The following is a 56,306-nucleotide window of genomic DNA, read 5'->3' as shown; positions in this document are numbered from 1 at the left end:
TCGTGACTCGATGCAAGTTTGCACCGATGCAATTGCCTTCATGCGTCAGCATGCCAGACCCGGGGTGTCAGAAAACACGCTTCTCTCCCTGCTGAATCAGTACAACATCGAACAGGGTGGTGAATATCAGGAGACACGATGTCTCGCGTCTGGCCATCACACCAATCCATGGTTCATGGAGGCCTCTGCCAAGATCATCGAGGCGGGAGAAATGCTGGTGTTTGACAGCGATCTGGTGGGCCCAAACGGTATCTTCACTGACCAAACCCGCTCGTTCGTTGTCGGGGATTGCCGCCCGACGCCCGAGCAGCGAACCACCTACGCGCTCGCTTACGAGCAGCTGCAACACAATCTATCGTTGCTGCGCCCAGGCTTGACTTTTGACGAGTACATCCAGGCATCGTGGCAGATGCCGGATATCTACGTGCCCAACCGGTACGCGGAGATGGTTCACGGAATCGGCTTTGGCGTGGAATACCCGCTCGTCTATTTCCGGCAGGATGCACCCGCGTGGCAGTACCCCGGCGAATTCACGGAGGGCATGACCGTTTGCGTTGAAAGCTACATTGGCGCGGTCGGAGGTCGAGAGGGTGTCAAGCTCGAACAACCTGCGGTGATTACATCGACTGGCCCCGTCGCTCTTTCTGATTGTCCGTTTGAGCTCGACTATCTCTGATAGATACGCGGTCAATCAACGATTCCCCCTTTTTCTCGATCCCGGTCTCAGGTCATGTCCGACAAGAAGTATTTTTTCAGTGCTACGCCGATCTATAAGATTCGCGCTACTAAAGATATTGAAAGGAAAACGATCAACTGGTCAACGTGGGTGTGCAACGAAGACCGATATGTGCATCAGTATTTCCCTGGCGCTTCGTTTTACGTTGTGAGGGGAAGGGCATGCCTAAGCTTCCCGGATGGCACCGTTGTTGATATCGAAGCGGGCGATTTCGCGTCAATAGCCAGGGGTGCCGAGGCAACGTGGAAGATCGACGCCGAGATCGAAACCAGATACTGCTATCACGCTGACATACCCACGAGTGGCAACGGTGCGTCAGGGGTGAGCGCATGAGCCAGGCCCTGATATTTGACTATGTTATCGGCGGCGCAGGCTCGGCCGGCTGCGTATTGGCTCGCAGACTGGCTGACGCGGGCCACACGGTCCTGCTCATCGAAGCGGGTCCGCACGATAACTCCTGGATCATTCGGATGCCCGCCGGACTGCGATCGATTTTTCGGCCGACCTCGAAATATAACTACTGGTTCCAGACCGAGCCGCAACGTCACCTGAATGACCGGCGGATAACGCAGCCCCGCGGGCGCGTACTGGGGGGGTCTTCGTCAATCAACGGCATGACATGGCTACGGGGCCACCCACTGGATTACGAGCGATGGGTAAAGGAAGGTGCGACAGGCTGGGGATGGGAAAACTGTCTTCCGTATTTCCGCAAGATCGAGCGAAGCGAGGTCGAAAGCGAGTACCGCGGTGCGGAGGGATTCATTCGCGCGCAGCGCCAGGAACGCCTGAGCCCTCTGAACCAGGCCTTCCTGGATGCCGGACAGGAGGCAGGCTATCCGCTGACCGAAGACGTCAACGGATATCAGCAGGAAGGCGTGTCGCGTTTCGAAATGAGCGTTGATAGAGGTATTCGAAATAGCGCCTCATATGGGTACCTGCATAGCCGGCCCGATGACGGCCGGCTGACTGTCTGGACCGACAGTACCTTGTGCAGAATCAACTTCGCCGGGCGTAGAGCCACTGGCTTCAACGTGCAGCGGCATGATGAGCTCGTGAACGTTGTGGCGGTTAAGGAAACCTTGCTTTGTGCGGGCGTTTTTGGTTCTCCGCAACTGCTGATGCTGTCGGGAATCGGACCCGCCGAGCACCTCGGCGAACATGGAGTCGAATCACGCGTGAATCTTCGCGGCGTCGGGTCAAACCTTCAGGACCATCTTGAGTGTCACATCCAGATCGAGACTCGTGAGCCGGTATCGTTGAACCGGGAGCTTCAGTTGCACAGAATGCTGGTCGCCGGAGTCCAGTGGTTCGGTTGCAAAACGGGCGTCGCGGCGGTGAATCAATGTCACGTCGGTGCGTTTCTGAAAAGCGCGCCAGACATTCTGCATCCAGACATCCAGTTCCACTTTTTCCCCGTGTTCTTCAACAAGGACTGGACACCGACCAGGCATACAAACGGGTATCGCATCGGCGTTGGCCCGATGCGTCCGGCGAGTCGGGGGCAGGTACGCCTCAGAAGTGGCAGGGCCGACGATCTTCTCTTGATCGACCCGAATTATCTTGCTGCTGAAGAAGATTGGCGTGTCATGCGAGAGGCAGTACGTTTGGGGCTTCTGTTTTCCCGCCAGCCGGCGTTCCGACGGTATCACTTTCGCGAAGACATGCCAGGAGTCGACATAACTGACGTCGAACGCCTTGATGAGTTCATCCGCGAAGATGCCGCCAGCGCCTACCACCCATGTGGCACGTGCCGCATGGGATCGGGACGTGATCCCATGGCGGTCGTGGACGCTGATCTCAAGGTGTTGGGGGTGGACGGACTTCGAGTCATTGACGCGTCGGTCATGCCGTCCGTGCCAAGCGCCAATATCAACGCTGCGACGATCATGCTGGCTGAACGCGCCAGCGACCTGGTACTCGGAAAGAAACTGCTCAGCCCGGTTGCTCTGGAATTCCACTCGTGAGATTCACTGCGATCGGCTCCGGGCGACGACGGGTCAAACGATCGAGGCGAGGCCACCACAATGTTGCGCACCAACCGTAACTACCACTTCACATATCCAGGGAAAAGGAGAATTAAATGAAGCATCTCAAGAAGCTTGTTCTAGCCGGTGCATTTGCGCTCACCTCTCTCGTCGTGGGGAACTCGATGGCGGACTCGAAGCCGACGCTGAAACTTGGCTACGTGCAAGGCTGGGATGACAGCGTCGCCTCCGCGACGGTGGCGGCGCAAGTCATCGAGAAGCGCCTCGGATATCCCGTCAAGCTTATCCCCGCGGCACCCGGCATCATGTGGGGAGGCGTCGCGCGAGGTGACCTCGATATCATTCTCGCGGCAGCACTGCCCAACTCACACGCCGCTTACTGGGAACGGTACAAGGACCAGGTCCAGGACCTTGGCGCCAACTGTCTTGGAGCAAAGATAGGGCTGGTCGTACCCGACTATGTTTCCATTGACAGCATTGCCGACCTGTCGGCGCATAAGGCGGACTTTTCTGGGCGTATTGTCGGAATCGACGCGGGTGCGGGCATCATGAAAAAGGCTGCGGACGCGATCAAGGTCTACAACCTCGACTACGAATTGCTTCCCAGCTCGGGACCGGCAATGGTCGCGGAACTCTCTCGATCCATCAATGCACACAAGCCTGTGGTGGTGACGGGATGGGTGCCGCATTGGATGTTCGCGAAATGGAAGCTGAAGTTCCTCCAGGATCCAAAGAGCGCTTTCGGCGACGGAGATCATTACGATAGCGTAGTCAACCCGAGCCTCGACTCGAAAGCGCCTTCGGTGGTTGCATTCCTGAAGAAGTTCCAGTGGAAGCCCGGCGAGCTCGATAGCATTATGCTCGCTACGGAGAACGGCGCTAAGCCCGATGACGCGGCTGCTTCGTGGATTGCCGCACACGGAGAGCGCGTGAACACGTGGGTCGGAGCGAGCCAGTAATTTCAGCAGATTCACGGCATTGATCAGTATGCCTGATCACCTGAACGTTCCGGTCATAGGCCTCCTTCGGTGCGCCGGGCTGAAATAATCAGTTGCGTTTGCAGAAACGCCGCAATTGCTTCCATTCCCGGTTTTCCTCCACCGGAGACCGCGAGGCGGATCCGGAGGCGATCGTTAACCGGCGTGGCCTTAAGTCTGTTCGCCACGTTGGTTGTCAGGCTTAGCGAGCTTTGGGGTATCAGGGAGGCGCAGAACCCGTGCTCAACGGCCGAGACAATGCTCGCCAGATTTCCTGAACGGAAGGCGATCCTATGTAATGGAGCGTGCTGAGCTGCGAGACGCAGCGTCATGTCTCGCAGCACACAGTCGACGTCCAGTAGTCCGATCGGAGTATAGCCACCGGCAATAGGCTCGACCGGCAAGGGTTCCGCCCAGACGAGGCGCTCCTCCCAAAGAGGCAACCCGGAGTCGATGTCTACATCCTGGGTCAGAATGGCGAGGTCAAGCTCATCATTCTCGATCTTTCGGCGCAGCTTCCGGCTCAGGTCACATTCAACTGATGGCACTACCGCCGGGAAATTGCCATGCAGGTACGGCAACGCCGCAGACAGGAGCGTAGGTGCATAGTCCGCCGGCACGCCTATTCTCACCTCACCAGCAATGGGGTCGCTCGCGAAAGCATTGACCAATGTGTTCTCAAGACGGAGAAGAGCACGCGCGTGAATCAGCATTCGCTCCCCAGCCGGCGTTACGCGGAGGCTCTGATTGTTCCGCTCCAGCAACCGCTGCTGGACAGCGTCTTCGAGCCGCTTGATCTGCATGCTGACTGCCGACTGCGTCAGATGAAGGTGTTCAGCCGCACTTTTGAGGCTGCCGGAAAGGCAGACCGTCGAGTACGTCTCCAGAACATTCAGGTCGAGTTTTCCTCTGCGCACGGTTCGATCCAGGGCAATTGCGGCGTATTTTGAACGAGATAAAACAGGGTTATTGTCGTTTGTTGAATTCCCGAACGCAATCGCGAGTCGGTCTTGTCTTGCATGTTCCCGTCTGCAATTCCGACGCCCGGTTTCGCGGCTACTGCCCGGTCATGTATCACCGTTGTTGTAGAGGTAGAGAGGCGACACCAGGCATGGTTAAGTTCGACATTCACATGCGTCAGTGATTTACCTCCCTCAGCACATCTATGAACGCCCGCAGACCAGCAGGCACATGGCGATGCCCCGGATAGTACAGGCAGAGCCCCGGAATGAACGGGCACCAATCTTCCAGCACCATAACCAGCCGGCCGTCGTCCAGCCAGTCGCGGGCCGTGGACTCCGGTACATACGCGAGTCCCAGACCATCGGACGCGGCCTCAACCATCAGTCCGTTGTGATCCAGCGTGAGTACGCCGGGAACATCCATGGCCATTTCCTGCCCGTGCTTGCGGAACTCCCAGCGGTAGCGCTTGCCGCTCGGCAGCCGTTGGCGAATGCAGTCGTGGCTACGAAGGTCGTCGGGCGTGATGAGCGGTGTTCGCCCCGCGAGATATGAAGGTGCGGCAACGACTACGAAGCGAAGATCATCGCCGATGCGCACCGCTACCATGTCGCGCGGGATCGACTCGCCAAGCCGTACTCCGGCATCGAAACCTTGCTCGACTATATCGACGAGCCGTCCCTCCGCGACCAGATCGAGCGCCATGCCGGGGAAGCGCTTCAGAAAATGCGGCACCACCGTTTTCAACAACAGCCGCGCCGCACTTTCATTGCCATTGATCCTGAGCGTACCGCTTGGATTGCCGCGCGCATCGGCGACGGCATCCAGTGCTTCGTCAAGATCGCGGAGCACGGGCGCAAGCCGCGCGAGCAATGCTTCGCCGGCTTCTGTCGGCGCTACGCTGCGCGTCGTGCGATTGAGCAGGCGCACGCCCAGTTCACGCTCCAATGCGAGCATGGCGTGACTTAGCGAGGAGCGTGAAACGCCGAGTGCATCGGCGGCACGGCGAAAACTCCGATGCGCTGCGACAGCGGAAAACGCGGTGAGATCGGCAAGTGTCGGCTTGGTCATTGGTGGTGAATTTTCACGGGGGCATACGCACTATAGAGGCTTCTCCGACCAATGACAGGCATCTAGACTGGCAATCAGGCAATGCCATTTAATCCACTCTACGGAGAGACACACCATGATGAAGACCTGGCTTATCACCGGCACGTCGTCGGGCCTCGGCCGGTTACTCGCAGAGCGCCTGCTGCAACGCGGCGATCGGGTTGTCGCAACGCTGCGGCGCGAGGGGGCGCTCGATGCGCTGAAGACACAGTACGACGACCGGTTGCATGTGCTGACACTCGATGTCACTGACAACCGCGCGGTGCACGCGAATATCGCAGCCGCATTCGACGCGATGGGCCGTATCGACGTGGTCGTGAACAATGCGGGCTACGGGTTATTCGGCGCGGCCGAGGAAGTGACTGACCACCAGATCGACCGGCAGATCGCCACCAATCTCACCGGATCGATTCAGGTCATCCGTGCCGCGCTGCCTCACCTGCGCCGCCAGGGTGGCGGCCGGATCGTCCAGGTCTCGTCCGAAGGCGGACAGATCGCTTACCCGAATTTCAGCCTCTATCACGCTACGAAATGGGGTATCGAAGGTTTTGTGGAGTCAGTGGCGAAGGAGGTGGCGCCATTCGGCATCGACTTCGTGATCGTGGAGCCAGGGCCGACCAGCACGCAGTTCGGTGCCGGTCTCGATCACGCTGTGCCGATGCCCGAGTACGACAATACCCCGGCGGGCGACGTCAGGCGGGCGATTGCGTCCAACAGCTTTGCAATCCGGGGCGATGCCGGCAAGACGGTCGCCGCAATGATCGTCGCGGCGGACTCGGTACATCCGCCGTTACGCCTGACGCTTGGCGGCGGTGCCTACGACTCGATCAGCGCTGCGTTGGCTGAGCGCCTGAGGAAGCTCGAAGCACAGAAGGACATCGCGTTTTCAGCCGACACGTAAGCTAAGCGGATAGTTCTATTTGGCGGGGAGCAACCAAACATTCAGGGCCTTGGGAACACGTGGGCGCGCGTCAACGTCATCCGCGACGGTACTGTTCCAGTGCTTACGCTGATTAAGAGGTCGCCTCAACTCTTCGAGAATGCGCAATAAGTTTTAGCAAGTTATGCGAAAGCTATTTGTTATCGAATTGGTGCGACTTGGGCCGCGTCTATTCATGTGGGTCACGAGCCTGGTGTGCACGGCTACATCGTCAATCGGTCCTTCGTTCAGCGTGCTCATCGGCTCCCCGGCGCAAGATAGAAAAGTGATTCCAGACAAACCGCGGCGTCTCCCGAGTCGCAGTTGTTATCCGCGACGACGATTGCATCGAATGCGACCACCGCCGCGACTTCACATGCTGCGGCAAGCAGCAAAACAATCAGGATGAATTTCACGCGTTGGGTTCCGAAGGCGGTCTCATGCGCGGCGCAGCAAAGCGAATCTTCGCGACGGCTTGTAGGAGGCACCTGCATTCTCAAGCCAAAGTGCTGCGCATTCTAGCGGCTACTGGATGGTTGGCAGCGTGTTGATAGCCTGCAACTTGTGCAAAAGCCTTTTTCGACGCGATTTGAAAGCCGAGCGAAATCGGAGCGTCAGCTTTCACTAACTGCGGTATTGGATAACACTTCGGCTTTCGGAACTCTCTACGATGGTCAAATGCGGCGTATGAACCGGCGCTCGATTCAGCGTTCGTGGTAGATCGCGAGCCAGACGGTTTGCTCTTTGGCATGCGTCCACGCAACGCGATGCCGGCAATGCGGCTCGATCAGCACGTGGTCGCCGGGACGCATGTCGTGCAGCGTCGAGTCCTCTTCGAACTCGAGCACGGCCGCGCCCGATAGCAGTAGAACCCATTCGGCGCGCGAGTCGTCGTACCAGAACCCTTCGGGACTGGTGTGTCCCATGGACACGATCCGCTCAACGTTCAGGCGCTGCCCCGTGATGAGCATGTCGATGCGCTCTTCGCTGCCGCGCTGTGCTTCGAGGCTGAAAAGGTTACCCGATTGAAGTTGCATGGCTCGACCTCACGTCAACGTTCACTTCACTCGCGCGGGGACCCTCGAGCAGTGTCGGGAACAGCTCGTTGATCGCCGGATGGATACGCATTGCAACTGTAGCGCACAAGAATCAGCAAAGAGACGACGGGCCGATGTTGGAAGCAAATGAGCCATTGCAGCGACCGCGCTTTCAACCAACCGGACGAGCGGAGATGACTAAACCGTCGTCCGTGTAGTTCTCTGTTGCGAGCGTTGATTGGTTCGATAGCATGCTTGCGAGTAAAACCATCAAAGGCCCCATGCGCAGCGCCGCTATTTCAGATGGTTGTTGCGCCAGGTGCGCGGGGTCACGCCGAAGTGTGAACTGAACCAGTTGGTGAAGGAGCCCTGTTGTGAATAGCCAAGCAGGGCGGAAACCCGCCCGATGGGATAGCGCGGGTTGCTCATATAGCGCACGGCAAGTTCGCCCCTGACTTCCTCGACCAGACGCGAGAAGCTGGTATGCGCCAGTTCAAGTTGGCGCTGCATGGTGCGAACGCTCAGACGTAAATGGCGGGCAACCAACTCGACGGTGGCCTGCTCGAGGGGCAACAACAAGTAGATCGCCTTGCGCACTTCGAGCGCGGTCGAGTCGACACCCGTCACGTTGAGTGAATCCGCGAGGCTCTCGGCATATCGCACCAGTTCCGGGTCAGCGGAGGGATTCGGGTAATCGAGATCGGCGGCCGCACACACGAAGCCGTTGAAATCGCTTCCGAACTCCAACGGACAGCCGAAGAACCGTCGATGAAACGTCAGGTCTTTCGGTCCCTTATGAACAAAATGGACGGACCGCGGTTTCCAGTGGTCCCCAAGCAGAGCGCTGGAGTGGCGCCAGAGAACTCCGACCGCGAGTTCGATCGCCTGGTTCGTTGGGGTACCCGGTTCGACGACCAGTTCTTCGCGGATGGTGACCGTCTCGCCCGCGTCCTCGACGTACACAGCCAGGGCTTCGTTCAGCAGATGCCGGTATTCGGCTGTGGCCAGCAACACCTCGCGCAGCGTGCGCTTGTGCGCGAGCAGGACATTGACCACACCGGTACCGAACTTCTGCCGGGTCTCGGCCATCTGCAGCGCAAAAGTCGGGCATGAAGCCTTGTCGGCCGTCAGTTCCAGCAGCCGGCACGCGGCGGCTGCAGGAATGCGATCGTCCGGATTCGCAAGCGCCGAGGTATCGACCCCGACCTGCTGTGCAAGCTCGAACGGGTTCAGACCAAGCCGTCGCGTCACATCGAAATAGCTGCTCATGGCTACCGAGCGCAGCATCGATTCCATTGTCATGCCTCCCGCGCGCGCATACCGGTGTTAACGCCTAGTGGCATGAAATCCTAAAAGGATGGCGCGCAATCACAAAAGTGTAATGCAGGATTGCCGTATTGTGCGGTCTCAACGGTTCATCATATTTCGACCAGTGTTCATGCGGCCAGCTGTGCCGGGAGCGTCGGAATACCGTCCCCCTGATTGGAGAACACGATGCAATTCCTCGACGATTCGCTGCACCCCGAGAACCAGGACAAGGTTGTCATCACGACCGCTCCGTACGGCCCGGAATGGATGCCCGAAGATTTTCCTGAAGACATTCCGGTGACGATGGAGGAACAGATCCAGAAGGCTGTCGACTGCTACAACGCCGGCGCGACCGTCCTGCACCTGCACGTGCGTGAATTGGATGGCAAGGGCTCGAAGCGCCTGTCGAAATTCAACGAACTCATCGCGGGTGTGCGCGCAGCCGTGCCGGACATGATCATCCAGGTAGGCGGCTCGATCTCGTTCGCACCGGAAGACGACGGCCAGGCCGCAAAGTGGCTGTCGGACGACACCCGCCACATGCTGGCCGACCTCGATCCGGCGCCCGATCAGGTGACGGTCGCGATCAACACCACGCAGATGAACATCATGGAGTTGCTTTATCCGGAGTACCTGGAAGGCACGTCGCTGGCCAATCCTGCGCTCATGGCAGCCTACAGCGAAATGACGGTGCCCGCGGGTCCGGCCTGGGTTGAGGAACACCTGCGCCGCCTGCAAGCCTCGGGTATCCAGCCGCACTTCCAGCTCACCGGTATCCACGCGCTCGAAACGCTCGACCGCCTGGTTCGCAAGGGCGTCTACAAGGGGCCGCTGAACCTGACGTGGATCGGCATCGGCGGCGGCTTTGACGGTCCAAACCCGCACAACTTCTTCAACTTCGTCCACCGTGCGCCAGACGGCGGCACGGTCACGGCCGAGTCGCTGCTGAAGAACGTCCTGCCGTTCAACATGATGGCGATGGCCATGGGCCTGCATCCTCGCTGCGGCATCGAAGACACGATCATCGACCAGCAGGGCAATCGCATGAGCTCGGTGCAGCAGATCGAGCAATGTGTGCGCGTGGCGCGTGAACTGGGCCGTGAGATCGCGAGCGGCAAGGAAGCACGAGAGATCTACAAGATCGGCGTGCAGTACAAGACGGTCGACGAGACGCTCGCGGCGAACGGGATGGCGCCGAATCGCCAGGCCGGTGTGAAGAACCTGCCGCTGCGCGCAGGGTAACAACAAGCTGGACACGAAGGAGACGACTCATGTTCACGCATGCTGAGCCCACGACGGCCGATGTTTCGACGACGCAAAAAGACGTGCGCGCGTATGCGTGGGTGGTATTCGCCCTGACGGTGGGATTGCTGCTCTCCGACTACATGTCGCGGCAGGTATTGAATGCGGTGTTTCCAATGCTCAAGGCCACCTGGAACCTTTCCGACACCCGGCTGGGGTCGCTGAGCAGTGTGGTCGCGCTGATGGTCGGCGTGCTCACCTTTCCGCTGTCGGTTCTCGCCGACCGCTGGGGACGCGTGAGGAGCATTGTCCTGATGGCGGCGATGTGGAGTCTCGCGACGCTCGGCTGTGCGCTCTCGACGAACTACAACGAGATGCTGCTTGCACGCGCCTTCGTCGGTGTCGGTGAAGCAGCCTATGGCAGTGTCGGCATCGCGGTCGTCCTCAGCATCTTTCCGGCACGGCTGCGCGCAACGCTCACCGCCGCGTTCATGGCCGGAGGGGCGTTCGGTTCAGTGCTCGGCATGGCGCTCGGGGGTACGGTCGCGGCTCACCTTGGCTGGCGCGCGGCGTTCGGCGCAATGGCAGCCCTGGGCATCGTGTTACTGGTTCTCTACCGGTTTGCCGTCACCGAAAAACACCTGGCGCGGCTACAGCCCGCCAGTGTGAGCAGGCAAACGCGGGGCCACGGCGTATGCATGAGCTTTCGCGCGCTGATGAAAGGGCTCTTTTCGACGAAGTCAGTCGTGTGCGCCTACGTCGGCAGCGGTATCCATCTGCTGGTACCGGCAGCTGTATGGGCGTGGATGCCCAGCTTCCTGAACCGCTACTACGGCATGCCCACCGGCAAGGCGGCAATGAGTGCGGCCGTGTTTGTGCTGGTCACCGCTGCCGGCATGGTGGTGTGCGGAAACCTGACCGACCGGCTCAGCAAGCATCAACGGGAAAGAAAGTGGAGCACGGCCGTCGCCTTCTGCCTGATCTGCTTCGTGCTGCTCACGATCGGTTTCCGCATGCCGGCGGGGCCGGCACAGCTTGTCGTGATCGGCGCCGGCATGTTCTTCTGCGCAGGCGCGACCGGCCCCTCTGGGGCGATGGTGGCGAACCTCACCCCGCCGTCGATCCATGCGTCGGCGTTTGCCACCCTGACGCTGGCGAACAACCTGCTGGGGCTGGCACCCGCCGCCGTCCTGACGGGCATCGTGGCCGACCGGATCGGGCTGCTCGGCGCGTTGCAATTCGTGCCGTTTGCACCCCTGGTCGCTGCAGTCGCCTTCTTCATCGGCAAGCGTAACTATGGCGTCGACCTCGATCGCATGAGTGCCCTGCGTGAACAGGCCGGACGCTGACCCAACGGCCCCCGACAAGCTTTAGGCGTGGCGAGTGAACCTGAGAGCGGGACGGACAGCACCGTCACCGAACCCATATAAATCTGCAGCTCGAGTAAATAACAGGAGATTCGACATGGCGAAAGCAGTGCGCTTCCATGAAACCGGCGGTCCCGAAGTCTTGCGATATGAAAACGTTGAAGTGGGCGACCCCGGCCCCGGACAGGTTCGCTTGCGCCATGAGGCGGTAGGCCTGAATTTCGCCGACACCTACTTCCGCAGCGGCCTCTATCCCGTGCCCATGCCTGCAGGCATGGGTGTCGAGGCGGCAGGTGTGGTCGAGGCAATCGGCTCCGACGTGACCAACGTCACGCCCGGCGATCGCGTGACCTACACCGGCTTTCTCAACACACTCGGCGCCTACAGCACAGAACGCCTCGTCCCGGCGGCGCCGCTCATCAAGCTGCCGGATACGATCTCCTGCGAAACGGCGGCCGGCATGACGATGCGAGGCCTGACCTCGTCGTACCTGATGGGCCGCATCCACGACTTCAAGGCGGGTGACACCATCCTGCTGCATGCTGCCGCCGGCGGTGTCGGCCTGATTGTGTCGCAATGGGCGAAGCTGCTGGGTCTCACCGTGATCGGCACGGTTTCCAATGAGGCCAAGGGCGAGGTGGCCCGTGCGCATGGCTGCGATCACATCGTCTACTACAACCGGGAAGACGTCGCGAAGCGCGTGCGCGAACTGACCAATGGCGTTGGCGTGGACGTCGTGTTCGACAGCGTCGGCCGGGACACCTTCGAGGCGTCGCTCGATTCGCTCAGGCGCCGTGGCCTGATGGTCTGCGTCGGCACGGCGTCCGGGCCGATCCCACCATTCAATCCGCAGATTCTGGCGATGAAGGGCTCGCTCTATCTGACGCGTCCCGCACTGGCGGACTATATCGCCGACCCCGCCGAGAAGAACGAACTCGCCGGCGAACTCTTCGGGCATGTCGCCGCGGGCCGCATCAAGATCGAACTCAACCAGCGTTACGCGCTGGAGGACGCGGCGCAGGCCCACCGCGACCTTGAATCGCGTAAGACGACCGGCTCGTCGGTCTTCGTCATCTGAAGGAGAACGCCATGCGAGTCGAACAATTGACGTGCGCCATTGGCGCCGAACTGGTCGGCGTGAATCTTGCCGATGCCATCGACGATGACGGCCTGTTTGCCGAGATCCGTGCGGCGCTGCTCAAACATAGGGTGCTGTTCCTGCGCGACCAGGACATCTCACGCGCCGAGCATGTTGCGTTTGCGCGCCGTTTCGGCGAACTGGAGGATCATCCTGTCGCCGGCAGCGACCCGGAGCATCCGGGCCTGGTGCGTATCTACAAGAACCCGGATCAGCCCGCCGACCGATATGAAAACGCGTGGCACGCGGATGCCACCTGGCGCGAGGCGCCGCAGTTCGGCGCTGTCCTGCGCTGCGTAGAGTGTCCGCCAGTCGGCGGTGACACGATGTGGGCAAACATGGCCCTCGCCTACGAGAACCTGCCAGAGCACATCAAGACCCAGATTGCGGAGCTGCGAGCCCGTCACAGTATCGAGGCGAGTTTCGGTGCCGCGATGCCGATCGAAAAACGCCTCGCTCTCAAGGCACAATTCCCGGACGCGGAGCATCCCGTCGTGCGCACGCACCCGGAGACCGGTGAGAAGGTGTTGTTCGTCAACGCCTTCACTACCCATTTCACTAATTACCACACGCCGGCGCGCGTGCGATTCGGGCAGGACGCCAATCCGGGTGCGGGTGAGTTGCTGCGCTATCTCGTCAGCCAGGCGTACATCCCCGAGTACCAGGTCCGCTGGCGCTGGAAGCCCAACAGCATCGCGATCTGGGATAACCGCAGCACGCAGCACTACGCAGTGATGGACTACCCGCCGTGTCACCGCAAGATGGAACGCGCAGGAATTATGGGTGACAAGCCGATATGACACCCACCATCCTGATGGTCCCGGGCTTGCGCGATTACGTCGCGGAGCATTGGCAAACGCTGCTGGAGCGGAGACTGCCCAAGACGGTCTCGGTGCTGCCGCTCGAGCACCACAAACTCAGTTGCGCGGCACGCGTTGCAGCGCTCGATGCTGCCCTCGCGAAAATCGCCGGCCCGGTGATCCTGGTTGCGCATAGCGCGGGCGTGATGATCACGGTGCATTGGGCCCAGCAGCACTGCCGCAAGATTCACGGCGCCTTGCTCGCCGCTCCGGCCGACCTCGAGACGCCGCTGCCGCCAGGATATCCGGCCTTCGATGCGCTCGCTCAGAACGGTTGGCAGCCGACTCCACGAAAGCCGCTGCCGTTCCCGAGCATCGTTGGTGCTAGCCGCAATGATCCGCTCGCGCAATTCGAGCGTGTCGCGGAGATGGCGAAAGACTGGGGCGGCCGGCTCGTCGACCTTGGCGAAGTAGGTCACCTGAACCCTGCCGCAGGGTTTGGTGAATGGCCGATGGCGGAGACGCTGATCCATGAACTCGTCTGATCAGATACCGGTTGGCGCGGTCAATGAACTCCCGCCAGGCCAACGCAAACTGGCTTTCGTCGATGGCCGCAGCATTGTCCTGTTCAACATCGACGGCACGATCCACGCAATCGATAACGCGTGTCCCCACAACGGGGCCTCGCTAGCAAGCGGTCGGTTGGAGGGATGCGTGCTGAGCTGCCCGGCACACGGTCTGCGCTTCGACGTGCGCACCGGTTGCATGTCAGGCGCAGGCGGGTTGAGCCTCACGACTTTCCCGGTCCGGGTCATCGACGGAAAGCTGGTCGTGAGTCTTGAGAATCCGTCTGCCAGTCCCGCGCGGGAACATGCAGTCATTCAGGGGAACAAAAATGCAAGGTTTGATGATGCAGCAACCGCTACTCGTTGCGTCACTGCTCATGCACGCTGAACGCCACCACGGCGAACAGGAAATCGTGTCACGACGGGTCGAAGGCGACATTCACCGGTACACGTACCGGGATTTTGCGCAACGCGCGCGCCGCATGGCCAATGTTCTCGCAGGACTCGGCATCCAGCCGGGCGAGCGGGTCGGGACGCTGGCGTGGAACGGCTACCGCCACATGGAGCTGTACTTCGCCGTGTCTGGGGCCGGGTCCGTGTTGCACACGCTCAACCCCCGTCTGCATGTCGATCAGCTCGCATACATCATCGAGCATGCGGAAGATCGTGTCGTGTTCTTCGACTTGACGTTTCTCCCGCTGATCGAAAGCGTGGCGCCGCGGGTCAAGAGCCCGAAGGTTTTCGTGGCAATGACCGACCGTGCGCACATGCCGAAAGACCATGGCTTGTCCACGATGCTGCTGTGCTACGAAGATCTCGTCGATGGTCACAGCGACGCTTTCGACTGGCCGCTGCTGGACGAAAACAGCGCGTCATCGCTGTGCTACACGTCCGGGACGACCGGCAATCCGAAGGGGGTGTTATACAGCCACCGCTCGACCCTGCTGCACACCTACGCGGCAGCGCTGCCGGATTCACTGAACTGTTCGGCGCGCGATGTGATCCTTCCGGTCGTGCCGATGTTCCATGTGAACGCATGGGGACTGCCGTACATCGCCTGCATGGTGGGTGCGAAGCTGGTGTTTCCGGGGCTCGCACTCGATGGCAAGTCGCTCCATGATCTGATCGAGGACGAACAGGTCACGCTGTCGGCCGGCGTGCCGACCGTCTGGCAGGGACTGCTTGCGCATGTCGAGGCGATCATGGGTTCGTTTTCATCGATGAAACGCACGATTATCGGCGGAGCCCCCTGTCCGACCGCTATGACGAAGGTGTTCCAGGAGCGCTATCACGTTGATGTCCTGCATGCATGGGGCATGACGGAATTGAGCCCGGTCGGCACCGTCTGCAGTTTCAAGGCGCATCAGATGTCTCTGCCCGCGGAAGAGCGCTACGCGCTTCAGGCAAAGCAGGGGCGCCCGGTGTTTGGCGTCGACATGAAAATCGTCGACCTGGAAGGCAACGATTTGCCATGGGACGGAACGGCAACCGGCGACCTCCTTGTACGCGGTCATTGGGTCACGCAGGCGTACTTCGGTCACGACGGCAGATCGCCGCTGCGCGACGGCTGGTTCGCGACCGGCGACGTGGCAAAGATCGATCCGGACGGCTTCATGCAGATTACGGATCGCATCAAGGACGTCATCAAGTCCGGCGGCGAATGGATCAGTTCGACCGACATCGAAAACGTCGCGTATCTGCACCCCGAAGTCACGACGGCGGTTTGCATTGCCGCGCGGCACCCGAAGTGGGACGAGCGACCGCTGCTGCTAATTGTGAAGAAGCCCGGCAGCGGGCTCGCCGCAGATGAACTGCTGACGTTCTTTGACGGTCGGGTTGCGAAGTGGTGGAAGCCGGAGGCCGTGGTGTTCGTCGACTCGGTTCCGCTCGGTGCAACGGGCAAGGTGCTCAAGAATCAGCTACGGGATCAGTTCGGCGATTACTACCTGTCGGCCTGAGACACCGGCACGGCAGCAACACAGTTTCATTCGAGCAACAAAATCATAAGCCACCGGGTCCACCCGGGGCGCCCCATACCTGGAGGAGACGTAATGAAACTTAAATCATATAGATTGGCAGTGCTGATAGTTTTTTCAGCAACGGCCCATGCGCAATCGTCGGTTACGCTTTATGGCGTACTCGACAGTGGATTCCTTTATCAGAGCACGTCGGCCGCAACGTTCCAGCCGCACGCACCTAACACGGGGCATGTTTATGAACTCAAGGACGGCGGTATCTATTCCAGCTACTGGGGCCTGAAGGGAAGCGAAGACATAGGCGCCGGCTACAAGATCACGTTCAAGCTGCAAGGCACGTTCAACACCACGAACGGCAAGTTCGGGCTGTCCGACACGCCGGGCACGACCGCGATCTTCAACCAATATGCGACGGTCGGCGCGACCGGGCCGTTTGGCACGTTCGACGCCGGCCGGCAGATCGTCCCGATGATCTACGCGATGGCGGAAACCGACGTACGCGGCGCACAGTATTTCGGCAGCATTTTGACTGCGTGGCTAGGCGTCAATCAGGCGGCCGGCTGGCCCGGCACCAGCACGAACGCTCCAATCGGCGCCCTGTATGACAGCAACGCGCTGGTCTACAGTTCGCCGAAATTCTATGGCACGACGCTTGCGCTCGAGTACGCACCGGGCGGGGTCGCGGGACAGTTCCAGGGCGGCACGCGCGAGTCGGCCGTGCTGAAGTATTCGAACTACGGTCTGAATCTGTCCGCGGTGTACTACAACGGGCATGACACCAACCCGTATCCGCTGACTTATCCCGCGGCTCCGGCTGCGCCGGCGACAGGCTCGGACAATAACCGCTTCTACTATTTCGGTGCGATGTATACCATCAGCGGCTTTTCGGTATCCGCCTCGTACGCGATTGGTAAGAACCCGGCGAAGAGCAATAGCGTCGACTTCGAAATGGCATCGGGCGGCCTTAGCTACCAGTTCAATCCGGCCTTCAAGATCACGTCCGGCTACTACTACCTGAAGGACCGGAACAATTCCGCGAATCACTCGAGCGAATTCGCGGTAGGAGCGGAATACAACCTGTCCCCGAGGACCAGGGCATACGCGCAAGTCGGGTATGTCAACAATAAAGGGACGATGAACCAGACGATCATCTATGGAGCACCGGTTGCGCCGGGTGTCTCCACCACTGCGGCCATGGTCGGCATTCGCCATAGCTTCTGATTCCGTCACCTTCATGAACCGGAGTAATCCATGAAAACAAACAAGGCACTCGCGCTGGCGGCGGCCGCATGGTTCGTTGCAGCATCTACAACCGCGTGGTCCCAACCCGGTGAAGCAGTCAGTGCATCCGCCGGTGCGCAAGGTGCGTCCGGGATTGCGGCATCGGGCGCTATGGCTCCCGCAGGCAGGAAAGCGGACCGTGCGTTGCGCCGCAGGGTTTATGCCGCCATCGGGAAGGACAAGGAAATCAGCGCCGGAGACATCAGTGTCATCGCGAAAGACGGTGCAGTGACACTGAATGGCACGGTCACGGAAGTGGCCCAGATCGGTAAGGCCGAGACGATCGCCAGGGGCGTTTCCGGCGTGACGTCGGTGACCAACAAGCTGACGGTGAAGAAGCCATTTGGCGGCATGTAATCTGCCACCAGTGGCGACGGCCGATTCGGCGGCCTCACGCAGCCACTGCCTCCTTGCGAGATCGGTTGTTCGCTTTGGCCGGGGAGCGGATATAGGGCGCACAAATCAAACGCATTGAAAAAATAGCTCCAGATACCATTCTTCATACTGGCATCGTCATTCCACGCGTTCGACCCCGAGCATGCCGCACTGGCGGCGCGAAGCCCCTTACGGTCAATCACGACGGGACTTGCGAGATGATCAAGTCAACGGAGCGGAGCTTCATGGATGCCGACGCAACGCGGCAAACAATAGCGGCATTCAGGGATGCCGGTCACCCTGTCTATATCGATGATTTCGGGACCGGGTATTCCAGCCTGTCGTATCTGCAAACCTTTACGATCGATGTCCTGAAAATCGACAAGTCATTTATCGACACCATTGCACAAGACGCAGCATCCAGCGTCGTCGCGCCTCATATCATCTAGATGGCGCGCGAACTGGGGGTGGAAATCGTGGCGGAGGGTATCGAGCGCGATGTCCGGGTCGAATATCTGGTGCAGAGAGGATGAGACAATGCGACGCCGCGCGTGCCAATGCGCATACAAACCGCAACTGGCCGACGACCCGCCGAATGGCATCGTCCGACGAAGGGCCGCTGTCAGCGATGAAGCCGACGTTCAAATGTCAACGCAATGGCGCGGACGAACGGCCGTTTCCGGGCCGGTTGCAGACCGCCTTTAATCGTAAGCTGGCGAAGTCAAGGGGTGGGAATGAGCTATGCTTGTTAAGCATTGCTTCATTGAAGGGGAAACGCAAAATGAAGAACGCAAACAAGGCTTGGCCGATGCTTCCCGCGTTAGTGCTGCTCACTGCATGTTCCATGGGGGACATGCGGGCAGGCACAGGGACTCACCTTAGCGCCATGGAATGCCGCGACTTAACCGAGATCAAGCACAAGGCACCGGTTACCCGCGAGCGCAATATGAGCGAAGTGGCGGCCTTGGAAAAAGCGGGCTACCATCCTGGATCGTTTAATGATGATCCTTACTATCCAGCTGATCTTGAGGCCGCGCAGCGTCAGGTCGATATCTGGTACGAGACCGAGTGTCCGCAAGAAAGCCCGGCCGAGTAAATACTGCCCCCACGGCGTCAGTGCCCGCGCCTCGGGCGGGCAGTAACATGGGCTCCTCGGACATATTCGCCGCTCGGTAATAATCGACCCTGATCCGTCATCCGGCGTACTGATAAGAGGACATGCCTGTGGCAATAACTGTGTTCGCTTAGCCGCCAGGAATAATGTGGGCATCGCGCGAGAATTCATGCGCCTTCAGGACCGGGCGTATTGTCTTCATCAGCAGATCGGCATGCCGTGCAGTCATGTAAATTGACGCTTGGCTACCGTCTGACGTTACCTCGTCTCCGTCGAGTTCACCGACGTTTGCCGCCTTGGCTGCGGCATCAAGTTCGTCCTCAAGCTGATGCAGCGCCGTCAAGTCGCGGTTGCCGTAACCGACGACAATCGTAACCTGAGGGCCCTCGACGACACTGTCCGCCCGGCTTGGGCCCGCGAAAACGAGGAGCAGGAAAGGCAAGCTACAAGGGATCAGTAAAAGACGTTTCATACATTGGTCGCAGTTCGAGCATCACGCTCATTTTCGAAATATCAGTGGCCCCGTTCCGCCCCACTTCGCTAACGACAATCCAGATCTCAACTATGGGCTTACTCGACCGCTTTCGTAGACCGTCCACGCCACAACCTCCCATGCGCCCGGTATTGCTGGATCACTTTTATCATGATGGCCGTGGTCCAACGCTGATGAAGGTTCATTACAGCGGCAGCGGCAAAGTCATCGTTGCTGCTGACTACTTTCTTGCCGACGAGCCTTATACGCCAGAGAACTTGCGTCACTTGCTTTTCGTGAAGCCACAGGTGTTCATGTTCACACCCGAGGAGGTTGAATCGTACACGCCGGAATTTAACCCTTGGGAAGGCGGCGCACGGTTTGCGGCGGTGGACCTCGGTAAGTCATCTTGGCTTCAGCGCTTCAACGCACGTCACCTTGGAAATTGTAGTCACTATCGATGCATGTTTTACGACGAGTTTTTGGATGTGATTTGCGAGGACGTAAAAGCAGGGCACGGCGGTTACGCAGGCTGAGAACGGGAACCGTGGAGGTATGGATTGTCCACGATTCATGCACCGATGTCGAACGAGCGCTTGTGGCCGAACAGCGGCGGATGGCGATCGGCTCACATCGACAAGAAGCAGCCCAAAACGCTGGCGTTAGCAAGCCGCGCTGCTGGTGGAGCGAATCCAGAACGCGTGTCGTCGCGAGGGCAAACTAAAGGCACCTCAGTCCTAAATCGCGCAAAGATGCTATCTTTGAACCGTCTACCCAATATCAACCGGGAGCGCGCTATGGCAGAGGACAAAAGTGATGTCGACGATCATTGGCACGTAAGCGCAGCTTGCTTCAATTGCGGCGCGGTTCGAACGGCTGCTCCGAATCTGTTCATCGAGCGAAACGGCGCTTCGGCGTTTGCTCACCAGCCTGCCAGTGAACAAGAAACAGAAGATGCGTGGCGAGGCGTCCTCGTCTGTCCGGTGGCTGCCGTTCGGCCGCCAAAAGGTTTGAAGATGCCGGCAGGCCTTTTCCCGCAAGCCCTGGCTCCCGGCGTGTGGAGGCTCGGGTATAACGCCCGCTCTTCGTATGGCGCTCACAGCTACATCACGCTTGCAGGCGGCCTGCGTCTGATGATCGACGGCTCGCGCTGGTCCAGCCACCTCGAGCGCTGGATCGCGGAAGCCGGAGGATTGGATCATATCTTGCTGACCCACCGCGACGATGTCGCGGACGCGGGCATCTATGCGAAGCGCTTTGGCGCCCGCGTCTGGATCCATGCAGACGACGCCGATGGCGCCCCGTTCGCCACTGACGTAATCACGGGTGATCTGGCGCATGAGATGTTGCCGGGTGTTCGGGTCATTCCGATGGCGGGACACACACGGGGAAGCGTCATGTTCCTCGTCAACGAGGCCCTTTTCTCTGGAGACTCACTGTGTTGGGATTTCGAAAGGCACGCTCTGCGTGCCTTTCGAGACGTCTGCTGGTACGACTGGCCCACCCAACTTCGCTCCCTTGAGCGACTCGTTCATGAGAGCTTCAGTGGCGTGTTCGCCGGGCATGGCGGAAGCATCATTCTGGATGCGCCGACGATGCAGCGCGAACTGCGAGCGTTTCTCGATACGGTAAAAGCGGACATTCCGGGAGCGGGCTAAGCAAAGCACACCCGTTGAGCAGCGGCAAAAAAGGCGCAAATCATCGCATCCGCTCACGACGCGCAGGCTCGACTTCGTGCAGATAGCCGGTAAAGGTGTCGCGCGGTGTTGATCCGGTTAGTTGAGTCATGATTCGACCCACTTCACCACGGTGGTATCCACTGTGGGCGATTACGTGCCCGAGCATTTCCTCGCGAGACATTCGCCCAGGCGTTCCGTCTGTAAAGGAAAACTCAATAACTTCGGTGAGGTCGGTCTCGCTCAAACTCTCAACATACGCGATGTACCATTGATCAGTGTCCCTGATTGACTGGATTAGTTCTTCCAGATGCGGAACATTGTCCGTGCCTGTAGTTACGTACTCGTGCCACATAGGTTGAAGATTTGAGGCGAAGATTTTATCGACGATGTGGGCGTGGGCGAGAATGCAAATCGCCGTGTTGCGTTCGGCGTTAGGTGAGTCGTCGGCAAGTTCCCTCAACCCCGCAATCAATCCTTCATCGGCTCAAGCCTTATATCGAAACAGAGAACTTAAAAGCGTCTTTGCACTCATTTCGTTTGCTCGATCCCCATATGACTACGGTGGTTGGCCTTGCTATAACAGGCTCCAAGGATAACCGGTGTGCGATGTGTTCCCGTCGGCAGCCCCTGGAATGCGAGTTCATATTCGCATTCTGAAGTGGAGCGTCAATTTTGCATACTCGTGTTTCTCCACAGCCGAAAACCAGGCGCAAAGCACCACGGCAGCGGCGTTCGCGGGTGACGGCGGATGCCATGATCGAAGCGGCGACTCGCATTCCGGGAAATCGAGGGCGGGCGGCATTCTCGGCTAACGGCGACCCGGATCAGGTGGTACATGAACATCTGTTCCCGATCGCATTCGATTCGCGCACGACGGTGCTGCTGCTCGCCTAGACGTTCGCTCTGGAGAAATACTACGGGATCCTCAGAGATAGAGAACACGGACGCTCATAGAGCAAAGCAGAGCGGTCAATCCACGGTAGGCTTCCAGGGCGGCTAACAAGCGAAACGAAACCCCCATTGAGCATGGCGCCTGTGAGTCGAAGTCACTTGCCCCTTAATGTGACGAGACGAACCTGGACTCTGGAAAGGCCGGAGGCAGCGCAAAGCTGTCGCGGAGGCGTTTCGTCTCCGCGGCAGGCGTCAGGCCAAAGAGTCGCTTGAATTCCCGGTTGAATTGAGAGGGACTGGCATAGCCAACAGCATGACATGCCGCCTCGGCGGTAATACCCTGGCGCACCATCAGCAAGCGAGCCTGATGCAATCGAGTGGATTTCACATACTGCATCGGCGAAGTACTCGTGATGGCCTTGAAGTGACTGTGGAACGTCGGCACGCTCATTCCGGCCTGGCTTGCCAATAGCGGAAGGTCCAGAGGCTCCGCATAGGTCGCGTGGATACGCTCAAGCGCTTTCCCAATCTTGCCGAATTGCCCTTGCATCGCTAAAGCCGCGCGCATTGTGTGGCCTTGTGCGCCGGTCAGAACACGGAAATACAATTCGCGTACCAGCCCCGGGCCGAGGATTGCGGCGTCAAGTGGCCGGTTCATTGCCTCCAGAAAGCGCAGTACGGACGCTTGCATGGCCGCATCCATTGGACTTGACATCATCGTCTGCGGCACGTCATCTGACGTTGGCAAACCATGATGATCTATCTGAATCATGAGCTCTGCCGCCACTTGAAAATCCAGGTGCATATAGATCGCCAGCAGCGGACACTCGGGCGTCGCGTCGGTTTCCATTGTGAAGGGTACCGGCACCGCCACAGCCAGATAGTGCTGCTCGTCATACACGTAAATCCGGTCACCAAAAAATCCGCGCTTTGTCCCCTGGCAGACGATCACGATGCCGGGATCGTATAGCACCGGCGTGCGAGACAACGCCCGATCCGAGCGCAGAATACGCACATCGCGCAACGCAGTCAGGTTGTAGCCTTCTTGTGGGGCCAACGCAGTAAGCAAGGCAACCATCCGGTGCCTTTCGCGTGTGCCGGCAGAGGAAACAGCTTGCTCATTGCCCTCGGCATAGTCCACTTTACTCATAGAAATAGGCAATAAAGACAGAGAGTCAGGTCTGATTTTCAGCAATTATTCAGAATAACATGCAACTCTTCGAACCAACCCAGGAGTGTTCCCATGTCATCAACCAAAACCATGCTGATCACTGGCGTCAGTAGCGGCTTCGGACGCGCACTGGCAGAAGAAGCGCTTGCTGCAGGGTACCGGGTCGTCGGCACCGTACGAAGCGAGCAGGCAAAACAGACGTTCGAAGCGCTTAGCTCCGCCAGCGCATTCGGTCGCGTACTTGACGTTACTGACTTTGAGTCTGTCGAACATGTCGTGGCCGGAATTGAGGCAGACGTCGGGCCACTGGACGTGCTGGTGAACAACGCCGGCTACGGTCATGAAGGCGTCATGGAAGAGTCACCGCTTGATGAAATGCGTCGGCAATTCGACGTCAATGTGTTCGGTGCCGTTGCCGTCATGAAAAGTGTGTTGCCATATATGCGCGAGCGGAGACGGGGACATATTCTCAACATCACGTCGATGGGTGGCTTTATCACCATGCCGGGAATCGCCTACTACTGCGGCAGTAAATTCGCACTGGAGGGGATTTCCGAGGTCATCGGCAAAGAAGTCAAGCCGTTCGGCATCCGCGTGACCGCGGTGGCGCCTGGATCTTTTCGCACTGACTGGGCCGGCCGTTCGATGGTTCGGACGCCGCGCTCGATCCCGGACTACGATCCGCTGTTCGACCCGATTAGAAAGGGACGGGAAGAGAAAAGCGGTCGGCAACTCGGGGATCCTGTGAAAGCTGCACGTGCAATGCTGTCCGTTATCGAAAGCGATGAGCCGCCGTCGCATCTTCTGCTGGGAAGTGATGCGCTCGGTTTGGTCCGCGAAAAGCTTTCGTTACTCAGTGCAGAATTTGACGCGTGGGAAACCGTCACGAGGTCGACGGACGGATGAATCAGAGGAGATCCGAAGAGCGCCTCTCCTTTCCAGGCCGCGAAGACTCTGACTCGCAACTTATGGTTAAGGCGTTGTGCGAAATAGGGCGATCTCTCGACCGCAATTCAGCGGGGCATACTCGTCAGCGCTTCTCGCCACGTTCTCGGGAATACGCATCTCGTGCCCCTTAGCGTGAGTGTTAGCCGTTGGTCCCGAACGTCGTCATCCGCGCCGGCGACTTCAGCTGGAGGGCTTCCAGGCCGCCAATTCACGTCCGAGCGACGACATGGCTGCCCGGCAGATCTGGACCAGTGTGCCGACGAATGTCATCCATGCGTGCGCAGCCGCGTATGGGTAGGGCGAGGAACATCGTCCTAAGAATTCAGCCTGAGGTATCGACGCGTGCCTTCGCTCTAGCACCGATAGTTACCGCCGTCCCGTTCAAGCAGCCGCAAGAGCGCTGTCCATTCACGATCCAGATGAACGGTGTCCAGGTACGCGTAGTCATCGTGTTGCCTGGCAGCGTGCTCGCACACCTCGGGCGAAGGAATTGTCACTTTCTGGCCGGCAGACAAGGTCGTGACTTGTATCTCGCACGCCTTGTTCAGATAGTACATACGCGTGAATGCCTCGGCGATCGAACGGCCCGTCGTAAGAAGCCCGTGGTTACGCAGTATCAGGTAGTCCTTGTCCCCGATCGATTGCACGATACGCTCCCGCTCATCAAGCTCAAGCGAAATGCCCTCATAGTCGTGATAGGCAACGCGGTTATAGAACTGCATGCTGATCTGGTTAAGCGGCAGCAACCCGCATTCCATTGCGGCCACCGCCATTCCGGCGGAAGTGTGAAGATGCACCACGCACTCGGAATCGTGACGGGCAAGATGCAAGGCGCTATGAATGGTGAAGCCTGCGGCGTTCACTTCGAAACGCTCGTCGCCAACGGGACTGCCTTTCACGTCGATTTTCACGAGCGACGACGCTGTGATCTCGTCGAAGAACCAGCCATGCGGATTGATGAGGAACGTATCCTTCGTACCTGGAACGCGAGCTGAAATATGCGTATAAATCAAATCGGTCATGCCGAACTTCGCGGCCAGCCGGTATGCCGCAGCAAGCTGCACCCGTGTGTCCCACTCCTGCGCGGAAATGTTCCTCGGTTTGCGATTGAAATGCGGATCGGATGTAGAGATCATTGAGAAGCGTTCTCCGTGACGTGATGCGGATAATGTCGTAGTTCAACGCTACATGGAGGCAAAGCGACGCCTGCGCATCGCACGCATTGGCTAAAATCGCTCATACAGAAATGGTCAGCCTTTGCCCCAAGGTTCGCGCTCTTTCAGATTCCATCGCCGGACAAGTTTTGTTTGCGGCGCACTTGAACCGGAAGAAAATTAAATTGTCTTGGTTGACATCACTGTATGACGTCACTCATCATATGTCAACGAGCATGAATGCACAAACGGTTCAACCGGAGGGTTACAGTGGCCAGTCCCGCACAGGCACGTGTTGGTGTTGATATCGGCGGCACGTTCACCGACGTCGCGCTCGAACTAGGTGACAAAATTTTTTCGACCAAGGTCCTCACGGATTACACGGCGCCCGAACGCGCGATCATCCGGGGCATTGAAATTGTCACTACGAAGGCCGAAATCGGACTCGAGGACATCGGCGTCATCATCCACGGGACGACACTCGCCACCAACGCACTGATCGAACGCCGGGGCGCCAGGACAGCATTCATCACCACCGAGGGGTTTCGGGACACGATCGAAATGCGGACCGAAAACCGCTTCGAGCAATACGACCTGAATATCAAACTGCCTCCGCCACTCGTTGAGCGTTGCGACCGCTTCACGCTTGCCGAACGCCTGGACGCCCAGGGCGGTGTGTTGCTGGCTCCTGATCATCGAGCGATTCAAACCCTGATCGACCGGATCGAACAAGGCGGCTACGAAAGTGTCGCGATCGGATTTATCCACGCGTATGTGAATGGTGTCCACGAGCGCATGATGCGTGACGCACTCCTCGCGCGGCTTCCGGACGTATCCATTTCGATTTCATCGGAAGTCTCCGCGCAGATACGTGAATTCGAACGTTTCAATACCGTGTGCGCAAATGCGTATGTGCGCCCCATCATGAAGTCGTATCTCGATCGCTTGATTGGCGAGGTACGTCAGGCCGGCGCCGACTGCCCGATCTTTGTCATCCACTCGGGCGGGGGGATCATATCCGTGCAAAGCGCGTCCGAGTTCCCGGTCCGGCTCGTTGAATCAGGACCTGCGGGCGGCGCCATCTTCGCAGCCCATATCGCGGCGCGTTACGACTTGAACTCGGTACTCTCGTTCGACATGGGCGGTACCACTGCGAAGATCTGTCTGATCGATGACCACACGCCCAAGACGGCGAATACGTTCGAGGTCGCACGCACCTATCGCTTCAAGAAAGGCAGCGGCATGCCCATCTCCATCCCCGTGGTTGAAATGGTGGAGATTGGGGCGGGCGGCGGTTCGATCGCCGCTGTCGACGTCATGCGTCAGATCAGGGTGGGCCCGCACAGCGCCGGCTCTGAACCCGGACCTGCCTGCTATCAGCGTGGCGGCACTCATCCAACCGTCACCGACGCTGACTTGCTATTGGGAAGAATTGATCCGGACGACTTTGCAGGCGGCTCCATTCCATTGTCGGTTAGCGCTGCTGCGGATGCGTTGGTCAATCAGGTGGGGGCCATGTTAGATCTGGGCGCAGAAGAAGCGGCTTACGGAATTGCCGAGGTCGTGGATGAAAACATGAGCAACGCCGCGCGCGTCCATGCCGTGGAGAGCGGCAAAGACATCAGCGATTACACGATGATCACCTTCGGCGGCGCGGGTCCGCTGCATGCGGCACGTCTCTGCGAAAAGAGCGGCATCGGCAAATTTCTCGTGCCGCCGGGTGCGGGTGTCGGCTCGGCTATCGGCTTTCTGCGCGCTCCATTCGGTTATGAAAGCGTCCGTAGCGCAAGCATGCGGTTTTCTGATTTCGATGCGTCCGCATTAAACAGCGTGGTGAGCCAGCTGAGCGAGGAAGCGGTTCGCTTCGCGCGCCAGGGCTCGGGGCCGATCGAACCTGCCGTGGAGGTGAAAGCGTTCATGCGCTATGTAGGGCAGGGTTGGGAAATCCCGATCGCGTTCCCCTGCCGGACGTTCACCGCTGCCGACAAAACCACATTCACCGATCTGTTCACAACGGCTTATACGCAGTTCTTTGGCCGGCCGATCGAGGGCCTTGACATCGAAATCGTCAGTTGGGCGGTGAAGGCAAGCTCACCCCTGCCGCCCGTCGAGCGCTTGCGACTGGTCGATGAACACACGGATATCACCCCCCAGAAGACACGCCGGATCTTCGACGCGGCTCTGCATACCTTCGTGAATGCGGCAATCGTGGAGCGAAGCGCCATGCCGGTGGGCGCTTGCATACGTGGCCCTGCGGTCATTGTCGAACCGGAAACAGCCACCCTTGTGACCTCTTCTTTTGACGCCACTGTGCAACCTGACGGTTGCCTGCTTGTGGTCGCGAAAGCACTCAGCGCCGGCACGGCGAACCGGGAGTAAGGGCATGGCGTTGAATAATGTCGAAACCATTCACATGCAAGTCATGTGGAACCGCTTGATTTCCGTCGTCGAAGAACAAGCGATGGCGCTGATACGTACCGCCTTCAGCACCAGCGTCCGTGAAGCCGGGGACTTGTCAGCAGGCATCTTCGATCAACGCGGCCGGATGCTCGCCCAGGCCGTCACCGGAACGCCCGGCCACGTAAATACGATGGCGGAGGCGGTCGCTCATTTCATGGAAGACATCGGCGTTGACCGAATGAATGAAGGCGACGTGTACCTGACCAATGACCCATGGAAAGGCACCGGGCACCTTCATGACTTTACCGTGGTGTCACCGTCCTTTTTTAAGGGCGAGCTGATCGGCTACTTTGCAAGCACGGCACATGTGGTCGATATCGGTGGCCGGGGTTTTGGTCCTGACTCGCGGGAAGTGTACGAAGAAGGTCTCTTCGTGCCGATCATGCGTCTGATCGACCGTGGCGACGTGAATCGAGACCTGGTGAATATCCTGCGCAACAACGTGCGCGAAGCCGACAAGGTGGTGGGCGATCTGTATGCACTAGCCGCGTGTAACGAAACGGGTCATAAACGTCTTGTCGAGATGCTGAAGGAGTTTGGGCTAGCCGATGTTGAAGGCATTGGCGAATTCATCCTCGCACGTAGCCGGGAAGCGACGCTTGAACGAATAGCCGCGTTACCCAAGGGGAGCGAAACCAACGAGATGACGCTCGATGGTTACGACGTCCCGGTCAAACTCAAGGTAAAGCTCTCCATAGCTGACGATCACTTATTGGCGGATTTCGATGGCTCAGGGCCTTCAAGTCCGTTTGGGATCAACGTTCCTCTGATCTATGCCAAAGCCTACGCGTGCTACGGTCTTAAATGCATCATTGCTCCAGAGGTTCCGAACAATGCGGCATCGCTTGAACCCTTTCGCGTCCAGGCTCCCAAAGGCTGCATTCTGAACGCGCAGCGGCCAAGTCCGGTGGCGGTTCGCCATGTGCTGGGACACTTCGTCCCGGATCTGGTCCTCGGCGCGCTGCACAAAATCCTTCCCGCGCGGGTTCCGGCTGAAGGCGCTGGCGCCCTTTGGAATCTTCATGTCAGCGCGCGACCCGTGAACGAGGAATCCGGCTTAAGAGGCGCTGAGATCCTGATGTTCAATAGCGGCGGCACAGGCGCTCGCGCGGAGCTTGATGGCCTGTCGGCCACCGCATTCCCTAGCGGTGTGCACGCCATGTCCGTTGAAGCGACCGAGCAGGTCGGCCCGATTGTCGTGTGGCGCAAGGAGTTGCGTTCGGGATCGGGCGGCGCCGGTTTGCATCGGGGCGGCTTGGGTCAGATTGTCGAGATAGGACCGCGCAAGGGTTATCACTTCCGCTTCAACGCGATGTTCGATCGCATTGATCATCCCGCGCGCGGGCAGTCGGGCGGCAAGCCAGGTGCTCCCGGTCAAGTGACCTTGTCGGACGGTACCAGGATGCGCGGCAAGGGGACGCAAGCCGTGGGAGAAAACGAACGCGTTGTGTTGTCGCTGCCGGGCGGCGGAGGAATAGGAATGCCTGAACAACGCTCCCCTGAAGCCTTGATTCGTGATGTCCGTAACGAATATGTTTCAGAGGCTCAACTGCGCGACGAATATGGTACTTCGCTCGAAGCGCTCACCGCATCAGAAGGAAAATAAGGAGCTTTGCAATGGCCGAAGTGAACAAGCCGTTCAAGAGGATTTTGATAACGGGCGCTGCCGGTGCGCTTGGTACGGTGCTGAGGGAAGCGTTAAAACCGTATGCGTCAACGCTTCGCCTCAACGACCGTTCAGCACTGGGCGAGGTGGCGGAAAACGAAGAGCACGTGATCTGCGACCTGGCCGATAAAAGTGCGGTGTTCGAGATGATGAAAGACGTCGGCATGGTCGTTCACCTCGGAGGCGCTCCGCGAGAAAACACCTTCCAGGTGGTGCTTGATTCGAATATTGTCGGCAGCTACAACATCTATGAATCAGCGCGCCAGACAGGCGTAAGGCGGGTCATCTATGCAAGCTCCGTGCACGCGATAGGCTTCTACGAGTGCACGCAAACTATCGACGCAGACGTCCCGCAAAGACCGGACAGCCTTTACGGCGTGAGCAAGGCATTTGTCGAAAATCTGTCGCGATACTACTTCGACAAGTTTGGCATTGAGTCCGTGTGTCTTCGGATCGGTTCGTGCTTTCCCAAACCGGTCGATCGCCGAATGCTTGCAACGTGGCTTTCTTATGGCGATTTCGCGCACCTTGTTGTGCGCTCCCTCGTTTCATCGAGTGTCGGTCACATGATTGTCTATGGGAACTCGGACAACAGCGCCAATTTCTGGGACAACTCGCAGGCCGGTTACCTTGGATATCGCCCAAAAGATACGGCTGATATTTTTCAGGACGAGGTGTTTTCGCAGACACCCATACCCGACCCGCGGCATCCTGCGATCCGTTTCCAGGGTGGCCAATTTGCAGCGGATGGTCACTTTGAAGATCCGAAAGTAGACCAGCATTCCTGAATAACAAGGCTAAAGAGTGGCGATGGCTATGGCACAGCAAGCAACTAAAACACACTATGACGTGGTGATCGTGGGTGGTGCGGTAGTCGGCAGCGCGACGGCGTACTTTCTCGCAACCAACCCCGATTTCAATGGGTCGGTGCTGGTAGTCGAGCGCGACTGGTCTTATGCGCAGTCGGCGACCGCCTTGTCGAGTGCCTCGATCAGACATCAGTTCTCCAATCCGCTAAACATCAAGATCTCGCAGTTCGGAACCGAATTCATTCGCAGCTTTCATGAACGCGTGGCCGTTGACGGTGACGCACCAGAGCTGGGGTTCAAGGAAAACGGTTACCTGTACCTTGGCAACGCCGCCGGCGCCACGGCACTCGCGCGAAACTTCGTCACTCAACGAGAAAATAACGCGGATGTTGCGCTGTTCGACGTCGGGCAACTTCAGGCGAAGTTTCCGTGGCTCAATCCGGACCAGCTCGTCAATGGCGTATATGGTCAAAGCGGGGAAGGGTGGTTCGACAGCTACGGCCTGCTGCAAGGAATGCGCTGTAAAGCCCGCTCCCTGGGGATTGAATACGTCGAAAACGAAGTGGTGGCAATCAACCGTGAAAACACAACGATCACATCGGTCGTTCTGAGGTCCGGTGAAACCATTGGATGCGGACAGTTGATCAATGCCGCGGGTACGCGTGGTCCGGCCGTCGCCCGGCTTGCGGGCCTGGATATTCCGGTTGAGCCGCGCAAGCGCTGTTTGTTCGTCTTTGATTGCCGCACGCCTCTGCCCGGAAAAGTCCCGCTTACGATCGACACCACGGGCATTTTCTTTCGCCCCGAAGGCCAGTACTACCTGACCGGGTGTTATCCAGATCCTGATCCCCTTGCTGACGTAACGGATTTTGATGTGCTGCACGGGGAATTCGATGAGATTATCTGGCCGGCGCTGGCCGAACGCGTTCCCGCTTTTGAGGCAATCAAAGTGGTGAATTCGTGGGCAGGCCACTATGACTTCTGCATGCTTGATCACAATGCCATTGTTGGCCCTCACTCGGACGTTTCCAACTTCCTGTTCGCAAACGGATTCAGTGGACATGGTCTCCAGCAATCACCGGCCATTGGACGGGGCTTAAGCGAGCTGATCATCTACGGCAGCTATCGAGCACTCGACTTGTCCCCCCTCGGTTATGAACGTGTCGTCGAAAATCGGCCATTCCTGGAAGAAGGCGTCATTTAGACGACCAGCCGAAGTCCAATAAAGAAGGATTCAAAGTGTCCAAGCACAGTTATAAAACAGCGTTGGTGACGGGTGCATCGAGCGGGATTGGCCGTGAAATCGCGAAGCGCCTGGTGGCGGACGGTCTCGCCGTATACGCGTTGGGCCGAGACGCAGCCGCGTTGGACACCTTGTCGAAAGAGTGCGATTTGACACCGCTCGTTTTGGATCTGAAGGATGTCGCGCAATTGGCTAGCTTGTTCTCCGAGAATGAGATCGATGTGGTTGTGAACAACGCCGGCCTGCTGCCTGCTCTTGGACGGTTTGCCGAGACCTCGCCGGTAGACGTCGACAGCATGATCGACGTCAATCTCAGGGCGCCGCTGCACTTGGCCCAGATGGCGCTCGAGGGCATGATCAACCGCAAGCGGGGTCACCTGTTCTTTATTGGATCAAGTGCCGGTCGCTTCCCTCATCCAAACACCGCGGTTTATGGGGCAACCAAAGCAGCCATTAGCATGTTCTGCGATTCCCTTCGATGCGACCTTCTGGGTACCGGCGTACGCGTGTCCGAAATTGCACCCGGTCGAGTTCAGACAAGCCTCTATCGAACCGCGCTTGGTGACGAGGGTGCGAACAAGAAACTCTACGACTCATACCGATCAATTCAGCCGGAGCACATTGCTGAACTGATCGTAGCGGCATTGAACCTCCCGGACTACGTGAACGTTTCGAGGCTGGAAGTCTTTCCGACCGATCAAGCCCCGGGCGGTTCGCAGATTGTTGCGAACCAGTGACTGGAACTTCGAAAACCCATAGGCGAACACATGAAGAATCAACGTGCAGTCATTGTTGGCGGCGCAGCCGGACTCGGACTCTCGGTGGCAAGGCTGATGCTGAAAGAGGGTGCGGCTGCCATCGCGCTCATCGATAAAAATCGCTCGGCCCTTGATGAAGCGGTAGCCCAACTTCGCACTGAGGGCCACGAAGTGTTTGGCGTTGCAGGTGACATCACGCTAAAAGAGTCTGCCCATGAGGCCTTTCGACAAGCGGCTGCCGTGCTTGGCCGGGTCGACAGCGTGGTCAATAGCGCCGCTATCTACCCGCGGCGGCCGCTGCTTGAAATTTCGGATGGGGACTGGGACCTTGAGAACGCAGTCAACATCAAGGGGACGTACCACATGATGGTCGCGGCGGTGGAGCACATGCGCGCACGCCCCAGGTTCGAAGCGAACGTGTCAGGGCGTATTGTGAATATTACGTCTGTCGACGCTTTCAAAGCGCATCCGCAAAATGCTCACTATGCCGCGACAAAGGCTGCGGTCGTCAGCTTGACGAAGTCCTTCGCGCAGGAAGTGGCGAAAGACGGGATTCTCATCAACTCGGTTGCACCCGCTGGTTTCGCAACGGACAAGGCGAAAAAGCTGGGTTTCCTGGGTGAGCTCGCAGCCGCAAACCCCTTGGGCCGGGCGGCAGAACCGGAGGAAATCGCGCAATGGGTCGTCATGATGGCGAGCAGCCGCAATACCTATGCAACGGGCGAGAATGTTGTCGTAAGTGGCGGATACATCTACGTCTGATCCACGAATGAGCCTGTAGCCTGATGGGGGTTGGAGCCTAAGAAGTCGCGAAGGCCGTGTGATAACATCATGTGATGTCATACGGCCTAGGTCATACGCCGGACTGAGCGCAGCAGCTCGACATGCGGTGTGTCTGCATCCGACAATTGCAGAGTCCTTCCCGCCTCGATCCGGCGCGGAGTACGCGGAATGTCAACCATCGACGCTGAAACCCTTCTTAAGAACGCCTCAAGCTCCGGACGCCGTCGAAGCCTCACCGAACTCGTCATTCAGGCGTTGTCGGACAAGATCGAGCGCGGTGAATATACGCCCGGCGAGAAACTACCTACCGAGCCCGAACTCTGCACGGAATACGGCGTTAGTCGAACGGTTATCCGTGAAGCCGTTGCGTCATTGAAGCTGGGCCGACGTCTTATTGCCCGTCACGGTGTTGGCGTATTTGTGGCCGAAGCCGACGCGCATTCTTCGGCGAATTCCTTTCTTGATACATCGACGTTGAACAACTCGATGTATGTTCTGGAACTGCGCATAGGAGTGGAGACGGAGGCCGCAGCCTTTGCCGCAATTCGCCGGACCACACAACATCTGGACGCGCTGAAACAGGTCTACGCCCGGATGGACAATCTGAATCCCGACGACGACGCAGAGTGCGCCCGGGCTGACTTCGAGTTCCATCTGGCCGTGGCGACATGCTCCGGGAATCCCCACTTTACTTCGATCCTCCGCTCGCTCGGACAGGAGATCACGATCGACCTCAGGCTCAAGCATGCCAAGGCCGATGCGAAGGAGCGCAGGATCTATATCAAGCGAATCCAACGAGAGCACAGCGCCATTCTTGACGCGATCGAAAAGCAGGACGAAGGCGCTGCGCGCCGCGCGATGCGCCGGCATCTGAACGAAAGCCTCGAGCGTTACCACAACCTGTCGAACGCATCCACAACGGAGGGTAGTTAGGGCTCACCAGTTCGAACGTGTCAGGATCAACGTGGTCGACCGCCGCCGGCTGCTTGCTGCCCTCGTTTGATTTTGCGGCGGTCGTGTCCTGACCCGGTTCGGCTTTAATTCTTCAAAACCTCGACCTTGTCTCCGTGCGCGATTGCCTGCGGAACCCACTTCCCGCCAGTCACTTTATAAAACGTCGCCGCGGGATCTTTCATGTCGCCATTGGCCATGAACGCAACATCTCCGGCGATTCCCTCAAACGAGATTGACTTGATAAACGGTGCGTACACCTTAGGATCAGTCGAATTGGCTTTCTGCATGGCGCGAACAAGTACCCAGGTTGCGTCGTATGCCGCGGGTGAATAGGCCACCACGCCCTGGTTATATTTTGCCTTCATGCGCTCATCGAATTGCTTGCCCGCTTTTAACTGCGACAGAGGGACGCCATAGTCCCACGACATGGCGCCGTCTGCGTCAGGCCCCGCCACCTGAAGGAATGTTTCGTTCTCGAAGCTGCCGCCGCCCAGGAAGACAGCCTTCATACCCAGTTGACGCATCTGTTTCACGACCATCCCGGCCTGCTGATCCAGGCCGGCCCAGAATACGACATCCGGGTTAAACGACTTCATGCGGGTAAGCTGGCCTTTGAAGTCCACCGCCTTGTCCGTTGTGAACTCCCGGTCGACAATCTTGCCACCCGATTTCTCGACGCCCTTGACGAATTCGTCTGCCATGCCCTGACCGAACGCGCTGCGATCGTCCATGACGGCGATACTTTTTCCCTGCAACGATTCCACCGCGGATCGCCCGGCGAGTTGTCCCATTTGCGAGTCGGAATTCGTGACCCGGAAGACGGTATTAAATCCCTGGGACGTCAGGGCCGGATTGGTGGCAGTTGGCGAAACCATCGGGATGCCCGCGTTATAGTAAATCCGCGATGCCGGAATACTGGTGCCGGAGTTGAAGTGCCCGACAATGCCGACCACGCCCGCATCAACAAGCTTTTGCGCTACCTGCGTGCCTGTGCGAGGGTCGCCGGCGTCATCCTCTGAATCAAGCGCGAAGTGCACCGGTTGTCCGCCAATGACGATCTTTTTCGCGTTGGCGTCTTCGATCGCCATTTCTACGCCGTGTTTCAAGTCAATCCCATAGTGGGCCGACCCGCCAGTCAGAGGTGCGGCAAATCCAATTGTCGTGTCGGCCGCATACGCGGCCGAACAAACCATTGAGGAAGTAAGGAAAACAGGTGCAAGGGCGACAGCAATAGTGGAACGCGAAAAGCGGCTCATCATTGACTTCCTCAATCGTTAGCAGGTTTTTGCTTCAAGGTTTTTATTAGTTCTACCAATTACAATTTGTTTGAAATCCCGTTGCAGTGCTCGGATAGGTGGCCGGTCTCGACTCCGGGCGCTCCCATAGTCGCGAACGATCATGCTTTTTCGGTGCGGGAGACAGCCGGCGATGATGCTCAGAGTATGAGGTGTGTCGTCATATGTCAATGCTCGAAAAAAATATTCGAGTTGGGGTTTTTGCCGATCCGAAAAAAGGCAAAGCCGGTGCGATGCTTGACGCTGCAGTACCCAGGCGCGAATATTGGCGGCATCTGTGCAACACGTAAAATAAGCTCGGCTCGCGCTGCAAACAACCGGGACATGGCCGTGCGACGGTCGTCGAGCATGCAGAAGTGGAGACGAAGTGGATCAGCCCATCGATCGTAGAGCAGCGTTACGCGCCATTGCGCACGTTGGCCTGCTGTGCATGACGCGACCCGTTCTCGCGTCCGGCTCATCGCCTCGCGTCGTCTTCCTTAATCCTGGCGAGGCTGTTGAGCTCGGCACCGGACAACAGTGGCAACTGGTTTCCAGGTTCATGCAGGTGGCGGCGCAAACCTTCAACATGCAGCTGGAAATCCTGTACGCGGAACGTGATCATCTGCTGATGTTGCGCCAGGCTGCGCAGGTTGCAAACCGCGCCGAAGCGCCGGACTACGTGGTGCTCGTCAATGAAAAGATGGCCGCTGACCAAATGCTGGTGACACTTGCGCGTTCGACTGCCAAGGTGATCGTCATCCACAATGACCTTACGCCGAGTCAGCGCAGCAAGATCGGCAACGAACGGGAAAGCATCCGTAACTGGATCGGAACGGTGACGGCAAACGCCGCGCGCGGAGGGTATCGCCTGATGCAATATTTGTATCAGCGCCAGAGTCCCGCCGGCGCGCAGGTGATCGGGATTACGGGAGACCCGAACACCCCGGTCTCGCTGGAGCGAGCCGAGGGCGTCCAGGCGTTCCTGTCCCAGGTGCCTGATGCGCATTCGTGTCAACTGGCCTTCAGTGACTGGAGCTATGCCGATAGCGCCGAGAAGGCACGCGTACTGCTGGCACGTTATCCGCAGGCCAATGTGATCTGGGCTGCTAACGACTCCATGGCGCTCGGTGCCTTGAGTGCAGTCAAGGCACGTCATGCCCCCGTGCTGGTCGGCGGGATGGGCGCGTTGCAGGAGGCGCTCGCCAATGTCGCCAACGGTGGTCTGGCTGCCATGGTGGCGGGCGACTATTTCATTGGCGCGTGGGCGATGGTTTTGCTGTACGACTATCATCGCGGCAAGGACTTCGCCACATCCGGAGGGGTTCGCCAGAAGCTGGATTACCTGAGCGTCATCCACCGTGAGAACGCCCTGCGGTTCAAGGAGGCTGTATTCGCCCGGGGACAAACGTTTGACTTCGGCGTCTATTCGAAATGCCTTCATCCCCGCCCCGGTCCGTATGATTTCGATCTGGAACGTCTACTGAACACCGTGTCGACGCCCTCGTGATCCGCTTTTCCCCGCGCTATCTGCTGCGCTCGCTCAGCCTGCACACCAAGCTGATGGTTGCGCTTGCTGTCCTTGTCGCGCTGGTGGCCGGCACCTTCGCCTATTTCGCGGCCGAACATGAACGCGAACGCCGGCTTGTCGCACTGGAACAACGGGCCACACGCATCGCAGACCTGCTCAGCCGCTCGCTTGCACAGCCGTTGTGGAACGTCGATCGCAACGCGATTGACGAACAGCTCGCCGCGCTTGCACCTAATCCCGAAGTCATCGAATTCACCGTCACGGCCGCAAACTACGGCATCGTGAGCACGATCAAGGGCCCGCACCCGAACGATCCCGCCGGCCGCGTGGTGCGTATCAGGTCGATTGAATACACTCCGCTCGGCGACGCCCCGCGGGAGAAAATCGGCGAGGTCCGGGTCGTCTTCACCCGGGCAGTCGCCGAGCAGGCAATCGGCGCCGCTCGCGGGGTTATCCTCTGGACGGTGGCAGCCTTCGTCGCGATGCTTTATGTCGCCACTTTCGTCCTGCTCAAACGGATGGTGTACGGCCCGATCAGCCGCCTCGAGGAGATGGTCGACCGTATCGCAAGCGGTGATTTTCAGGCCCGCTGCATCGTGGAGTCCGGCGACGAACTGGGACTCCTCGCCACCCGCGTCAATGCAATGGCAGACCGCCTGCATCATTCCACAACGTCTTTGCGCATAAACGAAAGAAAGTACCGCAGCATTGTCGAGAACGCGCTTGAGGGCATCTTCCTGCTCGATCGCTGCGGCAGGTTGAACGAGGCCAACCCGGCAATGGCACGGTTGCTCGGATACGAGACACCGGCCGAACTGATCGCAGCGAGCGCCGCGGCTTCATACTCGCTGCCTTTCTCGCCGGCGCAAACCCGAAAGCTGTTCGAGAGCCTGCGTGTCACAGGAGAGATCATCGGCTTCGAACTGCGCCTGACGTGCAGGGACGGCACCCCCATCTGGGTCCAGCTGAATGCGCGCGGAGCCAGCGTCATTGGTGGCGATCCGCCTTTTCTCGAAGGCTTGATGACCGACGTCACGGCCCGCAAGCGGTCGATGGAAACTTTGCGGCGTCACCGCGACCAGCTCGAACAGGAAGTGGCGGAGCGCAAGCGGACCGAGGTTGAACTGCTGGCCTCGCGTGAGCGGTTACGTCAGTTGTCCGCGCACCTGGAAGCGATTCGCGAAGAGGAACGCAAACGCATTGCGATGGAGATTCATGACGACCTCGGACAGTTGCTCACTGCATTGAAAATGGACGTCTCGTTGCTCAGGATGCAACTCGCCAACGACTCGGCCGCGTCTCACAAGGCCGACGGCATGCGTGATCTGGTGGAAAAAACCATCGGGATCGTTCGAAATGTCGCGAGCCACCTGCGCCCGGCAGCGCTCAATTTCGGGCTCGCCTCGGCGCTGGACTGGCTTGCGCAGGACTTCAGGCGGCATGCTCGAATTCCGTGCCACTTTCATCTCGAAGGCCCCGAGCCGCGCCTTCCGGACGCGTGCGCGACGGCGATTTTTCGCATCGCACAGGAGTCGTTGACCAATGTCGCACGCCACGCCAACGCTTCGCGCGTCGACGTGACGCTATGTCATACCGAACGCGGGATTGAACTGACGATCCGCGACAACGGGCGCGGTTTCGACGTCGTGGCAGCGCGCGACGGCTATTCGTACGGCCTGTTGGGCATGACCGAACGCGCGCGATTGATCGACGCCCAGTTGCATGTCGAAAGTACGGCGGACTCCGGTTCAGTCATCCACCTTCATGTCGGGGCGAATTCTGTGTCCTTGTTATCCGAATAGGTTGATGCGACGGATTCGATGCGATGGATTCGGAACGAGACAAGGAGTAACGTTTAACCACGGAAGCAAACGAGTATGAGGGAGGGCGCGATGTCCGACGAAGTTACCCCATGGCGCGTGTTCGAATACGAAGGCTTCGACATCCACGTCCTGCCCCAGTTGAAGCCGCAGCCGGCGCCTGCACACGCGGCGCCGCAAGGAAGCGACCGTTACGAGTATATCGGTTTTATCTGCCGTCACGGTGCGCATGCCGACGTGCCAGGCGAATCCCTCCCATTCCACGGTGATGGTGACGAAGAATTCAAGAGCGCGGACGACGCCGTGCAGGAAGCGCGGCACATCGGGCGAAGCATTATCGACGGCACGCATCCGGATATATCGGTCTTGCCGCTCGTCTCCCATCATCATCCAGGCTGACAACGGCACGGGTTAGAGAGCCCACCAGTCGATGAACTTGCCCCCTGCCGGAACCGAGCTGGCGATCGAAGGATTGAGCGCCATCACGCTGTCCACTTGCGACATGCGCAGCGCCGTGCGCTTTTACCAGGCGCTCGGTTTCCCGCTATTGCACGGCGGCGAAAACGAACCGTTTACTTCATTCGCGACGGGCGCGTCGTTTCTCAACCTTACCGTGGAGACGCACGGTCCGGTCAACTGGTGGGGCCGGGTGATCATCTATGTGTCGGACGTCGATGCGATGTACCGCAAGGTGCTCGCGACCGGGTTTCCGCCTGCGTTCCCACCACGTGATGCGCCCTGGAACGAACGCTATTTCCATGTCAGGGACCCGGACGGGCACGAACTCAGCTTCGCCCGGCCATTGAACCCGGCGCGCGATGGGGCCACAACATCAACAACGTGATGTCGCGCGCATGGGGATCACGCGCTCGAGACAACATCACCACGGGATCGTTTCGTTTTCCCAGCGCGTGAACGTCCCTGTGGGGCTGTCCGGGCCCAGCAGCGCGACGCGCACCGCCTCGCGAGCGCCGTGCTCGACAGTCTCCGTGCCCGAATATCCGTTGAGGTTCGTCCTGGTATAACCCGGCGAGATGGCGTTGACCCTGATCCCCTCCGGCTCCAGTTCGATTGCCATGGCGACGGTCAAAGCATTGAGAGCGGTCTTGGACGCCGGGTAGACCGGACCGAAGATCGCGCGGTAGGCGAAGGCCGGGTCCGAGTTGGCCGTCAGCGACCCAACCCCGCTCGACACGTTGACGATGCGGGCGCCGGGCGTCTCGCGCAGGATTGGGAGCATCGCCTGGTAAACGGCGAGAACACCGAATACATTGGTGTCCCACACCGCGCGCATTTCATCGATCGACACGTTGCTCGGGCGGGTCGTCTTGACGTACTCCTCGACGGACTGGTCGGGCAGCCTGCTCGTATTCGAGATGGCCGCGTTCTGGATCAGCACGTCGAGGCGGCCAAACTCGTTGCGCACGCGCTCCGCCGCGGCGGTGATCGACGCCTGATCCGTCACGTCGAGCTGGAGCGCATGGGCGTCCGGTCCGACCTCCCTGGCCGCAGCTTCGCCACGCTCGATATTGCGCGACCCGACCAGCACAGTGAAGCCGTGTGCCGTGAGATCTTTTGCGATCTGATGGCCGATTCCCTGATTAGCCCCGGTGACCAGAGCGATGGGTTTGTTCTGCATGACACTCTCCTTGCTGCATTGCGCTGTCGCGCACTGTAGCCATTTCCATTTTTCAATTCGAGATCAGGACGATGCTGGCCGGATCAGCGAGCCTCGGCCGCCCATGCTTGCACATCGACGCCGGCCGGGATGTGCATCGGGGATGACGGGTCGGTCGCCGCGCGCCACACGGCTTCGGCGACGTCCTGCGCCCGGGTGATCGCGGCAGACGGATCCGCAAACCGCGCCGTCACGCTATTGACGAGATCGGCATAGGCCTCGTGGTCGAAGCCGTGCATGTGGGCGCGCGCGTTCTCGGCGAACCGGGTTTCCGGCGCCCGGCCCGGCAGCACCAGTCGCGCACGCACGCCGAACTGCTCGAGTTCCAGCGCTACTGACTCGGTGTATGCGTTCACTGCGGCCTTGCTCGCACGGTACGCGGCAAGCAGCGGCAGTGCCTTCAGCGTCACGCTCGACGTGACGTTCACGACGACGCCGGCCCTGCGCTGCCGAAACTGGGGCAGCACCGCTTGCGTCAATGCGATCGTACCGATCGTGTTGGTCTCGAAAACCTCGCGCACCGTCGCGATCGGGGCGAGTTCGGCCGGGGAAGCTGCGCCGAAGCCCGCGTTGTTGACGAGGACGTCGATCGGGCCCGCGGCCTCGACAGCCTCGCGAATGCTCTCAGGATTCGTGACGTCAAGCGCCAGCACGCGCAGGCGCTCCGAAGGCGGCAGCAGGTCGGCGCTCGGCGTGCGCATCGTGGCGATAACCTGCCAGTCGCGGGCCAGGAAGTAGCGGGCGATCTCGAGACCGAATCCGGACGAGCAGCCGGTAATCAGCACGGTTTTCATGGAGACTCCTGTGGGGTGGCTTGCGTGTACCCCTAAGATAGATCGCCAAGACCGTACTTGCTACAATCAATCATCCGAATTTCATTTGCAGGAGTCCGGCAATGATTGATCCGCTGGCCGAAGTTGTCACGCTGTTGCAGCCGGGTGCCCGGTTCTCCAAACTCGTCCACTGCGCCAGCCCCTGGCGCATCAGCCGCTCGGATGCCGGCCAGCCGTTCTATTGCTTGATCCTCGAGGGCGGGTGCCGCATGGCGATCGACGGACATGCGCCAATCGAACTCCCGTCGGGTGACTTCGTCCTGATTCCTGCGGCCTACGGCGTCGCGATGTCCAGCCTCGAGCCGCCACCGCCGGGCGTCGAGACGCTGACGCCCACCGCGCTGGGCAACGGTGAATTCAGGATCGGCGCCCCGGACAACCCGATCGACGCGCGGATGATGGCGGGCCACTGCAGCTTCGGTTCGCCGGATGCGTCCCTGCTGGTCTCGCTGCTGCCGCAAATCGTGCATGTCCGCGGCGAACGGCGGCTGGCCACGCTCGTGGAACTTGTGCGGGAGGAATCGCGCGAGCAGCGGCCCGCGCGCGAGGTCGTGCTCTCCCGACTACTGGAAGTGCTGCTGATCGAGGCGCTGCGGTCCGCGGCCGGAACCAGCGCGTCACCGGGCCTGGTGCGCGGACTTGCCGATGGCCGTCTCGCAGCCGCGATCCGCCGCATGCACGAACGCCCGACACACACGTGGACGGTGGCTGAACTCGCGAAGGAGGCCGCGCTCTCGCGCTCGACCTTTTTCGAGCGCTTCAGCCGCGCGGTCGGCATCGCGCCGATGGAGTATCTGCTCACCTGGCGCATGGCACTCGCGAAGGACCTGTTGCGCCGCAATGAAGGCCGTATTGCCGAGATTGCGCAGCGCGTTGGCTACAGCTCCGCCAGCACCTTCAGCGTCGCCTTCACGCGGCACGTCGGCCGGCCGCCTACGCAGTACGCGCGCGAGGAGCAGGAAGCCGCAAACAGTGCGTAAGACCGCGCAAACAAGCTGTTCCCGGGTCTGGATGTAGGTCCGTGGCCCGATTGGCAATAGCTGACGCTCACGTACAGGCGGGCGGGATCAACGCTCGTCCGGAATCGTGCGCTCGTCGTACTGAGCCCTCGCTCTCTCGACGTCAGGCAGGTGCTCGAACGTCCATTGATAAAGCGCTTGAAGCGGGCGATCGACCGAACGTCCGAGCGCCGTGATTTCGTATTCGACAGAAATCGGCGAAGTGGTGACCACCCGCCTCTCGACTATTCCGTTTCGCTCAAGCCGTCGCAAACATTGCGTCAGGGCCTTCTGGGTCACCCCCTCGATGCGACGCTTGATCGCGTTGAATCGCAATGGCCCGCCGCGAAGTGACGCAAGGACCAGCACCGACCATTTGTCGGCGATCTGGTCGAGCAGCAGGCGGCAGGGGCAAACAGCCGCGGACAACACCTCTGATAACACCTTTGGTTCAAATTCGGACATGACGGTTTCCTGAATGCTACCTGGTTGCATTGTGGTACCTCGTTGACACCTAGTATAGAAGATATACCATCCGAATTTTCGTCACGAGGTTCATCAATGACTAGTTCGCCAGTCGACGTATTGTTCAGGCCGTTTCAGCTAAAAACGCTCAACCTGAAAAACCGCATTGTGATGGCGCCCATGACGCGCTCCTTCTCGCCGGAGGGCGTGCCCGGCGCGAACGTCGCGGATTACTACCGGCGACGGGCATTGGGTCAAGTCGGCCTCATCATCTCCGAGGGCACGGTGATTGACCGCCCGTCAGCGCGCAACGACCCGAATATTCCGTTCTTCCACGGCGAGGAGCCGCTTGCTGGCTGGAAGAACGTCATCGAGGCCGTTCATGAAGCGGGTGGCAAGATGGCGCCACAGATCTGGCACACCGGCTCCGTTCCTAATCCGTTTACCGAATGGACTCCCGATTCGCCAGTCGAAAGTCCTTCCGGGCTTGTCGCGCCTGAAAAACAGCGCGGCAAGGCGATGACCGACGAAGACATCGCAGACACGGTTGCTGCCTTTGGACGTGCCGCGGCGGAGTCGAAGCAACTGGGGTTCGACGCGGTGGAGATCCACGGCGCCCATGGCTATCTGCTCGACCAGTTCTTCTGGGACGGTACCAACCAGCGCTCGGACCATTTCGGCGGGAGCACGATCCGGGAACGATCGCGCTTCGCGGTCGAAGTGATCAAGAGCGTAAGAGCGGCCGTCGGACCTGACCACGCCATCATCCTCCGGCTGAGTCAATGGAAGCAGCAAGACTATGCGGTCCGGATCGCGCACACGCCGGACGAAATGGCAGACTGGCTTGTCCCGCTCGTGGATGCAGGCGCCGATATCCTGCATTGTTCTCAACGGCGCTTTTGGGAGGCGGAGTATCCGCAAATTGATGGGGAAAACGGACTCAACTTCGCGGGTTGGGCAAAGAAGGTGACCGGTGCTGCAACGATCAGTGTGGGATCCGTCGGTCTCTCAGGCGATCTCCTGAGCACGTTCGGCGGCGAGAGTTCCACTCCGGCGAGTCTGGACAATTTGCTCGAACGAATGGAACGCGACGAATTCGATCTGATTGCCATTGGCCGCGCGATACTCAGCGATCCAGAATGGGTGACGAAGATTCGTTCGGGCAATACCAGCAGCTTGAAAGACTTCAGTCCGGCAGCATTGGGCGAGCTCTACTGATCTTTGATCGGCTATATCGAGCCTGAACGCTCGATAACGGTCGTTGAGAGTGACAGTCCGGCGCGCTATTGGAGCCTCGGCGAATGAGACTGCAAAGTACATTCGCCGAGACCTCGACGTATCGCCAAAAAAGACAGCGGAATCCCTCGGGGAGCGCGGTTGTGCGGAGAAGGCTGTCGCAGTGCTCCGCGTTCTATTACTTCGCCGCATGCTCCACGTGTTGATCAATCCAGGAAAGCAATAAATCCGCGATCTGCAGATTGTTCTTGTCGAGCATGAACATATGCGAGTTGCCGTGGATACCGGCTTCGGGAAGATGCAAAAAGGTCACGTCACCTCCTTCCTGACGAATGCTGGCAGCGAAAGCGCGGCATTGCGCCATCGACGTCGTCCAGCGCGAACCAAATGGCTCGGGGGCATCTGCCTGGTGATCCGCAAACACAATCAGAATAGGAATGCCGGCGAGCGTTGTCTTTTCTTGCGCCGTGAATGACGTGTTACAGGCATAGCCACTTTCCAGACTGATGATCCCTTTCACGTTCGCCGGCTTGAGCAGGGCTGCCCGCTCCGGGAACATGAATGACTCGGAGTGTCCGATCAAGACGGCGCCCCCCAACTTGACCGAGAGCGCAGCGAGGTCGGCGTAGCTCGGATTCGGGTCGGGCAAGGCGGCGTTCAGATCGGGGATCCACATTTTGTAGAACGCGTCGACTGCCTCTACCGGGAACTGCGTATCGGCAAACGGTGTACCGAACTTTGGTCCGATGCGAAACCAGGTCCAGGCGAATTCATGGCCGATGATCTGGATCGGCGGCGCGTCGTGAGCGTTAATGCTTCCGGACCTGGCTGCGTTGTACACCGTAGCATCGAACCCCGAACGACCGCGGCCTGCCTGGTCTACGGCGTAGACCGGACGAGCGTTTCGAAGGAAATATTCCATCCACCCCATGCGTCCGTCCGGTGTCGTGTCGTAGGCTTGTCCGCTAAGACCGCCACCATGAACCAAGACAATCGGAAGGTGGTCCGCGCTAGCCGGAACCTGGTACTGGACATACATTTGCCCGGTTGTGATCTGGCCTTCCTGTGTGACCTTGGGATCGGTCTCCTTGCCGCCAAGGTTGGCTGTGTTCTTCACCGTTCCGCCGATAAAAAAACTGCCCTCGGACTTGATCGTGAGTGGTCCCTGCAGATCGACGGCGCCGGCCGACATACACATCAACGTCAGTGACAGGCTTGCCATGCGCATCAGCGTCGTTAAACGTCCAGGTATCTGCACGATCGTCTCCGTGGGTTGTTGTGATGCATTGATTGTCGCCGATCTGCACGACCATGTCGTACGACCGCTGCCTTGGCCATTCGCTGATTGTTAGTCGTGGTGCGGAATCATTCATGGAAGAGGGGTGTCTGTGCGATGGCCTGAACCCGCCGCTTCAAAAATCTCCCTGACCCATTGCGCAAACACGCGGACCCTCGCCGATAACTGCCGGTTCTGCGGATACAGAACCGAAACCGGCATGGGGGGCGGTGGAAACGCATCGAGCACGACCTTCAGTTTCCTCGCCGATAGTTCCCCCATCACCCGGTATCGCGGCACCTGCACCAGTCCCAGTCCCGCCACCGCCGAGCCGGTGTACAGATCCGCGCCTGTCACCGACACAACCGCGGCAAGTTGAATCTCGACCACGCGGCCATCGACGGTAAATTCCATTGGCAAGGCGCGCCCCGATCCGCTCGACAGATAATTCACCGCCCGGTGCGCGCTTAAGCCCTCGAGCGTCTCCGGCTCCCCAAACTGCTTCAGATAGGCGGGACTCGCCACCGTGACCTGCTCCATCGCGGCCACGCGGCGTCCGACCATCGACGAATCCTGAAGCGTCCCGGCCCGCAGCACGCAGTCGATGCCTTCACGCACCAGATCCACCAGCCGGTCGTCCTCGCCAATCTGCAGTTCGATGTCCGGGTACTGCGCGATGAAATCAGGCAGCGCCGGCACCACGAAATGCCGGGCAAGCGTCCCCTGCAAATTCACGCGCAGCAGACCCTTCGGCGCAACGTTGCGGAACGACCCCTCCGCTTCCTCCATGTCCGCCACCAGCCGCACGCAGCGCCGGTAGAACGCCTCGCCGTCGTGCGTCAGGCGCACCGTGCGCGTGGTGCGCTCAAGCAGCCGCGTTCCCAGCCGCTCCTCCATGCGCTTCAGCAGGTTGGTCACCGTGGCGCGCGGTATCTGCAAGTCGTCGGCGGCCTGCGTGAAGCTGCTGCGCTCGGCGATACGGATAAACACCTGCATTTCCTGAAACCGGTCCATAGCGACTCGCGAGCTTGAATTGTTAAAGTAAATGGAATGATATTACTAAATTAAGGCTAATTATCAATCGATGTGAATGATCAATACTTCATTCCACGCACTCACCAACCCACAGGAGCGAATCATGAACACCGTAAAGAACAGCCAGGTAGCCATTGTCACGGGCGCATCGCGCGGTATTGGCGCAGCAGTGGCGCGGCGTCTCGCCAACGACGGTTTTGCAGTAGCCGTCAACTACGCATCGAGTTCCAAAGAAGCCGACGCGCTCGTCGCGGAACTCGCTGCGCTGGGCACGAAGGCGATCGCGATCAAGGCCGATGTATCGAATGCCGACGAAGTCCGCGCCATGTTCGAGGCAACCGAACAGCAGCTCGGCAAGATCGACGTGCTGGTGAACAACGCCGGCGTGCTGAAGACGGTCCCGCTGGCGGACACCTCCGACGCGCTCTACGACCAGACCTTCGGCATCAACGTTCGCGGCACCTTCAACACGCTGCGCGAAGCGGCGGCGCGGATGAACGATGGTGGCCGGATCATCAATTTCTCGAGCACGACGCTTGCCCTGAACATGCCCGGCTACGCCGTCTACAACGCAACGAAAGCAGCCGTGGAAGCATTCACGCATGTGTTCGCGAAGGAACTGCGCGGCCGCAACATCACGGTGAACGCGGTTGCTCCCGGTCCGATCGCCACCTCGCTTTTCCTCGATGGCAAGACCGAAGAACAAATCCAGACCTTCGCGAAGATGCCGCCGCTGCAACGCCTTGGCCAGCCCGAAGATATTGCTTCGGTCGTGTCGTTCCTCGCCGGTCCGGATGCGGGCTGGGTCAACGGCCAGATCCTGCGCGCCAACGGCGGTATCGCTTAATAAATAAAAAACATCAGCTTAGCTAAATATATCGGAGAACATCATGAAATCAGTCATTCTGGTAACGGGTGCAGGCACGGGTATCGGCAAGTTGAGCGCGCTGGCGCTGGCCGAAGCAGGGCACGTTGTGTACGCGAGCATGCGCGACGTAGAAGGCCGCAATCGCGGACGTGCCGATGAATTGCGCGCTATATCGGCGCAGAAGGGCATCTCGTTGATGCCGCTGGAACTCGACGTGCTCTCGCAGGATTCCGCCGATGCAGCGGCTGCGGCCATCGTCCGCGAGCAGGGCAGGATCGACGTGGTGATGCAGAACGCGGGACATCTGGTGGTCGGTCCGTCAGAGGCGTTCACGCCGGAAGAAATGATGAAGGTGTTCGACACCAATCTGTTCGGCGCGCAGCGCGTCAACCGTGCAGTGCTGCCAACCATGCGCCGGCAGGAATCCGGGCTGGTGCTGTGGATCAGCAGCACCACGACCAAGGGTGGTTTCCCTCCGTTCATGGGCCCTTACGGCGCGGCCAAGGCGGCGATAGATTCGCTTGCCGTCACGCTCTCTTATGAACTGGCGCGGTTTGGCGTGGAGACATCCATCGTCGTGCCCGGTGCCTTCACCAGCGGCACCGACCACTTCCCGAGCGCGGGCAAACCTGCAGACTCGGCAAGGGCCGAAGCCTATGCCCGATACGACGGCGTGATGGACCAGATCGGCGAGCGTTTGACCGCTTTGACGCCGCCTGACGCCGATCCCAAGGCGGTCGCGGATGAGGTCGTGCGCATCGTCGGGCTTGCCAAGGGTACGCGGCCAATGCGTTCGGTGATCGATTTTGTCGGCGATGGCGCGGCGCAAGTGCTGGAGGTGTCCGAGCGGGTGCGGATTGACTTCGCGAAGCGCATCGGCATGGGCGATCTGCTGGAAGCGAAGGTGTCGCGATGATAAGCGTGACAAGGGCCGGGCGTATCGTTCGCGGCGCCTGGCTCGGCTTTCTTATGCTGACCGCTGCTTGCGGTCAGCAGCAGGGCTACGCGCAACAGGAGGGCAAGACCATGAAAGCATCGACGACGTATTTGTATCTGCTCAGGAAGACGCCGTTTTTTACGGGGCTTGATACGGAGCAGTTGCGCTGGACCATCGGTCATTCGCGCGAGTGGGAAGCGCAGGCGGGCACGGTGGTCGCGGATTGTTCAGCGGCGGATAAGAGCGATGACTTCTGGATCCTGCTCGATGGCCGCTGGCAAGTGGAACACGATGAACATACCTACCCGGCGGGTCATGCCGATGCGGGCAAGTGGTTCAGCGCGGCGGAGGCATCGGGGAATTGCCGGTTGGTCACCACGGAACATAGCTACGTGATGAAGATCATCCACGCCGATATGAACGACATGCTGAGCCGTGGATTCGCTTTTGAGCCGCACCTGCGCCAAGGGCGGGGTTATTACGCGAAGGTGTTTGCGGCGGTTCCGGCGGGGGAACGATGAAACTTTGCGAGTTCGATCGCCACGTACTGGCAATATCGGGGGCAGCAAGCAGCTTCTGGCAGATGGAAAAACGAAACGCCCGATCTTGCCGTCGGGCGTTTCGTTATTGCAACCTAGCTGATACAGAAGAATCTTTGACCCTCGGGGATATCACGAAAAAGCGAGGTTATTAGGCATGCGAAGCGCGCGCCAATACTTCGTCAGCCCACTGGCTGATGCTTTTTCCAGCGGCTGCGGCAGCTATGCCCACGGCAGCATGGACTTCCGGTCTTATCCGCAACATGAGTTTGCCCGATGCCGGTTTTTGCGGATCGCGCCCCGTCTTGGCGCAATCCTCGAGATAGTGATCGACTGCCTCATGAAACCCGGTGGTCAACTCAAGCACGGTCTCACCGTGGAAGCTGATGTGTTCCGATACACCGAGCACACGTCCGACGAAAATGTTGTCGCGCGGATCGAATTCGACCCGCGCAAGATACCCCTTATAGTTCATTGCGTTTATCACGGCTTCACCTCCAATTCGATAAACCACTCTCGCACTTCTTCCACCTGATACTTCTTGGCATCCTTGCCTGGATGCGGACGATGCAGATATCGGCGGCGATCGTTCAACTCGAATGCGACTCGTGAGCCAGAGCCCTCCCGTACCTCACCGCCAAGCGCGATGACCAGTGATTCAATTTCCGCGAAAACAATACCGCCGTTCGTGGGCTTTCTGAACATCGCTTCGAGCGTCTTCCTATGCCTGGCTTTCATTATCAAATGATATCACAAATTGATATCATTTGAGATGAGTCAGCTTTAGATGAGACGAGCAATCTGGGCTCGTACCAGTGAGTGATGACCGCGCTGCGGCAGGAACGCCGCCGTGAATCCCCCTAAACCCGAAACACCGCCACCGCGACATCCAGCTGCGCCGCTTGCTGCTCCAGCGACGCCGCCGCGGCTGCCGCTTCTTCCACCAGTGCCGCATTCTGCTGCGTCACCTCGTCCATTTGCGCGACCGCGCGGTTGATCTGTTCAATGCCGCCAGTCTGCTCGTTCGACGCCGCGCTGATTTCGCTGATGATGTCCGACACCCGCTTCACCGCCGCGACCACTTCGCTCATGGTCTGGCCCGCTTGTCCCGCCAGCGCGTTGCCGGCTTGCACCTTGTCCGCCGATGCATTGATCAGTTCCTTGATCTCCTTTGCGGCGGCGGCGCTGCGTTGCGCGAGGTTGCGCACTTCACCGGCGACCACCGCAAAACCGCGCCCTTCCTCACCCGCCCGCGCGGCTTCCACCGCTGCGTTCAACGCGAGAATATTCGTCTGGAATGCAATCCCCTCGATCACGCCGATGATGTCCGCAATCCGCGTGGAACTCGTCGCTATGTCGTCCATCGTATGAACGACCTTGCCCACGACCGTGCCGCCACGCACGGCTGTCGCCGATGCATCGACGGCCAGCTCGCTCGCCTGCCGCGCGTTGTCGGCGTTCTGGCGGACGGTTGCGGTCAGCTGCTCCATGCTCGACGCCGTTTGCTGCAACGAAGCCGCTTGCTCCTCCGTGCGTTGCGACAAATCGATGTTGCCCGCCGCGATTTCACGAGCGCCATGCGAGATCGCCCCGGTGCCGCCGCGCACCTGCTGCACCGTCCCCACCAGCCCCTGCTGCATCTTGCCGAGCGCCGCAAACAGGCGACCCATTTCGTTGTTGCGCGACGCGTCGATGCTCGCCGTCAGATCGCCCGCGGCAATCTGTTCGAAGTGATGGATCGCCGACTCGATCGGCTTCATCACCGCCGCGCTCAACGCAGCGCGCGCGATGAACCCCAGTACCAGCGCCAACGCCGCGACAATCACGGCCGCCGTCGCCATCGTGTGGAACTGAGCCTGCGCCCGCGCAAAACGGTCTTGCTGATGCGCAATCTGGAACGCTTCCAGAGCGGACATCGCGTGGTCGTAGGTGGCATATAAACCGTCCGCCGTCTGAACCTGGAGCGTGCGGAACGTCGTGAAGTCGTTTTGCGCGAGGGCATCGAATTCAAGGTTGAGCGCCTTTGCGATCAACGCGTCGCGCGCGGTCCTGGCAGCCTGCACGAGCGGCTCTTCCTGCGGGTCGCGCGGCTTGGCGAGGTACGCATCGAACTCGGCATCGCTTGCTTTAAGCGTCTTGCGTGCGTTGGGCAGCAGGTCGTCGCCAGCCTTGCCGAGCATGAACAGCGTCTCGAAGCTGCCGAGCGAAAGGCGCACTTGCAGCAACCGTTGCGAACTCGTCTTGAGATGCGTGATGGCGACGGTATCGGTGGCGACCATCTGTTCGAGCGCCTGGTTGCTCTGGCGCAGGCACAAAGCGGCGGCAAGCAGCACCGCCACGAGCGCGAGCGTATAACCGGCGATGGTAATGGTGAGTCCGCGGCGTATCGTAAAGTTCTTGAGCATGGTCTTGATGGCGGGCAAACACGGCACGCGTGGGTTTCCTCGGTTGGGCCTTCGGCTGGTATCGTTTAGTTTTCTTGAATAAACAGTAGACGATGCCGGTTTCTGGCCGGGCGGGTCACACCGATCGCCAGAACAGGCCGGCTAGTCGATAGGGCTCGTTACGCGATTTTCACGCAGGTCAAGCGATGGCGACATCGGGAAATGTGCGCCTTCAGATTCTGTGCGTTTTGTCGATAAGCGGGGGATGCTGCGCGGAAAGTGCGTGATGGCGGGATCAATACGATCCGGCCCGGCCCGGCGCGTCGCTCAGGTCGTCCGTGTGGCGAACGCGTAGCCGTTCTTGCCGTTGCGCTTCACCTGGTACATGGTTTCGTCCGCCACGGCGACGAGCTGATGGTAGTCGCGAACGGGATCGGGAAAGCTCGCTATGCCGATGCTGGCGCGGACAAATCCAACGCCCATCTGCTCGTCCGTCTGGCGCACGCAATCGATCAGGCGCTGTGCAATAGCGTCCAGTTCGGCGTTTGTTGAAAACTCGCGGATCAGCACCACGAACTCGTCGCCGCCAAAGCGGGCTACCACGTCAACCACTCGCACCGTCTGACGAAAACGCCGGGATACGGCGATCAGGAATTCATCGCCGACCCGGTGGCCGAGCGAGTCGTTGATCTGTTTGAATCCGTCCAGATCGATATAAAAAACTGCCATTTTACGGCGTGCCGGATTGCGGGACACCGCCGCTGCCGTCTCCGCCAGCGTGGCAAACAATTTCCGTCGGTTGGGCAAGCCGGTCATTGCATCGTGCAGCGCTGCGTACTCGAACTTGTGCGATTCGCCCGCCAGTTGGCGCGTGCGTTTTGCATACATTCCCAGCGCGGTGATCAGCGCGCCGAATACCAACGCCGACAACACGATCAACGTGCTCGCCACGCGGGTAATGCGAGTGCGTGCGTCGGTGCTGTCATGATTGCGCTGCGCTCGCCAGTAGACGGACTGGACGGCGAGCAGCGTATCTGTGTCGTCGAGATTTGCGTCCGGGGACAACGCTGATTGAGGGATACGGGGTGCCGCCGAAGGACTCGCATTCACCAATGCCGCGAGCGAAGCGAGGCGGGCGGCGAGGTTGATCCGTGCCTGCCGATAGTCGGCCGATTGTTCCGCTCGCCCTGATTCCGCGTTGCTGTTATCGGCTTGTTGTTGCCGGACGCGGACCACCGTGCGGGCACTTTCCGCCCGTTCGATTCCTTCGAGAACGAGCCCGCTGTATTCCTGCTTTAGCTGATCCGAGAAGATCGTCCTGATTTGCAAGGCGAGGAACAGCAGGCCAATCAGCAGGCACACGAAGGAAACGAAGGCGATCGTTGCCGGACCTGGCCTGAAACGAACAGGGGGGACAGGTTTGTAGCCGGTGTGCCGTTGCTCACGGATGGGCGTAGATATCTCGCTGGCTTTCGGTGCCATGCTGCCGGTAGCTTACGCGATGAAAAAATGAACCCATGCGGGTGAACAGAGCGCCATTCGACTTGACGCGCGACACCGGACGACGATGTTCCTCGTTCGCAGTACAACTTCCTCGAACATGATGTGTGACAGCGAGTTTGGGCGCGGCAGAATCTGAAAGCGAGACGGCGCGATCGAGCTGGGTGGATGACACAGGCGCGTTCAGATCGGCGTTGGCAATGGCGACTGCACGAGACGGGGGAGCGGGCACAGGCGCGGGCGCCTCGACATACTCGGACGAAGCCACCTGTTGCGCCGCCTGAGCTGGTTCAGGTGCAGGAGCCGGCACCGGCGCGGCCAGCCAGAGCGTCTGCCGGGCGTGCTCCATGGCTTCGGCATAGGCGTGCTGATCCTGGTTGAACCAGACGCCATACGCGACCGTACCCATGACTCCGATTGTCAGTGCGCTTGCCGAGGCGATCCAAAGCGCGAGCCGTCCGAATCGTATGGGCGTTCGGGCAAGCGCGGGGTCGGTGTCGGAGTTGAAGTCTGAATCGGATCCGTCGGTCTCCGACGGCAACTCGGTATGCTTGGACATCACAACACTCTCCAATCATTTCGTCTGATATTTCGACGAAATCAGTTCATACAATTGCGCAGAATTCCGGGGTGTGAAGCTGCTGACAGAATGGCCCCCGCAACGCGCGGAGGTAATCCAGCCACTCAGCAGTTAACGTGCCAGCGCTGTCACGTCAATTGCGGCGCGGGCGCCACCTTGCAGCAGCGGCATCAGCAATGGCCGAAACGCAAATTATTGCACCAGGCACGGTCTAGCTGCCAGGTCGGCTTTCTTTCGAATCTTGCTGACGGGCACTTCTATTGAAGCACGAAGATCGAAGAGGGGGATGACTGGCGGTGATCGAGGGTCTGGAAGATCGGGAAGATCGCGCCCGGCATGAAAGCGCGCACGGTGGGCTGAGATGCTGAATGGATGCCTGGCAGCTCGTCACGGTAAATAGAAGGAATCCTTACTAATACCCGATTCATGAGGCGGAATTACCGGACATGCAGGCAGCGAGATTGAAGTCCGCTCAGATAGACTCGCCTCGCCGCCATGCCAAAAGCGTCGACTGATTTAACTGGCCGGTTGCGCTTCGGGGAAGTGCCAGTTGCCGTTCAACACCTGCGGCTGAGGACGATAGCGGCGAACCATGTAGTTCCATCCCGGTGTGATCGGCAGGCAGTTCGCCGTTTTTTCGTCGCAGCCGCCGAACTGGATGTTGATTGTCCCGTCAGCAGCTTTCTTCGCGGTGACGTTGTTGAGCGAATAAGCACCGGCCGCATTGGGCTCGTAGTAGCCTTTGGCATCGTACACGCTAACGGACCAGAAGCCATCGACCGGCACGTCCTTGGCGCTCAGCCTGTAGATGGTTTTTCCGTCGTTGCCGGCCGGCGTGAAGTTGAGATAGGTTGCGTCCTTGTCCGGATTGCCGCCCCAGGCTGCCGCTGCGCCCACCAGCCGGCGTACGGGGTCGACTTCGGCCTTGGTGCCGAACGCGCCCTTGAAGTCCGGGATTGTCGAAGCCAGGATCAGGAGTGCATCGCGTACCTTCTTTTGGCTTGCCGCGTCCCAGTTGGGCGTTTCAAGCTTGCCCGGGCCTGCCTGGCTGACCTGGACACCGTCCTGCAGCACGTGGACCTGCTTGATATCGTCCGGGCTGCCCGGGTCCACCAAGGTGCGAATGGCGACGACCATGTAACGCGTGCCCACGTTCTCCCGCGTCAGGATATGGGTGCCCGCACCGTAGAACACGTTCGGGGTGTAGTGATCCTCGTTGATGACCTGCATGGCCATGAAGCGCTTGCCCGGATCAGGCATGGTGATTGTCACCGGTCCTGCGTCAAGGTCGAAGACACCGGACGAATAGAGCGTGTCACGATCGAGCCGGATGACGGTCTGGTGAGCAATCGATGCCGGCTCTCTCCGATGCAGGAATTTGCCCAGGCCTCCCTGCTTGGCCAAGGCGTTGACGTACATGTCGGACTCGGCACGGACGAAGTTGTCGACAGTCACGGGAACAGCGGTTCCGGCGGGAGGTGTGGCGGCAGTTTGCGCATGCGCTGTGCCAAGCATGGCGATAGCGGCGCCAATGAAGCAGGTGGTCGTCAGGATTCGTTTCACAGGACATTCCTTTCAGTTGCGGGCAGGGACGGTCGATGGCCGATCACCAGATCCATCAGGACGGCCCTGTACCGGACCGATATCAGAAACGTCAACTAAGCGCAATCGAAGCGATCAAGCGGCGGTCATTCGACGCGGCACAACGCAGTTTGAACTGAATCCGCGAGGGAATTGGGAGGAGTGCGTGCGGGTTTTATCCTTGCCTATGCCAAATCGACATTGATGAAACGGCACGGAGACAAGGCAATCGGGTGATGCCAGTCGAATGCCCGCTCGTAGCGGGCTGACGGTTGCCAATCGGAGAGCGTCCTGGATGGGGTTCACATTCGCGCGCGCATGAGTCGACCGCTGGTGCGCAATCCGTCCTTGCGACGATGCAGGTAACGCTGATTCAACTCATCGGGCTCGATGGTTTCTGCCTCGGTGAAACCCAGGCTGAGCACCTGTTGACGTAGTAAGGCAGGCTCGAACGCCGACACCCATGGCTCGCCCACGGCAGCCGCGCGTCGCCCCATGACCTCGCCAATGACCCGCTGAACCGGATCGAGCATTGAAGAGGCTACCCGGAAGTCGAAGCTGATCGAGCTGCCTTTGGGCAGGCTTGCGACGAAGCCCAGCGACCCCATGATCGCCTCCTCGGTGAGATACATGGTCACGCCCAGCCAAGAAAAGCATGCCGGAAGGTCGGCTCGAAAGCCGGCGCTCTCCAAGCCTTGCGGCAGCGTTTCATGCTCGAAATCGACGGGAGCGCAGGTCAGGTTTTCCGGCAGGGGAATGCCGGCGTTTTGCAGGCAACGCTGCTTCCACTGCTGCGTGGAAGGATGGTCAACCTCGAACACACGGAGGCCCGTTGCCTCGTGGGGGTTGCGGTAGGCGAAGGTGTCGAGCCCTGCGCCAAGGATCACGTACTGCCGTACCCCGCTCGCCACTGCACGAGCCAGCTCATCTTCCGCAAACCGGCTGCGAACGACCAGATTTCCGCGTAGGCCGCGCGACATGGGGTCGTTGTAGCGGAAGGGATCTGCACGCAGCTCAGCCTCGATTTTTGGACCGAGGATGGGCAGCGCCACCGGATCGTCGAATACGACGGGTTCGTCAAGCAATTGATGCACGGCCCGAAGCATGGCGACTCGTGAAGCAGTGCGGCTGGGCTCGCCAGTCCTGACTATGTTCTCGTGCTGAATCGTCATCATGTTCCTCCATGCCTGGAAGAATGAACAGGCTGGATTGATTGGGTTCGGATCGGGCGGGTACGCCGGCGTGATGTCGCGGGTCACTCCTTCAATCTTTTTACCATGTGTTCTTCGCTATAGAAGCGGCCATCAACTTGCATGGCACATGGCTCGATGCCGAAAGTCGCGAAGCCGTGGCTGGTATAAAGCATCTTCGCGGCCACGTTTTCCGCGTTCACGCATAGCATGAGCTGAACACTGTTCCAGTCGTGTGACGCGTGTGCGGTCGCTGCCGCCAGCAGCGACTGCGCAATCCCTTGCCCGCGATACCCGGGTTCGACGAATACTCCCCAGATAGTGGCTTTGTGGCTGACCTGGGCGAGAGGTTCCCGACGCACGCCTGTGATACCGACCAACGATGCACCGGCAAACGCTCCAAATACGGCTTGCGTTGCGGTCGGTTGAATGCGGGCAGCGGTTTGTTCAATCGTTCGCGCCTCTTCTTCCTCGCGTGTCGGCCATATGGCCGTTGGAGCGTTATCTACCGCGACGAGGCGCAGGGATTTAAAACACCCGGCGTCGCCGGGGCCGAGGAGACGGATTGTGATCATGTGCGATGGGTCGCGATTATTCGGAAGCCACTACACTGATATGTATTTGACCTGTCCAGTGGTTTATAAAGGATTCTGGTTCGTACAATGTGTTGGTAGCAGAACGGACGGCATGCCGACGGTTGAT

General features: G+C 59.4%; 57 protein-coding genes and 2 pseudogenes (1 of these 59 running past the window's edge). 36 read left to right on the top strand and 23 right to left on the bottom strand.

The annotated features are described in order from the left end of the window. The 4 genes from ABH944_RS34380 to ABH944_RS34365 form a co-directional block, all read left to right on the top strand. Positions 1-676, top strand: partial view of a M24 family metallopeptidase gene (locus ABH944_RS34380; protein ID WP_404612031.1) — the 3' portion only. Its footprint begins 506 nt before the window's first position; only the last 676 of its 1,182 coding nucleotides appear in the window; the start codon falls outside the window, past its left edge; the stop codon is at positions 674-676. A gap of 54 nt (positions 677-730) precedes the next feature. Further along, positions 731-1,069: a cupin domain-containing protein gene (locus tag ABH944_RS34375; RefSeq protein WP_404612033.1), complete on the top strand. Its 339-nt coding sequence runs from the start codon at positions 731-733 to the stop codon at positions 1,067-1,069. Next, positions 1,066-2,700: a choline dehydrogenase gene (locus ABH944_RS34370; RefSeq protein ID WP_404612035.1), complete on the top strand. Its 1,635-nt coding sequence runs from the start codon at positions 1,066-1,068 to the stop codon at positions 2,698-2,700. The genes ABH944_RS34375 and ABH944_RS34370 overlap by 4 nt, the downstream gene beginning before the upstream one ends. Before the next feature lie 116 nt (positions 2,701-2,816). Next, positions 2,817-3,680: a glycine betaine ABC transporter substrate-binding protein gene (locus ABH944_RS34365; protein WP_404612037.1), complete on the top strand. Its 864-nt coding sequence runs from the start codon at positions 2,817-2,819 to the stop codon at positions 3,678-3,680. Between the two features lie 53 nt (positions 3,681-3,733). On the opposite strand, the gene ABH944_RS34360 is transcribed toward ABH944_RS34365, so the two are convergent. Both ABH944_RS34360 and ABH944_RS34355 read right to left on the bottom strand, forming a co-directional pair. Continuing rightward, positions 3,734-4,615: a LysR family transcriptional regulator gene (locus ABH944_RS34360; RefSeq protein WP_404612039.1), complete on the bottom strand. Its 882-nt coding sequence runs from the start codon at positions 4,613-4,615 to the stop codon at positions 3,734-3,736. A gap of 220 nt (positions 4,616-4,835) precedes the next feature. Then, entirely contained in the window at positions 4,836-5,729 is an 894-nt protein-coding gene (locus ABH944_RS34355) for a LysR family transcriptional regulator (protein WP_404612041.1), read from the bottom strand. Between the two features lie 115 nt (positions 5,730-5,844). On the opposite strand from ABH944_RS34355, the gene ABH944_RS34350 reads away from it, so the two are divergent. Further along, positions 5,845-6,669 (top strand): SDR family oxidoreductase, encoded by an 825-nt coding sequence (locus tag ABH944_RS34350; protein ID WP_404612043.1) that lies wholly within the window; start codon positions 5,845-5,847, stop codon positions 6,667-6,669. A 275-nt stretch (positions 6,670-6,944) separates the two neighbouring features. Here ABH944_RS34350 and ABH944_RS34345 read toward each other — a convergent pair whose 3' ends face one another. The 3 genes from ABH944_RS34345 to ABH944_RS34335 all read right to left on the bottom strand — a co-directional run bounded on the left by ABH944_RS34345 (position 6,945) and on the right by ABH944_RS34335 (position 9,020). Continuing rightward, a complete protein-coding gene (locus tag ABH944_RS34345; protein ID WP_404612045.1) occupies positions 6,945-7,103 on the bottom strand; it encodes a hypothetical protein in 159 nt (52 codons plus the stop codon). 288 nt (positions 7,104-7,391) lie between these two features. Next, complete coding sequence (locus tag ABH944_RS34340) at positions 7,392-7,724, bottom strand: cupin domain-containing protein (protein WP_404612047.1); 333 nt, start codon at positions 7,722-7,724, stop codon at positions 7,392-7,394. 294 nt (positions 7,725-8,018) lie between these two features. Then, positions 8,019-9,020: an AraC family transcriptional regulator gene (locus ABH944_RS34335; protein ID WP_404612049.1), complete on the bottom strand. Its 1,002-nt coding sequence runs from the start codon at positions 9,018-9,020 to the stop codon at positions 8,019-8,021. A 198-nt stretch (positions 9,021-9,218) separates the two neighbouring features. On the opposite strand from ABH944_RS34335, the gene ABH944_RS34330 reads away from it, so the two are divergent. From ABH944_RS34330 to ABH944_RS34280, 11 genes and pseudogenes are all read left to right on the top strand, one after another. After that, positions 9,219-10,274 (top strand): beta-keto acid cleavage family enzyme, encoded by a 1,056-nt coding sequence (locus ABH944_RS34330; RefSeq protein ID WP_404612051.1) that lies wholly within the window; start codon positions 9,219-9,221, stop codon positions 10,272-10,274. A 29-nt stretch (positions 10,275-10,303) separates the two neighbouring features. Further along, positions 10,304-11,623 (top strand): MFS transporter, encoded by a 1,320-nt coding sequence (locus ABH944_RS34325; protein ID WP_404612053.1) that lies wholly within the window; start codon positions 10,304-10,306, stop codon positions 11,621-11,623. A gap of 115 nt (positions 11,624-11,738) precedes the next feature. Beyond that, the gene (locus ABH944_RS34320) at positions 11,739-12,719 is read left to right on the top strand and encodes a quinone oxidoreductase family protein (RefSeq protein WP_404612055.1); all 981 of its coding nucleotides are present in this window, start codon (positions 11,739-11,741) and stop codon (positions 12,717-12,719) included. Between the two features lie 11 nt (positions 12,720-12,730). Then, positions 12,731-13,579 carry a TauD/TfdA dioxygenase family protein gene (locus ABH944_RS34315; protein ID WP_404612057.1) on the top strand — a complete coding sequence of 283 codons (849 nt, stop codon included), beginning with the start codon at positions 12,731-12,733 and terminating at the stop codon, positions 13,577-13,579. Beyond that, positions 13,576-14,124 carry an RBBP9/YdeN family alpha/beta hydrolase gene (locus ABH944_RS34310; RefSeq protein WP_404612059.1) on the top strand — a complete coding sequence of 183 codons (549 nt, stop codon included), beginning with the start codon at positions 13,576-13,578 and terminating at the stop codon, positions 14,122-14,124. The genes ABH944_RS34315 and ABH944_RS34310 overlap by 4 nt, the downstream gene beginning before the upstream one ends. After that, positions 14,111-14,533, top strand: coding sequence for a Rieske (2Fe-2S) protein (locus tag ABH944_RS34305; RefSeq protein ID WP_404612061.1), 423 nt, complete (start codon positions 14,111-14,113; stop codon positions 14,531-14,533). The genes ABH944_RS34310 and ABH944_RS34305 overlap by 14 nt, the downstream gene beginning before the upstream one ends. Continuing rightward, entirely contained in the window at positions 14,475-16,103 is a 1,629-nt protein-coding gene (locus ABH944_RS34300) for a 3-(methylthio)propionyl-CoA ligase (protein ID WP_404612063.1), read from the top strand. The genes ABH944_RS34305 and ABH944_RS34300 overlap by 59 nt, the downstream gene beginning before the upstream one ends. Before the next feature lie 93 nt (positions 16,104-16,196). Further along, the gene (locus tag ABH944_RS34295) at positions 16,197-17,342 is read left to right on the top strand and encodes a porin (protein WP_404612065.1); all 1,146 of its coding nucleotides are present in this window, start codon (positions 16,197-16,199) and stop codon (positions 17,340-17,342) included. Between the two features lie 30 nt (positions 17,343-17,372). After that, positions 17,373-17,759, top strand: coding sequence for a BON domain-containing protein (locus tag ABH944_RS34290; protein ID WP_404612067.1), 387 nt, complete (start codon positions 17,373-17,375; stop codon positions 17,757-17,759). A 239-nt stretch (positions 17,760-17,998) separates the two neighbouring features. Then, positions 17,999-18,307 (top strand): annotated as a pseudogene (locus tag ABH944_RS34285) (EAL domain-containing protein); the annotation flags it as partial. A gap of 251 nt (positions 18,308-18,558) precedes the next feature. Continuing rightward, positions 18,559-18,873: a DUF4148 domain-containing protein gene (locus ABH944_RS34280; RefSeq protein ID WP_404612131.1), complete on the top strand. Its 315-nt coding sequence runs from the start codon at positions 18,559-18,561 to the stop codon at positions 18,871-18,873. Positions 18,874-19,021: 148 nt separating this feature from the next. Here ABH944_RS34280 and ABH944_RS34275 read toward each other — a convergent pair whose 3' ends face one another. Then, positions 19,022-19,363: a hypothetical protein gene (locus ABH944_RS34275; protein ID WP_404612069.1), complete on the bottom strand. Its 342-nt coding sequence runs from the start codon at positions 19,361-19,363 to the stop codon at positions 19,022-19,024. Between the two features lie 92 nt (positions 19,364-19,455). Here ABH944_RS34275 and ABH944_RS34270 point away from each other — a divergent pair, with 92 nt between their 5' ends. Together ABH944_RS34270 and ABH944_RS34265 are read left to right on the top strand one after the other, a co-directional pair. After that, positions 19,456-19,899 (top strand): hypothetical protein, encoded by a 444-nt coding sequence (locus tag ABH944_RS34270; protein ID WP_404612071.1) that lies wholly within the window; start codon positions 19,456-19,458, stop codon positions 19,897-19,899. Between the two features lie 24 nt (positions 19,900-19,923). Further along, positions 19,924-21,021, top strand: coding sequence for an MBL fold metallo-hydrolase (locus ABH944_RS34265; protein WP_404612073.1), 1,098 nt, complete (start codon positions 19,924-19,926; stop codon positions 21,019-21,021). 40 nt (positions 21,022-21,061) lie between these two features. On the opposite strand, the gene ABH944_RS34260 is transcribed toward ABH944_RS34265, so the two are convergent. Beyond that, the gene (locus tag ABH944_RS34260) at positions 21,062-21,502 is read right to left on the bottom strand and encodes a DinB family protein (protein ID WP_404612075.1); all 441 of its coding nucleotides are present in this window, start codon (positions 21,500-21,502) and stop codon (positions 21,062-21,064) included. 356 nt (positions 21,503-21,858) lie between these two features. Between ABH944_RS34260 and ABH944_RS34255 the strand changes: the two are divergent. Then, positions 21,859-21,936, top strand: a pseudogene (locus tag ABH944_RS34255) (cysteine hydrolase); the annotation flags it as partial. Between the two features lie 163 nt (positions 21,937-22,099). Here ABH944_RS34255 and ABH944_RS34250 read toward each other — a convergent pair. Beyond that, positions 22,100-23,011, bottom strand: a complete 912-nt coding sequence (locus ABH944_RS34250) for an AraC family transcriptional regulator (RefSeq protein ID WP_404612133.1) — start codon at positions 23,009-23,011, stop codon at positions 22,100-22,102. A gap of 165 nt (positions 23,012-23,176) precedes the next feature. On the opposite strand from ABH944_RS34250, the gene ABH944_RS34245 reads away from it, so the two are divergent. Next, complete coding sequence (locus tag ABH944_RS34245) at positions 23,177-24,010, top strand: oxidoreductase (RefSeq protein WP_404612077.1); 834 nt, start codon at positions 23,177-23,179, stop codon at positions 24,008-24,010. Between the two features lie 395 nt (positions 24,011-24,405). Here the strand turns inward: ABH944_RS34245 and ABH944_RS34240 are convergent, their stop codons facing one another. After that, a complete protein-coding gene (locus tag ABH944_RS34240) occupies positions 24,406-25,188 on the bottom strand; it encodes a class II aldolase/adducin family protein (RefSeq protein WP_404612079.1) in 783 nt (260 codons plus the stop codon). Positions 25,189-25,476: 288 nt separating this feature from the next. On the opposite strand from ABH944_RS34240, the gene ABH944_RS34235 reads away from it, so the two are divergent. From ABH944_RS34235 to ABH944_RS34205, 7 genes are all read left to right on the top strand, one after another. Continuing rightward, positions 25,477-27,585: a hydantoinase/oxoprolinase family protein gene (locus ABH944_RS34235; protein WP_404612081.1), complete on the top strand. Its 2,109-nt coding sequence runs from the start codon at positions 25,477-25,479 to the stop codon at positions 27,583-27,585. A 4-nt stretch (positions 27,586-27,589) separates the two neighbouring features. Further along, a complete protein-coding gene (locus ABH944_RS34230; RefSeq protein WP_404612083.1) occupies positions 27,590-29,272 on the top strand; it encodes a hydantoinase B/oxoprolinase family protein in 1,683 nt (560 codons plus the stop codon). A gap of 11 nt (positions 29,273-29,283) precedes the next feature. Further along, positions 29,284-30,120: an NAD-dependent epimerase/dehydratase family protein gene (locus ABH944_RS34225; RefSeq protein ID WP_404612085.1), complete on the top strand. Its 837-nt coding sequence runs from the start codon at positions 29,284-29,286 to the stop codon at positions 30,118-30,120. Positions 30,121-30,148: 28 nt separating this feature from the next. Then, positions 30,149-31,345 (top strand): NAD(P)/FAD-dependent oxidoreductase, encoded by a 1,197-nt coding sequence (locus ABH944_RS34220; protein ID WP_404612087.1) that lies wholly within the window; start codon positions 30,149-30,151, stop codon positions 31,343-31,345. Between the two features lie 35 nt (positions 31,346-31,380). Continuing rightward, on the top strand, positions 31,381-32,121 hold the full coding sequence (locus tag ABH944_RS34215) for an SDR family oxidoreductase (protein ID WP_404612089.1): 741 nt from the start codon (positions 31,381-31,383) through the stop codon (positions 32,119-32,121). 30 nt (positions 32,122-32,151) lie between these two features. Further along, positions 32,152-32,904: an SDR family NAD(P)-dependent oxidoreductase gene (locus ABH944_RS34210; RefSeq protein ID WP_404612091.1), complete on the top strand. Its 753-nt coding sequence runs from the start codon at positions 32,152-32,154 to the stop codon at positions 32,902-32,904. 189 nt (positions 32,905-33,093) lie between these two features. After that, positions 33,094-33,858, top strand: a complete 765-nt coding sequence (locus ABH944_RS34205) for a FadR/GntR family transcriptional regulator (RefSeq protein WP_404612093.1) — start codon at positions 33,094-33,096, stop codon at positions 33,856-33,858. A gap of 104 nt (positions 33,859-33,962) precedes the next feature. Here ABH944_RS34205 and ABH944_RS34200 read toward each other — a convergent pair whose 3' ends face one another. Next, positions 33,963-35,072, bottom strand: coding sequence for a branched-chain amino acid ABC transporter substrate-binding protein (locus ABH944_RS34200; protein WP_404612135.1), 1,110 nt, complete (start codon positions 35,070-35,072; stop codon positions 33,963-33,965). Positions 35,073-35,604: 532 nt separating this feature from the next. Between ABH944_RS34200 and ABH944_RS34195 the strand changes: the two genes are divergently transcribed. The 4 genes from ABH944_RS34195 to ABH944_RS34180 all read left to right on the top strand — a co-directional run bounded on the left by ABH944_RS34195 (position 35,605) and on the right by ABH944_RS34180 (position 39,348). After that, complete coding sequence (locus ABH944_RS34195; protein ID WP_404612137.1) at positions 35,605-36,663, top strand: ABC transporter substrate-binding protein; 1,059 nt, start codon at positions 35,605-35,607, stop codon at positions 36,661-36,663. Next, positions 36,660-38,486, top strand: coding sequence for a sensor histidine kinase (locus ABH944_RS34190; RefSeq protein WP_404612095.1), 1,827 nt, complete (start codon positions 36,660-36,662; stop codon positions 38,484-38,486). Before ABH944_RS34195 ends, ABH944_RS34190 begins: the two co-directional genes overlap by 4 nt. 90 nt (positions 38,487-38,576) lie before the next feature. Next, the gene (locus tag ABH944_RS34185) at positions 38,577-38,903 is read left to right on the top strand and encodes a hypothetical protein (RefSeq protein WP_404612096.1); all 327 of its coding nucleotides are present in this window, start codon (positions 38,577-38,579) and stop codon (positions 38,901-38,903) included. A gap of 31 nt (positions 38,904-38,934) precedes the next feature. Then, a complete protein-coding gene (locus tag ABH944_RS34180; RefSeq protein ID WP_404612097.1) occupies positions 38,935-39,348 on the top strand; it encodes a VOC family protein in 414 nt (137 codons plus the stop codon). A 36-nt stretch (positions 39,349-39,384) separates the two neighbouring features. Here ABH944_RS34180 and ABH944_RS34175 read toward each other — a convergent pair whose 3' ends face one another. Beyond that, a complete protein-coding gene (locus ABH944_RS34175; RefSeq protein ID WP_404612098.1) occupies positions 39,385-40,143 on the bottom strand; it encodes an SDR family oxidoreductase in 759 nt (252 codons plus the stop codon). Between the two features lie 83 nt (positions 40,144-40,226). Further along, positions 40,227-40,976, bottom strand: a complete 750-nt coding sequence (locus ABH944_RS34170) for an SDR family oxidoreductase (protein ID WP_404612100.1) — start codon at positions 40,974-40,976, stop codon at positions 40,227-40,229. A 101-nt stretch (positions 40,977-41,077) separates the two neighbouring features. On the opposite strand from ABH944_RS34170, the gene ABH944_RS34165 reads away from it, so the two are divergent. Next, positions 41,078-41,995, top strand: coding sequence for an AraC family transcriptional regulator (locus ABH944_RS34165; protein WP_404612101.1), 918 nt, complete (start codon positions 41,078-41,080; stop codon positions 41,993-41,995). 87 nt (positions 41,996-42,082) lie between these two features. On the opposite strand, the gene ABH944_RS34160 is transcribed toward ABH944_RS34165, so the two are convergent. Beyond that, the gene (locus tag ABH944_RS34160; protein ID WP_404612102.1) at positions 42,083-42,478 is read right to left on the bottom strand and encodes a winged helix-turn-helix transcriptional regulator; all 396 of its coding nucleotides are present in this window, start codon (positions 42,476-42,478) and stop codon (positions 42,083-42,085) included. A gap of 96 nt (positions 42,479-42,574) precedes the next feature. On the opposite strand from ABH944_RS34160, the gene ABH944_RS34155 reads away from it, so the two are divergent. Beyond that, positions 42,575-43,696 (top strand): NADH:flavin oxidoreductase, encoded by a 1,122-nt coding sequence (locus tag ABH944_RS34155; protein ID WP_404612103.1) that lies wholly within the window; start codon positions 42,575-42,577, stop codon positions 43,694-43,696. Between the two features lie 196 nt (positions 43,697-43,892). Here the strand turns inward: ABH944_RS34155 and ABH944_RS34150 are convergent, their stop codons facing one another. Next, positions 43,893-44,972, bottom strand: coding sequence for an alpha/beta hydrolase family protein (locus ABH944_RS34150; protein ID WP_404612105.1), 1,080 nt, complete (start codon positions 44,970-44,972; stop codon positions 43,893-43,895). 111 nt (positions 44,973-45,083) lie between these two features. Continuing rightward, on the bottom strand, positions 45,084-46,004 hold the full coding sequence (locus ABH944_RS34145; protein ID WP_404612107.1) for a LysR family transcriptional regulator: 921 nt from the start codon (positions 46,002-46,004) through the stop codon (positions 45,084-45,086). Positions 46,005-46,128: 124 nt separating this feature from the next. On the opposite strand from ABH944_RS34145, the gene ABH944_RS34140 reads away from it, so the two are divergent. From ABH944_RS34140 to ABH944_RS34130, 3 genes are read left to right on the top strand one after another with little or no spacing between them, the layout of a single operon-like run. Further along, positions 46,129-46,872 (top strand): SDR family oxidoreductase, encoded by a 744-nt coding sequence (locus tag ABH944_RS34140; protein ID WP_404612109.1) that lies wholly within the window; start codon positions 46,129-46,131, stop codon positions 46,870-46,872. A gap of 43 nt (positions 46,873-46,915) precedes the next feature. Then, entirely contained in the window at positions 46,916-47,809 is an 894-nt protein-coding gene (locus ABH944_RS34135) for an SDR family oxidoreductase (RefSeq protein WP_404612111.1), read from the top strand. Continuing rightward, positions 47,806-48,351: a cyclic nucleotide-binding domain-containing protein gene (locus ABH944_RS34130; protein WP_404612113.1), complete on the top strand. Its 546-nt coding sequence runs from the start codon at positions 47,806-47,808 to the stop codon at positions 48,349-48,351. The genes ABH944_RS34135 and ABH944_RS34130 overlap by 4 nt, the downstream gene beginning before the upstream one ends. Before the next feature lie 169 nt (positions 48,352-48,520). Here the strand turns inward: ABH944_RS34130 and ABH944_RS34125 are convergent, their stop codons facing one another. The 8 genes from ABH944_RS34125 to ABH944_RS34090 all read right to left on the bottom strand — a co-directional run bounded on the left by ABH944_RS34125 (position 48,521) and on the right by ABH944_RS34090 (position 56,179). Beyond that, the gene (locus tag ABH944_RS34125; RefSeq protein ID WP_404612115.1) at positions 48,521-48,844 is read right to left on the bottom strand and encodes a type II toxin-antitoxin system HicB family antitoxin; all 324 of its coding nucleotides are present in this window, start codon (positions 48,842-48,844) and stop codon (positions 48,521-48,523) included. An 8-nt stretch (positions 48,845-48,852) separates the two neighbouring features. Next, positions 48,853-49,074 (bottom strand): type II toxin-antitoxin system HicA family toxin, encoded by a 222-nt coding sequence (locus ABH944_RS34120; RefSeq protein ID WP_404659628.1) that lies wholly within the window; start codon positions 49,072-49,074, stop codon positions 48,853-48,855. A gap of 155 nt (positions 49,075-49,229) precedes the next feature. Continuing rightward, positions 49,230-50,774, bottom strand: a complete 1,545-nt coding sequence (locus ABH944_RS34115) for a methyl-accepting chemotaxis protein (protein WP_404612139.1) — start codon at positions 50,772-50,774, stop codon at positions 49,230-49,232. A gap of 306 nt (positions 50,775-51,080) precedes the next feature. Then, positions 51,081-52,235 carry a diguanylate cyclase gene (locus ABH944_RS34110; protein ID WP_404612119.1) on the bottom strand — a complete coding sequence of 385 codons (1,155 nt, stop codon included), beginning with the start codon at positions 52,233-52,235 and terminating at the stop codon, positions 51,081-51,083. Beyond that, positions 52,195-52,812, bottom strand: a complete 618-nt coding sequence (locus ABH944_RS34105; RefSeq protein ID WP_404612121.1) for a hypothetical protein — start codon at positions 52,810-52,812, stop codon at positions 52,195-52,197. The genes ABH944_RS34110 and ABH944_RS34105 overlap by 41 nt, the downstream gene beginning before the upstream one ends. A gap of 537 nt (positions 52,813-53,349) precedes the next feature. Continuing rightward, entirely contained in the window at positions 53,350-54,348 is a 999-nt protein-coding gene (locus ABH944_RS34100) for a DUF1254 domain-containing protein (RefSeq protein WP_404612141.1), read from the bottom strand. A 368-nt stretch (positions 54,349-54,716) separates the two neighbouring features. Next, positions 54,717-55,673, bottom strand: coding sequence for a class I SAM-dependent methyltransferase (locus ABH944_RS34095; protein ID WP_404612123.1), 957 nt, complete (start codon positions 55,671-55,673; stop codon positions 54,717-54,719). Then, positions 55,670-56,179, bottom strand: coding sequence for a GNAT family N-acetyltransferase (locus tag ABH944_RS34090; protein WP_404612125.1), 510 nt, complete (start codon positions 56,177-56,179; stop codon positions 55,670-55,672). Before ABH944_RS34090 ends, ABH944_RS34095 begins: the two co-directional genes overlap by 4 nt. Positions 56,180-56,306 lie beyond the last annotated feature (127 nt).

Source organism: Caballeronia udeis (assembly GCF_044909315.1).
In the GTDB taxonomy this organism is placed as follows: domain Bacteria; phylum Pseudomonadota; class Gammaproteobacteria; order Burkholderiales; family Burkholderiaceae; genus Caballeronia; species Caballeronia udeis_A.
The sequence above is the reverse complement of the archived record's forward strand: the minus strand, read 5'-3'. Positions and strand labels throughout refer to the sequence as shown.

What these genes read in the sequence shown, in the direction of transcription:
- ABH944_RS34320 (WP_404612055.1), top strand. Translation starts at nt 11,739, where the DNA reads ATGGCGAAAGCAGTGCGCTTCCATGAAACCGGCGGTCCCGAAGTCTTG.
- ABH944_RS34270 (WP_404612071.1), top strand. Translation starts at nt 19,456, where the DNA reads ATGGGCTTACTCGACCGCTTTCGTAGACCGTCCACGCCACAACCTCCC.
- ABH944_RS34230 (WP_404612083.1), top strand. Translation starts at nt 27,590, where the DNA reads ATGGCGTTGAATAATGTCGAAACCATTCACATGCAAGTCATGTGGAAC.
- ABH944_RS34160 (WP_404612102.1), bottom strand. Translation starts at nt 42,478, where the DNA reads ATGTCCGAATTTGAACCAAAGGTGTTATCAGAGGTGTTGTCCGCGGCT.
- ABH944_RS34325 (WP_404612053.1), top strand. Translation starts at nt 10,304, where the DNA reads ATGTTCACGCATGCTGAGCCCACGACGGCCGATGTTTCGACGACGCAA.
- ABH944_RS34355 (WP_404612041.1), bottom strand. Translation starts at nt 5,729, where the DNA reads ATGACCAAGCCGACACTTGCCGATCTCACCGCGTTTTCCGCTGTCGCA.
- ABH944_RS34340 (WP_404612047.1), bottom strand. Translation starts at nt 7,724, where the DNA reads ATGCAACTTCAATCGGGTAACCTTTTCAGCCTCGAAGCACAGCGCGGC.
- ABH944_RS34180 (WP_404612097.1), top strand. Translation starts at nt 38,935, where the DNA reads ATGAACTTGCCCCCTGCCGGAACCGAGCTGGCGATCGAAGGATTGAGC.
- ABH944_RS34115 (WP_404612139.1), bottom strand. Translation starts at nt 50,774, where the DNA reads ATGCTCAAGAACTTTACGATACGCCGCGGACTCACCATTACCATCGCC.
- ABH944_RS34240 (WP_404612079.1), bottom strand. Translation starts at nt 25,188, where the DNA reads ATGATCTCTACATCCGATCCGCATTTCAATCGCAAACCGAGGAACATT.
- ABH944_RS34120 (WP_404659628.1), bottom strand. Translation starts at nt 49,074, where the DNA reads ATGTTCAGAAAGCCCACGAACGGCGGTATTGTTTTCGCGGAAATTGAA.
- ABH944_RS34110 (WP_404612119.1), bottom strand. Translation starts at nt 52,235, where the DNA reads ATGGCACCGAAAGCCAGCGAGATATCTACGCCCATCCGTGAGCAACGG.
- ABH944_RS34310 (WP_404612059.1), top strand. Translation starts at nt 13,576, where the DNA reads ATGACACCCACCATCCTGATGGTCCCGGGCTTGCGCGATTACGTCGCG.
- ABH944_RS34090 (WP_404612125.1), bottom strand. Translation starts at nt 56,179, where the DNA reads ATGATCACAATCCGTCTCCTCGGCCCCGGCGACGCCGGGTGTTTTAAA.
- ABH944_RS34280 (WP_404612131.1), top strand. Translation starts at nt 18,559, where the DNA reads ATGAAGAACGCAAACAAGGCTTGGCCGATGCTTCCCGCGTTAGTGCTG.
- ABH944_RS34365 (WP_404612037.1), top strand. Translation starts at nt 2,817, where the DNA reads ATGAAGCATCTCAAGAAGCTTGTTCTAGCCGGTGCATTTGCGCTCACC.
- ABH944_RS34105 (WP_404612121.1), bottom strand. Translation starts at nt 52,812, where the DNA reads ATGTCCAAGCATACCGAGTTGCCGTCGGAGACCGACGGATCCGATTCA.
- ABH944_RS34300 (WP_404612063.1), top strand. Translation starts at nt 14,475, where the DNA reads ATGCAAGGTTTGATGATGCAGCAACCGCTACTCGTTGCGTCACTGCTC.
- ABH944_RS34295 (WP_404612065.1), top strand. Translation starts at nt 16,197, where the DNA reads ATGAAACTTAAATCATATAGATTGGCAGTGCTGATAGTTTTTTCAGCA.
- ABH944_RS34330 (WP_404612051.1), top strand. Translation starts at nt 9,219, where the DNA reads ATGCAATTCCTCGACGATTCGCTGCACCCCGAGAACCAGGACAAGGTT.
- ABH944_RS34200 (WP_404612135.1), bottom strand. Translation starts at nt 35,072, where the DNA reads ATGGTTTGTTCGGCCGCGTATGCGGCCGACACGACAATTGGATTTGCC.
- ABH944_RS34220 (WP_404612087.1), top strand. Translation starts at nt 30,149, where the DNA reads ATGGCACAGCAAGCAACTAAAACACACTATGACGTGGTGATCGTGGGT.
- ABH944_RS34370 (WP_404612035.1), top strand. Translation starts at nt 1,066, where the DNA reads ATGAGCCAGGCCCTGATATTTGACTATGTTATCGGCGGCGCAGGCTCG.
- ABH944_RS34335 (WP_404612049.1), bottom strand. Translation starts at nt 9,020, where the DNA reads ATGGAATCGATGCTGCGCTCGGTAGCCATGAGCAGCTATTTCGATGTG.
- ABH944_RS34195 (WP_404612137.1), top strand. Translation starts at nt 35,605, where the DNA reads ATGACGCGACCCGTTCTCGCGTCCGGCTCATCGCCTCGCGTCGTCTTC.
- ABH944_RS34210 (WP_404612091.1), top strand. Translation starts at nt 32,152, where the DNA reads ATGAAGAATCAACGTGCAGTCATTGTTGGCGGCGCAGCCGGACTCGGA.
- ABH944_RS34155 (WP_404612103.1), top strand. Translation starts at nt 42,575, where the DNA reads ATGACTAGTTCGCCAGTCGACGTATTGTTCAGGCCGTTTCAGCTAAAA.
- ABH944_RS34375 (WP_404612033.1), top strand. Translation starts at nt 731, where the DNA reads ATGTCCGACAAGAAGTATTTTTTCAGTGCTACGCCGATCTATAAGATT.
- ABH944_RS34135 (WP_404612111.1), top strand. Translation starts at nt 46,916, where the DNA reads ATGAAATCAGTCATTCTGGTAACGGGTGCAGGCACGGGTATCGGCAAG.
- ABH944_RS34125 (WP_404612115.1), bottom strand. Translation starts at nt 48,844, where the DNA reads ATGAACTATAAGGGGTATCTTGCGCGGGTCGAATTCGATCCGCGCGAC.
- ABH944_RS34145 (WP_404612107.1), bottom strand. Translation starts at nt 46,004, where the DNA reads ATGGACCGGTTTCAGGAAATGCAGGTGTTTATCCGTATCGCCGAGCGC.
- ABH944_RS34245 (WP_404612077.1), top strand. Translation starts at nt 23,177, where the DNA reads ATGTCATCAACCAAAACCATGCTGATCACTGGCGTCAGTAGCGGCTTC.
- ABH944_RS34140 (WP_404612109.1), top strand. Translation starts at nt 46,129, where the DNA reads ATGAACACCGTAAAGAACAGCCAGGTAGCCATTGTCACGGGCGCATCG.
- ABH944_RS34315 (WP_404612057.1), top strand. Translation starts at nt 12,731, where the DNA reads ATGCGAGTCGAACAATTGACGTGCGCCATTGGCGCCGAACTGGTCGGC.
- ABH944_RS34290 (WP_404612067.1), top strand. Translation starts at nt 17,373, where the DNA reads ATGAAAACAAACAAGGCACTCGCGCTGGCGGCGGCCGCATGGTTCGTT.
- ABH944_RS34225 (WP_404612085.1), top strand. Translation starts at nt 29,284, where the DNA reads ATGGCCGAAGTGAACAAGCCGTTCAAGAGGATTTTGATAACGGGCGCT.
- ABH944_RS34170 (WP_404612100.1), bottom strand. Translation starts at nt 40,976, where the DNA reads ATGAAAACCGTGCTGATTACCGGCTGCTCGTCCGGATTCGGTCTCGAG.
- ABH944_RS34275 (WP_404612069.1), bottom strand. Translation starts at nt 19,363, where the DNA reads ATGAAACGTCTTTTACTGATCCCTTGTAGCTTGCCTTTCCTGCTCCTC.
- ABH944_RS34100 (WP_404612141.1), bottom strand. Translation starts at nt 54,348, where the DNA reads ATGCTTGGCACAGCGCATGCGCAAACTGCCGCCACACCTCCCGCCGGA.
- ABH944_RS34165 (WP_404612101.1), top strand. Translation starts at nt 41,078, where the DNA reads ATGATTGATCCGCTGGCCGAAGTTGTCACGCTGTTGCAGCCGGGTGCC.
- ABH944_RS34305 (WP_404612061.1), top strand. Translation starts at nt 14,111, where the DNA reads ATGAACTCGTCTGATCAGATACCGGTTGGCGCGGTCAATGAACTCCCG.
- ABH944_RS34205 (WP_404612093.1), top strand. Translation starts at nt 33,094, where the DNA reads ATGTCAACCATCGACGCTGAAACCCTTCTTAAGAACGCCTCAAGCTCC.
- ABH944_RS34130 (WP_404612113.1), top strand. Translation starts at nt 47,806, where the DNA reads ATGATAAGCGTGACAAGGGCCGGGCGTATCGTTCGCGGCGCCTGGCTC.
- ABH944_RS34185 (WP_404612096.1), top strand. Translation starts at nt 38,577, where the DNA reads ATGTCCGACGAAGTTACCCCATGGCGCGTGTTCGAATACGAAGGCTTC.
- ABH944_RS34350 (WP_404612043.1), top strand. Translation starts at nt 5,845, where the DNA reads ATGATGAAGACCTGGCTTATCACCGGCACGTCGTCGGGCCTCGGCCGG.
- ABH944_RS34175 (WP_404612098.1), bottom strand. Translation starts at nt 40,143, where the DNA reads ATGCAGAACAAACCCATCGCTCTGGTCACCGGGGCTAATCAGGGAATC.
- ABH944_RS34250 (WP_404612133.1), bottom strand. Translation starts at nt 23,011, where the DNA reads ATGGTTGCCTTGCTTACTGCGTTGGCCCCACAAGAAGGCTACAACCTG.